Source organism: Streptomyces sp. NPDC034037 (assembly GCF_055575715.1).
In genome coordinates, this window is sequence record NZ_JBVISC010000006.1 from 397,085 (window position 1) to 453,172 (window position 56,088).

Genomic DNA, 56,088 nt, shown 5'->3' on the forward strand with positions numbered 1-56,088 from the left:
CAGGGAGACCAGCGAGGTCAGACGCCGGTGATGACCTCGGCTGCCGCCTCGCCGCAGACCCTCGCCGCGCCGCGCGTGGCGATGTGCAGGGCGCCGGTCGGGGCGGACTGGGGGACGCCCATCTCGACCACCACCGTGTCGGGGCGGGCGGCGGTGAGCGTGTCCAGGGCCGCGGACATCCAGCCGTGGCGGTGCGCGTCGCGGACCACCGCGACGATGCGCCGCTCCCCCGCGGCCGCGAGGGCCTCGGCGCCCGCGGTGGCGCCGGTGAAGCTGCCCGAGGCCGTGCCGGGAAGCCGGCGTTCGAGTTCGGCGGTGACGCCCCACGGCGTCTCGTCGCCGACCGCGATGTTCGGCAGCGGTGTGAAGGTGGCGACGTAGGGCGGCTCGGTGACCGGGGCCGCGTAGGTCCCGCCGCGGGTGACCGTCAGCGCGCGGCGGGCCGCGACGAGGCCGATTCCGGTGTCGGGCGCGCCCCCCGAACGCTCGGCCGCGCCCGACACCGAAGCCCAGCCCGCCAGCGCCCGCACGCGGTCGGCGGCGTCGGCGAGACGTTCCTCGGACAGTTCGCCCGAGCGCACCGCGGCCACGAAGGCGTCCCGCAGCCGCAGCACGGTCCCCTCGTCGGAGGGCCCGCCGCCCACGCAGATCGCGTCGGCGCCCGCGGCGACGGCGAGGACGCAGCCGCGCTCGAAGCCGTACCGGCCCGCGATGGCCTGCATGTCCATGCCGTCGGTGACGATGAGGCCGTCGTAGCCGAACTCGCCGCGCAGCAAGTCGGTGAGGATGCGGCGGGAGACCGTGCCGGGGTTGTCCGGGTCCAGGGCGGGGGCGAGGATGTGGGCGCTCATCACGGCCCGGGTGCCCGCGGCGATGGCGGCGCGGAACGGCGCGAGGTCGCGGGAGTTCAGCACGTCCCGGTCGACGTCGATGACCGGCACGGAGTGGTGCGAGTCGATCGCCGTGTCGCCGTGTCCCGGGAAGTGCTTGGCGGAGGTCGCGACGCCGGACGACTGCATGCCCTCGATGTACGCGGCGGTGTGCCGGGCCACGAGGAGCGGGTCCGCGCCGAAGGAACGTACGCCGATGACGGGGTTGTCCGGGTTGGCGTTGACGTCCGCCGACGGCGCCCAGTTGAAGTTGATGCCGCAGGCGGCGAGGCGGCGGCCGAGGTCGGCGGCGACCTCGCGGGTCAGCGCCGCGTCGTCGACGGCGCCGAGCGCGTGGTTGCCCGGGTAGGAGGAGCCGGTGCGCACCTCCAGGCGGGTGACGTCGCCGCTCTCCTCGTCGATCGCGACCAGGAGGTCCTCGCGTCCGGCCCGCAGCTGGGCGGTGAGGGCAGCCACCTGCTCCGCGCTCTCGACGTTGCGCCCGAACAGGCCGACGGAGGCGAGGCCCTCGTCGATCCTGCGGCGCAGCCAGTCCGGGGCGGTGGTGCCGTCGAAGCCGGGCTGGAGGACAGCCAGGGCGTTGCGGGTGAGGGTGTCACCGGCGTGGGCCAGAGTCGTCATGGTGAGTTATCCCTTCACTGCGCCGTCGGTCAGGCCGCTGACGGCCCTGCGCTGCAGGAAGACGAAGAGGATCAGGATGGGCAGGGCGAAGAGCGAGGCCGCGGCCATCGTGGCGCCCCAGTCGTCGCCGAAGGCGGTCTGGAAGCTGGAGAGCCACACCGGCAGGGTCTTGGCGTCGGCTTCCTTGTTGAGCACGAGGACCAACGGGAACTCGTTCCAGGCGGTGATGAAGCCGAAGAGCGAGGTCGACATCAGGCCCGGGGCGAGCAGCGGCAGGATCACCCGGCGGAAGGCCTGCATGCGCGTGCAGCCGTCGACCATCGCGGACTCCTCCAGCTCCTTGGGCACGGCGGCGACGAAGCCGCGCAGTGTCAGGAGGGTGAAGGGCAGGATCATCACCATGTAGAAGAGGGTGAGCGGGATCAGGCTGTTCAGCATGTCGGCGTCGCGCACGATCATGTAGATCGCGATGACCATGACCTCCCAGGGCGCCATCTGGGCGAGCATGAAGCCGATGATGAAGCCGCGCCGACCCTTGAAGCGCATCCGGGCGAGGGCGAAGGCCGCGGTCACGCCGATGACGAGCGAGAAGACGACCGCGAGGACCGTGACGGTGATGGAGTTGCCGACCATGGTCCAGAAGTGGTCGGCGTCCATGGCCGTCCTGAAGTGTTCGAACGTGGCGTCGGTCGGGAACCAGACCGGGTCCTCGCTGATGATGTCGCCGGTCGGCTTGAACGCCGTGGCGAACATCCAGTAGACGGGGAAGACGAAGACGAGGAAGAGAAGGACGGCGGTCAGGTTGGGCCAGATCCGGCCCAGCGGCGAGCGCTTCACAGCTCGTCCTCCTCTTGCTTGAGCACGATCCGCAGGTAGTACGAGGTGATGGCCAGCAGGATGAGGATGGTGAGCAGCGCGATGGCCGCGCCCATGCCGAAGTGCTGGTTGCCCATGCCCTCGATGTAGGCGTAGACGGGCAGGATCTCGGTGAGCCGGTCCGGGCCGCCCTCGTTGAGGGTGAAGACCTGCACGAACGCCTTGAAGACCCAGATGATCTCCAGGAACGTCGTGGCGTAGAGGAAGGGCCGCAGATACGGCAGCGTCACCTGGGTGAACTGCTTCCAGGCGCCGGCGCCGTCCAGCGCGGCCGCCTCGTACAGCTCCTTGGGGATGGTCGTCGTGGCGGCGTAGAGGTTGATCGCCACGAAGGGGATCGACTGCCAGACGATCAGGAGCAGGACCACGAAGAAGGTGGAGTACTGCGTGGCGAGCCAGTCGTGGTCCGCCATCGACTCGAAGCCGATCTTGGCGAGGATCCAGTTGACGACGCCGAAGCGCTGCGCGAACAGCCACTGGTAGACGGTGGTCGAGGCGACGACGGGCATGGCCCAGGCGAGGACGAGGCCGACCATGAGCAGGGTGCGCATCTTGCGGCCGAGCCGTGCGAGGAGCAGGCCGACCAGCGTCCCGAGGATCATGATCAGTACGACGTTGGCGGCGGTGAAGACGACCGAGCGCCCGGTGACCCGCCAGAAGTCCTCGCCGGTGAGGACCTCCTTGTAGTTGTCGAATCCGTTCCACTCCGTGAGGTGCAGAATGAACTGCCTCATGTTGAGGTTCTGGAACGACAGGATCCCGTTGTTGACCAGCGGCCAGCCGAGCAGCAGCACGGTGGCGACGATCGCGGGGGCAAGGAGCAGATAGGGCGTCAGGCCGGCGAGACGCCCCGGGTCCTTGCGCGGGCCGCGTGGTCGTGGTCCGCCGTCGGGTGTCTGCACCTCCGTCGGGCCGGAGGGCGGCCGTTCGGTCTTCTGCACGGTCATGCTCGCCATCTCTTTCGTGGGCATCGCGGTACGCAGAGGTGTGCCGGGGCGGCGGGGGCAGGTCACCCGCCGCCCCGGCAAGAGGCGCGTCCTTACTGCTTCTGCGACAGGCGCTTGTTCAGCTCGCCCTCGACCTGCTTGGCGGCGTCGGCCGGCGACTTACCGTTGAGCACCGCGGTCATGTAGTTCTTGATCGGGTTCGGCGGGTTCTCGACCGCGCCCCACTCCGGGATCAGCGGGGTGGTGCCACCGCCGACGGCGGCGGGAGCGGCGGCCTCGGCGGCCGGGTTGCCCTTGAGGTTGGACTCCAGCGCCTTCTTGTTCGGGATCTGGCCGCCTTCCTTGGCGAACTGGCCCTCGAACTTGTCGGACAGCGCGATCTTCAGGAACTCCTTGGCCAGCTCCTGCTTCTTGCTGGTCGCCGCGACGGCGAGGTTGGAGCCGCCGAGGAAGACGCCCTCGGGCTTGTCGGCCGTGGGGCCGGGGATCGTGAAGTAACCGATGTCCTGCTCGATCTTCGGGTTGGCCTTGATGGCCGTGGGCGCTTCCCAGCTCATGCCGATGAAGGCGCCGGTCTTGCCCTTGGCGAAGACCTCGGCCTGCTGCGGGGTGGCCTCGTCCTTGTTCTTGGGGGCCTTGGAGAGCTTCTGGAACTCCTGGTACGTCTTCATGGCCTTGGCGACCTTCGGGTCGTCCAGGTTGGAGACGTACTTGTCGCCGTCCTTCTTGACCAGCTGGGCGCCCTCACCGATGGTCAGGCCGACGAAGTGGTACCAGTTCTGGCCGGGCAGGTAGATCGGCTCGGCGTCCGTCTTGGCGCCGATCTGCTTGAGGTCCTTGAGGAACTCGTCGCGCGTCTTCGGGGTCTTCTTGATGCCGGCGTCGGCCCAGATCTTCTTGTTGTAGATCACGACGCGGTTGAGGACGAACCACGGGGCGGCGTACTGCTTGCCGTCCACGACCGAGGACTTGTTCATCGACTCGGTCCAGTCCGCGCCGATCGACTCCTTGAGGTCGCCCAGCTCGGCGAGGCCGCCGGTCTTGGCGTACGCGGGGGTCTGGGTGTTGCCGATCTCGAAGACGTCGGGAGGGTTCTCTTCGGAGAGGGCGGTGGTCAGCTTCTGCTGGATGCCGTTCCAGGTCTGGATCTCGACCTTCAGCTTGGCGCCGGTCTTCTTCTCGAAGGCGGCCTTGACGTCCTTCTGCCACGTGTCCGGCGTCGAGCCGTCCATGGTCCAGAGCGTCAGCGTCTCGCCCTTGAAGCCGTCGGCACCCCCGGCCTTCTTGTCCCCGTCGTCGCCGCCGCACGCCGCGACCGAGACCAACATGCCCGCGACACCAATGGCCGCTATGAGCTTGCGCTTCACGTTCACCCTCCTCAAGGGATGCCAGTCAACCCCCCACCCGCAGCGACCGAATGGACCGAGATCTGCCCGTGGGACTGGAACCTGGTCTTTAATGGTGTAGACCAGTACCGGGAGCTTGGCCTAGACCTATAGGGGTGTCAAGGGTGTATAAGAAGGGCAGTCGCGTCCGTTATCGGACCGACACCTGAGCGGGCAAGGCCCTCCCCCGAGCTCTCGACTTCGCTCGACCAGGGGGCGCCCCCGTGGCCCGGTCCGTGCCACGATGTGAGCCGCGACAGACGGAGGAGCCGGTGACGGCAGCAGCACAGGAGCCGGGAAGGCAGGCCATGGGCACCGAAGCGGGCAGCACAGGGACCGAAGTGAGCGCGCCCTCGGAGGCCCCGGCCGTCGGCCGCACCGCGCGCGTGCCCAAGTACTACCGGCTGAAGCGGCACTTGCTCGACATGACGGAGACGCTGCCGCCCGGCACCCCCGTCCCCCCCGAGCGCACGCTCGCCGCCGAGTTCGACACCTCGCGCACGACCGTCCGCCAGGCCCTCCAGGAACTGGTCGTCGAGGGCCGCCTCGAGCGCATCCAGGGCAAGGGCACGTTCGTCGCCAAGCCGAAGGTGTCCCAGGCCCTGCAACTGACCTCCTACACGGAGGACATGCGTGCCCAGGGCCTGGAGCCGACCTCCCAGCTCCTGGACCTCGGCTACATCACCGCCGACGACACCCTCGCCGGGCTGCTCGACATCGGCACGGGCAGCCGCGTGCTGCGCATCGAGCGGCTGCGCCTGGCCAACGGCGAGGCGATGGCCATCGAGACCACACACCTGTCCGCCAAGCGCTTCCCCGCGCTGCGCCGCTCCCTGGTGAAGTACACCTCGCTCTACACCGCGCTCGCCGAGGTCTACGACGTCCATCTCGCCGAGGCGGAGGAGACCATCGAGACCTCCCTGGCCACCCCGCGCGAGGCGGGTTTGCTCGGCACCGACGTCGGCCTGCCGATGCTGCTGCTGTCCCGGCACTCGCTGGACGCGGCGGGCCGGCCGGTGGAGTGGGTGCGCTCGGTCTACCGCGGCGACCGCTACAAGTTCGTGGCCCGCCTCAAGCGCCCCACGGACTGACCCGGGCCCGCTCCCGGGCCGACCCCCGGACCCCTGGGCCGACCCGCACCCCCCCTCGGCCGACCCGCGCACAGGCGGTCTGGCGCGGGCCACCTCCCTGCTCTACGGTCCTCCCGTCATCGCATGAAGCACGTCATCGCATGAAGCACGTCTTCGCATGAAGCACGTCTTCGCATGATGAACGGGAGGACGACCCGGTGCGCAGAGCAGATCCCCGATCCATCGTCGTCTGGTCCCTCGTCGCGCTGGCCGGCGCCACGGGCTGGACCGTGCTGGCCCTCGCGCGCGAGGAGGAGGTGTCGGCCGCCTGGATGGTGGCGGCGGCCCTCGGCTCGTACGCGATCGCGTACCGCTTCTACTCCAAGTTCGTCGCGCACCGGGTCCTCGAGGTCGACGGGACCCGGGCCACCCCCGCCGAGCGGCTCGACGACGGCATCGACTTCCACCCGACCGACCGCCGCGTCCTGCTCGGCCACCACTTCGCGGCGATCGCGGGCGCGGGCCCATTGGTGGGGCCGGTACTGGCCGCCCAGATGGGGTACCTGCCCGGCACCATCTGGATCATCGTCGGCGTGATCTTCGCGGGCGCCGTGCAGGACATGGTGGTGCTGTTCTTCTCGACGCGGCGGGACGGCAGGTCGCTCGGGCAGATGGCACGGGAGGAGATCGGGCCGTTCGGCGGGGCCGCCGCGCTGCTCGCCGCGTTCGCCATCATGATCATCCTGCTGGGTGTGTTCGCCCTGGTGATCGTCAACGCCCTCGCCGCGTCCCCGTGGGGCACCTTCTCCATCGCGATGACCCTCCCGATCGCCCTGTTCATGGGCTTCTACCTTCGCGTCCTGCGTCCGGGGCGGGTCAGCGAGGTCTCCCTCATCGGCGTCGCGCTGCTGCTGGCCGCGCTGGTCGCCGGGCGCCGGGTCGCCGAGTCCTCGCTCGCGGACACCTTCACGCTCGCCCCGTCGACGCTGGTGATCTGGCTGATGGCGTACGGCTTCATCGCCTCGATCCTGCCGGTGTGGATGCTGCTCGCGCCGCGCGACTACCTCTCCACGTTCATGAAGGTCGGCACCATCCTGCTGCTCGCCCTCGGTGTCGTGATCACGCTGCCGACGCTGCGGATGGACCCGGTGACCGACTTCGCCTCGCGCGGCGACGGACCGGTCTTCGCGGGGTCGCTCTTCCCGTTCGTCTTCATCACCATCGCCTGCGGGGCCCTGTCCGGCTTCCACGCGCTGATCTCCTCGGGCACGACGCCGAAGATGATCCAGAAGGAGACGCAGGTCCGGATGATCGGGTACGGCTCCATGCTGATGGAGTCGGCCGTGGCGATCATGGCGCTCGTCGCCGCGTCGATCATCGATCCCGGGCTGTACTTCGCGATGAACGCGCCGGCGGGGGTCGTCGGGGACACCGTGCAGGAGGCGTCGAAGGCCGTCGCGGGCTTCGGGTACTCCCTCTCCCCCGCCGACCTCGCGCAGGCCGCCAAGGACGTGGAGGAGTCCTCGCTGCTCTCGCGCACGGGCGGCGCGCCCACGCTCGCGGTCGGCGTCTCCGAGATCTTCTCCCAGGTCACGGGCGGCTCACTGCGGGCCTTCTGGTATCACTTCGCCATCATGTTCGAGGCGTTGTTCATCCTGACCGCGCTGGACGCGGGCACGCGCGTGGGCCGCTTCATGCTCCAGGACATGCTCGGCAACGTCTGCGAGCCCTTCAAGAGGGTGAGCTGGAAGCCCGGTCTGGTGCTGACCAGCGCCGCCGTCACCGGTCTCTGGGGGTACTTCCTGTGGGTCGGCGTCCATGAGCCGCTCGGCGGGATCAACCAGCTCTTCCCCATCTTCGGCATCGCCAACCAGCTCCTCGCCGCCGTCGCCCTGACCGTCTGCACGACCCTGCTGGTGAAGTCGGGGCGCCTCAAGTGGGCCTGGATCACGGGCGTCCCGCTCGCCTGGGACGTGACGGTGACCCTGACGGCGAGCTGGCAGAAGGTGTTCTCCGGCGACCCCCGGGTGGGGTTCTTCACGCAGCGCTCCCGCTACCGGGACGCCATCGAGGAGGGCCGGATCCTGCCGCCCGCGAAGACCATGGACGACATGCACACCGTCGTCACCAACTCCACGGTGGACGGCGTCCTTTCGGCGGTCCTCGCCCTGCTCGTCGTCGTCGTGATCGTCGACGCGGCGCGGGTGTGCGTGCGGCATGTGCGCGACCCCGCCGCCACCGCGCTGCACGAAGCGCCCTACGTGGAATCGAAGTTGACGGTATGAGCGTCGACGGTACGGGCGTGGTGGTGCGCGCCATGACCATGGCCTCGCGCGGGCTGCGCCGACTGCGGTGGTACGTCCGCGAGTTCACCGGGGAGTCGGCGTACGAGCGGTATGTGGCGCACGTACGCGAGGCGCATCCGGCCGCGCCGGTGCCCAGCCGCCGCGCGTTCGAGCGCATGCGGACGGACCGCCAGGAGTCGGACCCCCGGCAGGGGTTCCGCTGCTGCTGAGCAGGCACGTCGACCAGTCCGTTATCCGGACAGGGGTTCCATACAGCGAGACTGTGGCTTAGATTTCCCGCACGTTAAGCATGGGATAAGTGAGGGAACGGAGCCGCGACATGTCAGATGCGCCTGAAGTGAACAGACCGGTGGTCACACCGGTCCGCGTGGTCATCGCAGCCTGCCTTGTCGCGCCCTTCGTGGCAATGCTCTGGGTGAGTTCATACGCGAAGGTCGAACCGACCTTCATCGGCATCCCGTTCTTCTACTGGTACCAGATGCTCTGGGTGATCATCTCCACCCTGCTCACGATGACCGCGTACAAGCTGTGGCAGCGCGACCAGCGCGCCCGCAAGGAAGGTGGGCGGTCATGAAGGACGGGGTCAACGGCGTCGCGCTCGCCGTCTTCATCTTCTTCTTCGTCGCGGTCACGGTCATGGGCTTCCTCGCCGCCCGCTGGCGCAGGGCCGAGAACCAGAGCCTGGACGAATGGGGCCTCGGCGGCCGGTCGTTCGGCACCTGGGTGACGTGGTTCCTGCTCGGCGGCGACCTCTACACCGCGTACACCTTCGTCGCCGTCCCCGCGGCGATCTACGCGGCGGGCGCGGCCGGCTTCTTCGCGGTGCCGTACACGATCCTCGTCTACCCGCTGATCTTCACCTTCCTGCCGCGCCTGTGGTCGGTCTCGCACAAGCACGGCTATGTGACGACCTCCGACTTCGTGCGCGGACGCTTCGGCTCCAAGGGGCTCTCGCTGGCCGTCGCGGTCACCGGCATCCTCGCCACGATGCCCTACATCGCGCTCCAACTGGTCGGCATCCAGGCCGTCCTGGACGTCATGGGCGTCGGCGGCGGGCCGGACACCAACTGGTTCGTCAAGGACCTGCCGCTGCTGATCGCCTTCGCGGTGCTCGCCGCGTACACCTACTCCTCGGGGTTGCGCGCACCCGCGCTGATCGCGTTCGTGAAGGACGGTCTGATCTACCTCGTCATCGTCGTCGCGATCATCTACATCCCGATCAAGCTCGGCGGCTTCGACGACATCTTCGCCAAGGCCGGTGACGCGTTCGCGCAGACCAACCCGGCGACCGGCAAGCCGCGCGGTGCGCTCGCGCCCGCCGAGGCCGGCCAGTGGACGTACGCGACGCTCGCGCTCGGCTCGGCCCTCGCGCTGTTCATGTACCCGCACTCGATCACCGCGACGCTCTCCTCCAAGAGCCGCGACGTGATCCGGCGCAACACCACCATCCTGCCGCTCTACTCGCTGATGCTCGGCCTGCTCGCCCTGCTCGGCTTCATGGCGATCGCGGCCGGGATCAAGGTGGACAACGGCCAGCTGGCGATCCCCCAGCTCTTCGAGACCATGTTCCCCGACTGGTTCACGGGCGTGGCCTTCGCGGCCATCGGCATCGGCGCGCTGGTCCCCGCGGCCATCATGTCGATCGCGGCCGCGAACCTCTTCACCCGCAACATCTACAAGGACTTCCTCAAGCCCGACGCGACGCCCGAGCAGGAGACCAAGGTCTCCAAGCTGGTCTCGCTGCTGGTGAAGGTGGGCGCGCTGGTCTTCGTCCTCACCATGGACAAGACGGTCGCGATCAACTTCCAGCTCCTGGGCGGCATCTGGATCCTCCAGACCATGCCCGCGCTGGTCGGAGGCCTGTTCACCCGCTGGTTCCACCGCTGGGCGCTGCTCGCGGGCTGGGCGGTCGGCATGGTCTACGGCACGCTGGCCGCGTACGGAGTCGCCTCGCCGACGCAGAAGCACTTCGGCGGTTCGTCCGACTCGATCCCGGGCATCGGCGAGATCGGCTACATCGGCCTCACCGCGTTCGTCCTGAACGTGGTCGTGACGGTGGTCCTCACCTTCGCCATGCGGGCGCTGAAGGCCCCCGACGGCATCGACGAGACCTCCCCCGAGGACTACACCGCGGACGCGGGCGACCCCGGCGTCGTCGAGGAGCTGCCGCCGGCGACCGCGGGCGCCGCGCACTGAGCACGCCCCCGTGACACAGGGCCGCCGTGACCAACGACCCGTGACGAAGGGCCGCCGGAAAATCGGCGGCCCTTCGCCGTGCCCGTGTTGCACACTGCGCCGCATGGACATCAGCGCCCTCACGATCAGACCCGCGCACCCCGACGAGTACGAGGCGCTCGGCGCCCTCACCGCACAGGCCTATCTCGCCGACGGCCACCTGGACTTCGGGGCGGACGACCCCTACCTCGCGGTGCTGCGCGACGTGGCGGCGCGCGCGGCCGCGGCCGAGGTCCTGGTGGCCGCGGCGGACGGCAAGGCGCTCGGCTGCGTCACCTACGTGCCGTCCGGCGGCCCGATGGCCGACATCGCCCGCGCCGGCGAGGCCGAGATCCGCATGCTGGCCGTCTCCCCCGAGGCCCGCGGCAGGGGCGTCGGCGAGACGCTCGTACGGGAGTGCGTGCGGCGCTCCCGGGACGCGGGCCGCACCGGGCTCGTCCTGTCCACCCAGACGTCGATGCGCACCGCCCACCGGCTGTACGAGCGCCTGGGCTTCCGGCGCACGCCCGAGCGCGACTGGAGGCCCATCGAGACGGTGCCGCTGCTGGCGTACATGCTGACGTTGTAGGCACCGCACCCCGCGAGCCGACACAAGATGTGGGCCCGCCTCCAGGGCCCGGCACAAGATGTATGCTCGTGCTCGCTGTCGCCGCAGGGGAATCCGGTGCAAGTCCGGAACTGTCCCGCAACGGTGCATGTGTACGCATTCGGCGTACGCGGAGTCCGAGGACCTGCCGACAGCGCACCCGTACCGTCCGGTCCGGGTGCCGACCGTCCGGGCCTCGTGGAGTGGGCCGGTGGACGCGGTACGCCGCCCTGCCCGGGTGCGCCCGTGTGCGCCCATCCCTCCCCCCTGGCCCAGAGCCGAGCGAGGGAGTGCCCCCACGTGACCATCGCGCCTGCCGAACCCGCGTCAGCGCCGTCGACGCCTTCGGTGCCGACCCTTCAGGACGCCGAAGGAACCGACGGGCCGGGGACCGCGCTGCTGCGCACCCTGACCGACCTCACCGCCGACCTGCCCGACGCCGACCCCGGCCGGGTGGCCGCCGCCGCGCTGCGCGGCCGCTCGGCGCGGGCCGACGAGGCCGAGCTGCGGGCGCTGGCCACCGAGGCGGCCGCGGGGCTCATCTCCGAGGACCCGGCGTACTCCAAGCTGGCGGCGCGGCTCCTGTCGATCGGCATCCGCGAGGAGGCGGCGACGCAGGGCGTGCGCTCCTTCACCGACTCCGTCGCGGTCGGCCACCGCGAGGGCCTGATCGCCGACCGCACGGCGTCCTTCGTGACGGCGCACGCGGCCCGGCTCGACGCTTTGGTGGAGGGCGCGCTCGCCGACGGCGCCGACTTCCGCTTCGAGTACTTCGGCCTGCGCACGCTGCACAGCCGCTATCTGCTGCGCCACCCGATCACCCGGCAGGTCATCGAGACCCCGCAGCACTTCATGCTGCGCGTGGCGAGCGGCCTGGCGGAGGACGGCAGCGAGCGGGCGCTCGACGAGGTCGCCGCGCTGTACCGCCTGATGAGCCGCCTGGACTATCTGCCGTCCTCGCCGACGCTCTTCAACTCCGGCACCCGCCACCCGCAGATGTCCTCCTGCTACCTCCTCGACTCCCCGCTGGACGAGCTGGACTCCATCTACGACCGCTACCACCAGGTCGCGCGGCTCTCCAAGCACGCGGGCGGCATCGGACTCTCGTACTCCCGCATCCGTTCCCGGGGTTCGCTGATCCGCGGCACGAACGGGCACTCCAACGGCATCGTGCCGTTCCTGAAGACCCTGGACGCCTCGGTCGCCGCCGTGAACCAGGGCGGCCGGCGCAAGGGGGCCGCCGCGGTCTACCTGGAGACGTGGCACTCCGACATCGAGGAGTTCCTGGAGCTGCGCGACAACACCGGTGAGGACGCGCGGCGCACGCACAACCTCAACCTCGCGCACTGGATCCCGGACGAGTTCATGCGCCGGGTCGCCGCCGACCAGGACTGGTCGCTGTTCTCCCCGGCCGACGTGCCCGAGCTGGTCGACCTGTGGGGCGAGGAGTTCGACGCCGCCTACCGCGAGGCCGAGGCCGCCGGGCTCGCGAAGAAGACCATCCCGGCCCGCGATCTGTACGGCCGCATGATGCGCACCCTCGCGCAGACCGGAAACGGCTGGATGACGTTCAAGGACGCCGCCAACCGCACCGCCAACCAGACGGCGGAGCCCGGCCACACCGTGCACTCCTCCAACCTCTGCACGGAGATCCTGGAGGTCACGGACGACGGCGAGACGGCCGTGTGCAACCTCGGCTCGGTGAACCTCGGCGCCTTCGTGGACGCGGCGAGCGGCGACATCGACTGGGAGCGCCTCGACGAGACCGTCCGCACCGCCGTCACCTTCCTCGACCGCGTCGTGGACATCAACTTCTACCCGACCGAGCAGGCGGGGCGCTCCAACGCCAAGTGGCGCCCGGTGGGCCTCGGCGCGATGGGCCTCCAGGACGTCTTCTTCCGGCTGAAGCTGCCCTTCGACTCCCCCGAGGCGCGTGCCCTCTCCACCCGCATCGCCGAGCGGATCATGCTCGCCGCGTACGAGGCCTCCGCCGACCTCGCCGTCCGCAACGGCCCGCTCCCCGCCTGGGAGAAGACCCGCACCGCGCGGGGCGTGCTGCACCCGGACCACTACGGCGTCGAGCTGACCTGGCCGGAGCGGTGGGCGGCGCTGCGGGAACGTATCGCCGAGACCGGCATGCGCAACTCGCTGCTGCTGGCCATCGCGCCGACCGCCACCATCGCCTCCATCGCGGGCGTGTACGAGTGCATCGAGCCGCAGGTCTCCAACCTCTTCAAGCGCGAGACGCTCAGCGGGGAGTTCCTTCAGGTCAACGCCTACCTCGTGCAGGAGCTGAAGCGGCTCGGCGTGTGGGACGCGCAGACCCGCGAGGCGCTGCGCGAGGCCAACGGCTCGGTGCAGGGCTTCGGCTGGATCCCCGAGGACGTCCGCGCGCTGTACCGCACCGCGTGGGAGATCCCGCAGCGCGGCCTGATCGACATGGCCGCCGCGCGCACCCCGTTCCTCGACCAGGCGCAGTCGCTCAACCTCTTCCTGGAGACGCCGACCATCGGCAAGCTCTCCTCGATGTACGCCTACGCCTGGCAGCGGGGTCTGAAGACCACGTACTACCTGCGCTCGCGCCCCGCCACCCGCATCGCCCGCGCGGCCGGCTCCGGCACCGCCACCACCGCCCCCGTCCCCGCGCAGGTCACGGCCGAGGAGGCCGTCGCCTGCTCCCTGGAAAACCCCGAGTCCTGCGAGGCCTGCCAGTAATGAGCACCACGACGAACAGCGAGAAGAACCTGCTCGACCCGGGCTTCGAGCTGACCCTGCGCCCCATGCGCTACCCGGACTTCTACGAGCGCTACCGGGACGCGATCAAGAACACCTGGACGGTGGAGGAGGTCGACCTGCACTCGGACGTCGCCGACCTGGCGAAGATGACGCCCGAGGAGCAGCACCTGATCGGCCGCCTCGTCGCGTTCTTCGCGACCGGCGACTCGATCGTCTCCAACAACCTCGTGCTGACCCTCTACAAGCACATCAACTCCCCCGAGGCGCGGCTGTACCTGAGCCGTCAGCTGTTCGAGGAGGCCGTGCACGTCCAGTTCTATCTGACGCTGCTCGACACGTATCTGCCCGATCCGCAGGACCGGGCGGCCGCGTTCGACGCGGTCGAGGAGATCCCCTCGATCCGCGAGAAGGCGCAGTTCTGCTTCAAGTGGATGGACTCGGTCGAGAAGCTGGACCGGCTGGAGACGCAGGCCGACCGCCGCCGCTTCCTGCTCAACCTCATCTGCTTCGCCGCGTGCATCGAGGGCCTGTTCTTCTACGGTGCCTTCGCCTACGTCTACTGGTTCCGCAGCCGCGGTCTGCTGCACGGCCTGGCGACCGGCACGAACTGGGTGTTCCGCGACGAGACGATGCACATGAGCTTCGCCTTCGACGTGGTGGACACGGTCCGCAAGGAGGAGCCCGAGCTGTTCGACGACGCGCTCCGGACGCAGGTCACGGACATGCTGAAGGAGGCCGTCGAGGCGGAGCTGCAGTTCGCCCGCGATCTGTGCGGTGAGGGTCTGCCGGGCATGAACACCGACTCGATGCGCGCCTACCTGGAGTGCGTCGCCGACCAGCGCCTCCAGCGCCTCGGCTTCGCGCCGGTCTACGGCTCGCAGAACCCGTTCTCCTTCATGGAGCTGCAAGGCGTGCAGGAGCTGACCAACTTCTTCGAGCGGCGCCCGTCGGCGTACCAGGTCGCGGTCGAGGGTTCGGTCTCCTTCGACGACGAGTTCTAGGGACGGCTGCCACGCACGGGTGGGCCCGCCCCGTCACGGGGGGCGGGGCGGGCCCACACGGCGGCTCAGCGCGGCTCGGCGCGCAGGACGAGCCGCTTGGGGTGCAGGGTGATGCCGACCCGCGTGCCCGTGTCGGTCTCCGCGACCGGCGCCAGGTGCCACCTCGGCACCACCGTGCCCAGGATCAGGGCCAGTTCGGCCAGGCTGAAGTGGTCCCCGGGGCACTTCCGGTTGCCGACGCTGAACGGCATCATCGCGAACTCCGGTACGTCCTGGGCGCGTTCGGGGAGCCAGCGGTCCGGGTCGAACTCCAGGTGCCGCTCGAAGGAACGCGGGTCGCGCTGCATCGCGTACACGCTGTAGACGATGTCCGCGCCGGCGGGAATGCGATAGCCGCCCAGCTCGGCCTCGGTCACGGACCGGCGCGTGAATATCCAGGCGGCCGGGCGTATGCGCATCGCCTCGGTGATGACATTGCGCAGGTGCGGCAGGGATCCCAGATCGGCGAATGTGATCGCGCGCTCCCCCGCCACGGAATTTACTTCTTCAACCAACCGCCTTTCCTGCTCAGGGTGTTCGGCGAGCAGATGGAACGTCCACGCCAGTGTGGACGCGACATTCTCCGCTCCGGCGACGACGAGGGAAACCACGTGATCGTGGATCTCCTGATCGGTCAGCGGCTCCCCCGAATCGTCCCTGGCCCGCAGCAATTCCGCGAGCAGGTCCTGCGGGCCGCCGGGGCCGGCCGCGCGGCGCTCCCGGACGATCTCGTCGACCAGCGCGTGCAGATCGGCCAGCGCGTTCTCGAAGCGCCGGTTGGCGGGTGTCGGCACGCGGTAGAGCGGCCCGACGGAGAGCACCATCCGGCGGTAGAGGCCCTGGAAGACGGTGTGCAGCGAGTCGGCGATGCGGTCCGCCTTCTCGCCGATCGAGTCGACCTCCAGGAGCGAGCGCGAGACGATGCGCACGGCCGTGCGGAACATCTCCGCGCTCACGTCGACCGTGACGCCCGGCCGCCAGCGGGCCGCCGTGGCGCGCGCCTCCTCCTCCATCACCTTGGCGTAGTCGGCGATCCGCTCGGGCCGGAACGCGGGCTGCATCATCCGGCGCTGACGCCGGTGCAGCTTGCCGTTGCTGGTCGCCACGCCCTTGCCGAGGAGCACTTCGAGGGTGTCCCACAGCGGTCCGCCGACGATGAACTCGGGGCGCTTGAGCATCGCGCCGACGAGTTCTGGGTCGCACACCGCGTAGGCGGTCCTCGGCCCCAGCCGGATCCGTACGAGGTCTCCATGGTCCCGCAGCGCGGACAGGAAGCCGAGCGGGTCGCGCACCAGGTGCCAGGCGTGGCCGAGTACGGGGACAGCGCCGCGGACCAGCGGCGGGGTGCGCAGCGGGCCGGATCCCGGGGCGGCCGGCGCGGGTGTCGCGGATTCGACGCTCATTCCTCACCCACCAGTTCGTTTTCCGCCAGGACGTCTTCCGTGACATACGGGGGGATGGACCGGTCGTCCCAGCTGTCCACCCGATAGCGGCCGGATTCGTGATGGAACCAGTACACGGAAGAGAACCAGTTCCGCATGTTGAAGACGCAGGATTTCACCGCGTCCGCGAGCTCTTTTCCTTCGACGGTCCCGTCGCTCAATTCCTCGACGAGTCCCAGCACTTCCTGTTCGGCCGCGAGGAAATCGGTGACGCAGCGACCGACGCGCCGGTGGACTTCCCGTACGGCTTCTTCGAGCGTCAACCCCTCGTGGTGAATGAGGCTGATCCCGAGATTGTGCAGTTCGTCTCCCGCGAGTTCCTTGGGGAGCGAGCACAGGTCGTTGTACCAGGCCGAGAAGTCCTGGGTGGCCAATGCCGCCCGTCGGTAGGCGGGGTGCTTCCTCACGGAGCGCGGCAGTTCGCGGCGCGCGGTGGGTTCGAGCAGGTCGATCCACGCCCAGTGCGCGAACGTGAGGCGGCGCAGCTCCACGTACGCCTCGACGGTGGGGACCACGCCCCCGCGCCGGTTTTCGAACTCCTGGTCGTAGGCGTCGATCACGGGGTGGAAGTGGCGGGCGAACCTCGTGTTCCAGCTGGGTCCGAGGAAGGAGTACAGGCGGCGGACGCAGTCGGCGAACCCGGCGATCAGCGGGTCGCGGTGGCGCAGGTGGAGCCGGGGGGCGTCCAGGGCGCCGTGCAGGCCCTGGCACAGCCGCCGCCACTGCTCCGCCCTGCCGTGCACGGAGTCCCGGTCGTGCCGGTCGTCCCAGGCGAAGAACCAGCTGCTGAGGTCCGCTATCGCGGTCAGCAGCGCGTCCGGCGCGCCAATGTAGTAGCCCGCCACCAGGTCGGTGTAGCAGAGGCTGTCCGCGTACCGCTCGACCTTGTCCGGCGGCATGAGGCGCATTTCGCGCAACCAGCTCCTGGACTTCTCCTGAAGCTTTGGCCAATACGGATGCAGGCGGCGCGGAAACGCGGCCTCGATCACCGGAAGGGCCAGCGCCGGTGGGACCGATACCGCCTGTGTGTGTGGCTGTGTCTGTGAAGTGCTTCCGGAATATGCAGGCACGGACAAACCCCTTTCAGCCGCCTGAGCGGCGCACGCCCTTCCGCTGTGCCGGGCGCGCGCCGTTGCGTATCCCCGCGCTTTCCATTCAGCACCACAACTGACCGTTCAGGGAACAGTTTTGCGCCATTCACTACCCCCGAGTGCCGAGAACGTCCCCGTACGTGACCGAATATGGATCTTCGTCAGCCGGTTTCGCTCGCACAGGTGAGCGGCTCATGCCAGCGGCCCCTGGTCGGGGAGTTCCCGACCAGGGGCCGCTCGTGTCACGCGGGTCCCGCGCCGCTCAGGCGTCGCGCCCGTCAGTCGTTCGGCACCACGGGGTAGCGCGGTGTGCCCTCCGCCATCTGGCGCAGCGCGTCCTTGCGCTCCCGCTTGGAGAGGCGGTCGATGTACAGGTAGCCGTACAGGTGGTCCGTCTCGTGCTGCAGGCAGCGGGCGAAGTAGCCGCCGCCGCGCACCTTGATGGGGTTGCCCTTCTCGTCCTGGCCCCTCACCTCGGCGTAGTCCGGGCGGGCCAGATCGGCGTAGGCGGTGGGCACGGAGAGGCAGCCCTCGCCCGAGTCGTCCAGGCGGCGGCGCTCGGCGGGCAGCTCGGTCAGGACCGGGTTGCAGACCACACCGACGTGGCGCACGCCCTCGTCGTCCATGCAGTCGTAGACGAAGACCTTCAGGTCGACGCCGATCTGGTTGGCCGCGAGGCCCACGCCCTGGGCGGTGCGCTGGCTGGCGAACATGTCGTCGACCAGCTTGGCGAGATCGTCGTCGAAGGCCGTGACGTCCTTGCACTCCTTGTGCAGGACCGGGTTGCCGACGACCGTGATCGGCCGGGACGTGCCGCGCTCGCGGTAGGCCGTCTCGCGCTCCTCGCAGTCCTCCGTGTCGATGACGAAGCCCTCGTCGTCGACGGGGAGCACCCCGCCGGAGGCCTGCTGCTCAGTGTCCTGCGCCATGTCCGCCGTAAGCCTTCCGTGAAACCCTCAAGAGTTTGTGCCGGTACAGCCTACGGCGAAGTGTCGACCGGCTTCCTCGGGTCAGCAGACCTCTTCGAGGTCCCGCCAGTCGCGCGAGTCCGGGCTGTCCGCCACCCAGCTGTCGAGGAGCCCGCGCACCAGGGCGGCGGGCGCGGCGATGCCGCACTCGCGCTCCGGCACCCAGACCGCCCCCGGGCTGCGGTGGCCGAGCGGGCCCGGGTGGCCCGGTTCGCTGTGGTCGTGCGGGTCCAGGTGCTCGCCGTCGCCCTCGTCGCTCGGCATCCGCGACTCCGAGCACATGCGGCACAGCAGCCGCACCGAGGAGGACCAGTCCTCGGCGGCGAAGCCCGCGTCGGCCGCGAGCCGCTCCAGGGCGTCCCGGTCGTCCTCGGTGGCGGCCTCCAGGAGGACCACCCACGTCGGCACGGGCGAGGGCGCCCACAGCTCGATCTCGTCGAAGACGGGGTACGAGTGGCCGGCCGCCGTCGTCCGCTCGCCGTGCGGGACGCCGTCGTGCAGCACGACCTCGCCCCAGCGCCGCCCGGAGGAGGGCAGCGGGATGGACAGCACCTCTATGCGGGCGGGGTCCAGCCTGCGGCCCCACACCACCTCCGCCTCGCCCTCCGGGGAGAGCCGCACGGCCGCGCTGCCCAGCTCCATGCCCGAGGGCTCGCCGGACGCCGCGACCCCGCCGGGCACCTTCAGGCCGTACGCCTGCCAGGCGCGGCGGGCCAGCGGCCAGTCCTGCAGCGCCGTCGCCGCGATGCCCACGTTCCACCAGTCCGGGGCGCCCGCCGAGCGGTCCAGGAGCGCCACGGCCCGCAGTCCCGCGGCCCGCGCCTGCTCCCAGTCGTGCCGGAACTTGTGCAGGAGCGCGAGGTTGAACCAGGACTCGGACAGCCAGGGTTCGAGATCCGCCGCGCGCGTGAGCAGCGCTCCCGCGTCCTCGTACCGGCCGTCGCCGATCAGCGTGAAGGCGCGGTCGGTCGCCTGCCGCCATGAGGCGGAGGGCCGGTGCCGTCCCTTGCCGAAGATCCTCACGATTCCCGCCTGATTCCCGCCTGTCACGATTTGTGGAGTCCCATCTTGCGAAGGCGCGGCGTCGGGTCGATGCCCCCGCGCACCCTCTTCTTCGCATCCAACCACGTACGGTCGGACAGCCGCTCATTACCCATGGGTTACCCAGCCGGGGGCGAGCTAAGGCCGCCCCTGGACACCACCCTCGCCAGGGACTCCACGACCTCGGGCTGATAGTCGCGGCCGGTGCCCAGCCGCAGCCTCTCCAGAGCGTGCAGCGGACCGCCGAGCGCCCCCGTGGGTCCTTCTCCCCGCGCCATCTCGTCGTACGCGTTCGCCGTGCGCACAATACGGGCGGTGAGCGGCTGGTGGCAGTAGGGGTCGGCCTGGCGCTCCACGACGACGGCCACCGCGGAGTCCACCCCGGTCTGGCGCACCACGGCGCCGCCGAGCAGGGCGATGCGGCGCTGCTGCTCCTCGGGCAGGGCGGCGGTGGCGCCCTCGGGCACGGGGTCGACGAGGGAGAGCTGCCCGATGTCGTGCATCAGCGCCGCGTACTCGAGAACGGTGAGGTCCTGACCGCAGAGCCCGAGGTCCCGCCCGACGGCGCGGCTGAGCCCGGCGACGCGGTGGGCGTGGCCCTGCGGGGTGTACCCGGCGATCTCGGTGGCCCTGGCCAGCGACGCGATGGTCTGCCGGTAGGTGGCCCGCACGGCCGCGTAGCGCCGGTAGGAGAGCTGGGTGAGCAGCAGCGGCAGGCTGAACACGGGCAGTGCCCACAGGCCGGCCACGGCGACGCCGAGCGCCATCACGGCCCCCGTCGCGCAGACGGCGGAGCCGATGCCGAGCATGGCCCGCAGTTCGTCGCGCAGGAGCGGCCCGAACGGCCAGCGGGTGCGGGCGCGCGCCATCGCGGCGGCGAGGACGGCGTCGCAGAGCGCGGTGAGGACGAGGAGGGTGACGATGACGAGCGCGAACCAGGGGCCGTGGCCGACCCAGTGCTTCAACTTGCCCGCGTTGTAGAGGGGTTGGAAGCAGGCCGCGGCGAACGCGACGGTCAGCACGCGCCGCGCCATGTCGTCGGGCGTGGGCCCGTGGCCCAGTGCCACATGCGGCACGGCGCCCACCAGGGCGGCCGCGACGACCACGGCGATCACCTGGAGCCCGCCGTGGTGCGTGGCCGTTCCGGCGTTCTGCCCCAGCAAGGCGTACGCCAGGGCGCCCGCGGCCCCGAGCGGTGCGGGCTCCCGCTCGCTCTCGCTGCCCCCGCTGCCCCAGCGGGCCAGCTCACCGAGGGTGATCAGCACCCCGAAGGCGAGCGCGACCGGCCGTTCGGCGACGCCGTGCCACAGGGTCCAGGTGAGCGAGACGACGGCGAGCAGGCCGGCGAGGGCGCGGGCCGCCGTGCTGGGCAGCCGCTGTGCGCGGGAGGCGGCGCGCCCCCCGGCGTGCGCCGTCACGGGGCGCCCGGCCCGCGCGCCGCGGGCGCGGCGGCCAGGCGCGCGGGCGGTACGTTTCCGCTCTGGTCGGCGCCGTGCCCAAGGTCGCGGGCCGGGACGTCGGAGGTGACTTCCGGATGCCAGCCGTCCCGGCCGAGCGCCCGGGTGAGGGCGGCGACCATCGCGGGGTCGAACTGCTCTCCGGCGCACCGGGCCAGCTCCTCCAGCGCGGCGGACACCGGCCGGGCACGCCGGTAGGACCGGGTGGACGTCATCGCGTCGAAGGCGTCGGCGACGGCCACCACCCGGGCGGACTCGGGGATCTGCCGCCCGGTGAGGCCGTAGGGGTAGCCGCTGCCGTCGATCCGCTCGTGGTGGTGCAGGATGGCCGCCCGCGCCTCGCCGAGGAAGCCGATGCCGCGCACCATCTCGTGCCCGTACTCGGGGTGGAGTTCGATGACGCGCCGCTCCTGGGGCGTCAGGGGGCCGTCCTTGCGCAACAGGCGGGTGGGCACGCCCAGTTTGCCGACGTCGTGCAGGATGCCGGCGAACCGCAGGACCTCGACGCGCTCGTCGTCCATGCCCAGCTCCCGGGCGATCATGACCGAGGCGCGGCCGACCCGCTCGCTGTGGCCGCGGGTGTACCTGTCCTTGAGGTCGACGGCCTGGACGAGGGCCCGGATGGTGGCCTGGTGGGCGGCCCGCTCCCGGTGGTACTGCGCGAAGACCCAGCACGAGACGCCCATCGGGAGCAGCACGAGCAGCGCCGCCGGGGGCCCGTACGGGCTGGTCCACAGGACCGCCATCATCAGCCCGGCCAGTCCGTGCACCGCCACGGGCGCGAGGGAGCGCGGCAGGAGTCCGCGCCAGGCGGTCCGCGGCGGCAGCCTCTCGGCGGTCGCGAGGATCCCGGCGTCCAGGGCGGCGAGCACGGCGCAGAAGGCGAGGACGGCGGCGCCGGCAGGCCCCAGGACGTGCGGGAAGTCGCACGCGGCGCGGGCGGCGGGTCCGCCGAGCGCGCCGTACACGTGGGCCGCGCTCCAGGTGGCGAGGACGAGCTGCGCGCCGCGCCACAGGCGGCGCACCCGGCGCGGACGCCGGTCGATCCGGGCGAACAGCGCGCCCGGCACGGCGACGAGGGCGGCGGCCGAGGGCGGCAGCAGGAACACCCCGGCGAGCAGCACCGGGAAGAAGGTGCCGAGGCCCCCGGGGACGCGGCGCCCGATGAAGCGGCACCGGCCGGTCTGCTCACACCCGGCGTAGAGCACCGCGAGGAGCGCGACGGCGGGCCAGGGGGTGCGGCCGCCGCTCAGGGCCGGTGCGAGGCAGGCGGCACCGGCCAGGGCGACGCCCAGGATGTACACGCGGGCCCACGCCGGCACCGACCGCATGGAGTTCTCCTCCCCGTTCCAGGTCCTGCGACCCAGTCGTCCGGGTCGCGAGACCCAGCTCCGGAGAGTAGAACGGCCACCTCGCGGTCAGCGCCCGACAGCGGCGAATTAGCACATTCGAGTGACGCTGCGGTGTTTCACGCCTCCGAGGCCCGCACTCCCGGTGCGGTGTCCTGGCTGACGTCCTGGTCGGGCACGGCCTGTCCGGAGCGGATGAGGTCGATGCGCCCCATGACCTTGGCCCGCAGGTCGATCGGGACGTCGTCCTGGCCGCAGCACCGCTTGACCAGCTTCTTCACCGCCTGCTCCAGACCGTACTTCTCCAGGCACGGCGAGCACTCCTCGAAGTGCGTCTCGAACTTGGTGCAGTCGCTGTCCGGCATCTCGTGGTCCAGGAACTCATAGAGATGGTCCAGGACTTCACTGCAGTCAGTCTCGTGCGGCTCTCCGCAGCTCATGAGCCCGAGCCTTTCGTTCCGTTCGACTCGCCGGCGCCGGCCGGGACGAGCCCGCGCTCACGGGCGTAGTCCTCCAGCATGCCGCGCAGTTGGCGTCGGCCGCGGTGCAGCCGGGACATCACCGTACCGATGGGTGTCCCCATGATGTCCGCGATCTCCTTGTACGCAAAGCCCTCTACATCGGCCAGATAGACGGCGATGCGGAATTCCTCGGGAATCGCCTGGAGCGCCTGCTTCACGTCCGAGTCGGGCAGGTGGTCCAGCGCCTGCGACTCGGCGGAGCGCAGACCGGTGGACATGTGCGACTCGGCGCGCGCGAGCTGCCAGTCCTCGATCTCCTCGGCGGCGCTGCGCTGGGGCTCGCGCTGCTTCTTGCGGTAGGAGTTGATGAAGGTGTTCGTGAGGATGCGGTACAGCCACGCCTTGAGGTTGGTGCCCTCGCGGAACTGGTGGAACGACGCGTACGCCTTGGCGTAGGTCTCCTGGACCAGATCCTCCGCGTCCGCCGGGTTGCGGGTCATGCGCAGCGCGGCGGAGTACATCTGGTCGAGGAACGTCAGCGCGTCCCGCTCGAAACGGGCCGTGCGCTCCGCGGCCGTCTCAGAGCCCTCTTCGGGGCGCTCCGCCTGGCCGTGCTCGGTCCCTGCGTCGGTCCCTGTGACCGGACCCACCTCCTCCAACGACGTGGTGAGGCCGAAAGCAGCCCCACTCGAATCGGAGGATAGACGACGATCCGCTCCGCGCGCCGCCCGAATAGTTGCGTTTTTGGGTGCGCTCAAGACCGTCCACTCCAGGTCAGCGGCGCTGGAGCGGTTCGGGCAGATGGTCGAACCCATGCGGCGGACTCCCTCTCGTACCAACACGTCTGCGACGGTGTTCACCGTCTGTTCGCGACAACAGAGGTCACGTGTCCAACATTCCCGCCCACCGCGTGACGGCGTCCGTGATGAGGGCCACGGCCTCCTCCTGGGTCGTCTCCGCCTTCTTCGGCACCGCGAAACCGTGATCGCCGTACGGCACTTCCGCCATGTCGTACGCGCCGTCAGGGAACTCGGCGGGCCTGCCGAAGGGGTCGTTCCCGCCCTGGACGACCAGGGTGGGCACCCCGGCGCCGAGCAGCTCGTCGGCGCGGGACTTCTCGGGCCTGCCCGGAGGGTGCAGGGGAAAGCTGAGGGCGAGCACGGCGGCGGCGCCCAGCTCGGCGGCCGTGCGGCAGGCCACGCGGGCGCCCGCGCTGCGGCCGCCGGAGATCACCGGGAGCCCCCGCTTCTCCAGTGCGGGCCAGACGCCCCGCCAGCCGACGTCCAGCGTCTTGGGGGCGGGCGCCAGCTTCTTTCCGGCGACCCGCCAGGGCTGCTCGACGAGGGCGACGCTCACGCCGTGCGCGGGCAGCGCGACGGCAAGGGCCGCCAGGTCGCGGGCCTCGATGCCGCCGCCGGCGCCGTGGCCGAGGGCCAGCAGGAGGCGGGGCCTGCCCTTCGCCGGGTGCCAGGTGATCCGCGCCTCGCCGGCGTCGGTCTCGACGGTCTCGCGCCGGGGCGGGTGTGTTTCGTGCGTCACGTCAGAAGAGTGTGCCCTCTTCGGGGCCGTCCAGCTCCTTCAGCAGCTCCGGTCCGTTGTTGCGTACGTTGCTGACCGCCGTGGAGACGGGGTAGGCCCGCATCAGGCCGGGCGGGGGCGGCTCCAGGAGGGGGCGCAGGTCCTCGACGTCGGTGCGGGACGGGTCGAGCCAGGCGTCCCAGCGGTCGGGCGTCAGCATCAGCGGCATGCGCGGGTGGATGTCGGCGAGCGAGCGCGGGCCCTCGTCGGGGGCGACGGCCAGCGGCGTGGTCTCGGCCTCCGTGGTGATCACCGTGCAGGTCACCCACCAGGCCAAGGGGTGCTCGTCGGGCAGGGTCTTGTCCCGCCAGAACTCGTAGAGGCCCGCCATGGCGAAGACGGAACCGTCGGCGGGGGTCACGAAGTAGGGCTGCTTGCGGGGCCGCTTCTTCTTGCCCTCGACCTCCAGCCGCCGCTCCTCGGGCGCGGTCAGCCACTCGTAATAGCCGTCGGCGGGCAGCACGCAGCGGCGGGCGGCGAAGGCGCGGCGGTAGGCGGGCTTCTCGTGCACGGTCTCGGCGCGGGCGTTGATCATCCGGGCGCCGCCCTCGGGCGTCTTGGACCAGGAGGGGACGAGGCCCCACTTGAGCGTACGCAGCTGGCGAACCGGAGCCGGGTCCTCGGCGTCTTTCAGGGGGCGGTCGAGCACCGCGTAGACCTCTTTGGTGGGGGCCACGTTGTAATCGGGGGCCAACTCCTCCCCCTCCTCATCGGGGTGCCACTTCTCGATCTCGAAGATCCCCGCGAGATCCGCGGGCCCACGACTCGATGCATACCGTCCGCACATACGTGCCAGACTGCCACGACCCGATCCCCCAGAGGAGCCAGTTCCCGCAATGGAAAGCACCGCCAACGCCAGCCTGGCCGCCCTCTGGGACCGCGTCTTCGGCACGCAGCCCGCGCCCGAGCAGTGGCTGGTGATCGGGGCCGCTCTGGTGGCCCTCGCCGTCGTCGTGCCGCACGGCACATGGCGCCTGGCCCGCAACGCCGTCACCATCGCGCACGAGGGCGGCCACGGTCTGGTCGCGCTGCTCACCGGGCGCCGCCTCGACGGCATCCGGCTGCACTCCGACACCTCGGGCCTGACCGTCTCGCGCGGCAGGCCCACGGGCCTCGGCATGATCCTCACCGCGGCGGCGGGCTACACCGCTCCCCCGCTGCTCGGCCTCGGCGGCGCGGCGCTGCTCTCCTCGGGGCGCATCACGGCGCTGCTGTGGATCGCCACCGCGCTGCTCGTCGTGATGCTGGTGATGATCCGCAACGCGTACGGAGCCCTGACGGTGCTCCTGACCGGCGGCACCTTCCTGCTCGTCTCCTGGCTGGCGGACACCGACGTCCAGGCGGCCTTCGCGTACGCGGTGGTGTGGTTCCTGCTCCTCGGCGGGGTGCGCCCCGCCTTCGAGCTGCAGGCCAAGCGCCGGCACGGCGGCGCGGGCGACTCGGACGCGGACCAGCTCGCGCGGCTCACCCACGTGCCCGCCGGGATGTGGCTCTTCCTCTTCCATGCCGTCTCGCTCTGTTGCCTGATGGGAGGGGCGCGCTGGCTCCTCGGCGTCTGAGCGGGGTCCGCGGCAGCCACTAAAGTGAGGGCATGACCGAAACCCCGGCGCACACCGCCCTCTGGCCAGCCCCGCACGCAAGCGGAGCCGTCACCGCGACGGTCCACGTACCCGGTTCGAAATCGGTCACCAACCGCGCGCTCGTGCTGGCCGCGCTCGCCGCCGAGCCGGGCTGGCTGCGCCGCCCGCTGCGCTCCCGCGACACGCTGCTGATGGCGGGCGCCCTGCGCGCGATGGGCGTCGGCATCGAGGAGACGGTGTCCTCCAGCTCCTCCGCCGCGGGCGGCTGTGGCGAGGCCTGGCGCGTGATCCCCTCGGGCCTGCACGGCCCCGCCACGGTCGACGTCGGCAACGCCGGCACGGTCATGCGCTTCCTGCCCCCCGTCGCCGCCCTCGCCGACGGCCCGATCCGCTTCGACGGCGATCCCCGGTCCTACGAGCGGCCGCTGACCGGTGTGATCGACGCCCTGCGGGTGCTCGGCGCCCGGATCGACGACGACGGCCGCGGCGCGCTGCCGCTGACCGTGCACGGCGGCGGCGCCCTGGACGGCGGCCCGGTCGAGATCGACGCCTCGTCGTCCTCCCAGTTCGTGAGCGCCCTGCTGCTGTCGGGCCCGCGCTTCAACCAGGGCGTGGAGGTGCGTCACGTGGGCGGCGCGCTGCCCTCCATGCCGCACATCCGCATGACCGTCGACATGCTCCGCTCGGCCGGCGCGCAGGTGGACACCCCGGAGGCGGGCGGCGAGCCCAACGTGTGGCGGGTGACCCCCGGCGCGCTGCTCGGCCGCGATCTGACCATCGAGCCGGACCTCTCCAACGCCCAGCCGTTCCTCGCCGCGGCCCTGGTCACGGGCGGCACGGTGACCATCCCCGACTGGCCCGCGCACACCACGCAGCCCGGCGACGCGCTGCGCGAGATCTTCACGGAGATGGGCGGCTCCTGCGAACTGACCGAGCAGGGCCTGGTGTTCACCGGCTCCGGCTCGATCCACGGCCTGGACGTCGACCTCGGCGAGGTCGGCGAGCTGACCCCCGGCATCGCGGCGGTCGCGGCCCTCGCCGACTCCCCCTCCACGCTGCGCGGCGTCGCCCACCTGCGGCTGCACGAGACGGACCGCCTGGCCGCGCTCACCAAGGAGATCAACGAACTCGGCGGCGACGTCACCGAGACCGCCGACGGCCTGCACATCCGGCCGCGCCCGCTGCACGGCGGCGTCTTCCACACCTACGACGACCACCGCATGGCGACCGCCGGCTCGATCATCGGCCTCGCGGTGGAGGGCGTACGGATCGAGAACGTCGCGACGACGGCGAAGACCCTGCCGGACTTCCCCGACCTGTGGACGACCATGCTCGGGAACGGCTGACGGGCGGTACGACGACCATGCGCCGCTACGGCAAGAACCCCGACGAGGACGACATCCGCGTCCGCCCCAACCGCAAGGGCAACCGCCCCCGCACCCACATCAGGCCCAAGCACGAGGACGCCGCCGAGGGCATGGTCCTCACCGTCGACCGGGGCCGCCTCACCGTGCTGGTCGACGACCGGGTCGTGATGGCCATGAAGGCCCGCGAGCTGGGCCGCAAGGCCGCCGTGGTGGGTGACAGGGTCGCGGTCGTCGGGGATCTGTCCGGGAAGAAGGACACCCTCGCGCGGATCGTGCGGATCGCGGAGCGCACCTCCGTCCTGCGGCGCACCGCCGACGACGACGACCCCTACGAGCGGGTGGTCGTCGCCAACGCCGACCAGCTCGCCATCGTCACCGCCCTCGCCGACCCCGAGCCGCGCCCGCGCCTGATCGACCGGTGCGTCGTGGCCGCGTACGACGGCGGGCTCGAACCGATCCTCGTGCTGACCAAGTCGGATCTGGCCTCCGCCGACAAGCTCCTGGAGACGTACTCCACCCTCGACATCCCCTACGTGGTCACCAGCCGCGAGGAGTTCACCGACGGTGCCGAGCTGGCGCGGGTGCACGAGCTGCTCGACGGCAAGGTCACCGCCTTCGTCGGGCACTCCGGGGTGGGCAAGACGACGCTGGTCAACGCGCTGGTGCCCGAGGCGCAGCGGCGCACGACCGGGCACGTCAACGCGGTCACGGGCCGCGGCAGGCACACCACCACCTCCGCGCTCGCGCTGCCGCTGGCGGAGGTGGGCGGATGGGTGATCGACACCCCGGGCGTGCGCTCGTTCGGGCTCAACCACGTCGACCCGTCGCGCGTCATCCTCGCCTTCCCCGACCTGGAGCCCGGGACGGAGGGCTGCCCGCGCGGCTGCAGCCACGACGAGAAGGACTGCGCGCTGGACGCCTGGGTCGCCGACGGGCACGCCGATCCGCAGCGCCTGTACTCCCTGCGCCGGCTGCTGGCCACGCGCGAGCGGCGCGAGGACGACTGACCCGGCCGGTGTTTGCGGCTGCGCGGCGCCAGGTAGATGCATACTCGCACCAGGCCGGATCGAGCCGGACGGAAGCGGCCGCGGCGACGTGGACGAGTGCGGGAGGCAGGGACATGGCGTGGCTGCTGGTCATCGTGGCGGGGTTTCTCGAGACCGGCTTCGCGGTCTGTCTGAAGCTGTCGCACGGCTTCACCCGGCTCTGGCCGACGATCGCGTTCGCCTGCTTCGCACTCGGCAGCTTCGGTCTGCTCACCCTGGCGCTGAGGAAGCTCGACGTCGGACCCGCCTACGCGGTGTGGACGGGCATCGGCGCCGCGGGCACCGCGATCTACGGCATGATCTTCCTCGGTGACCTGGTCTCCACGCTCAAGATCGTCTCGATCTCCTTCGTCATCATCGGCGTGATCGGGCTCCAGCTGTCCGGCTCCGCGCACTGACGGCCCGCCCGGCGCCACCGGGCGCTCACCTGGCGGCGACCCAGCGCCCTATGGCCCCGCGGACCACCTCCGCGGGGTCGTCGTCGCCGCGGGCGGGCGCGACCACGTACGACAGGGCGAGGCGGACGGCGCTCTCGCAGGCGAGGGCGAGGTCCGGGTCCCGCGGCCTGCCCCGGCCGCCGAGCGCGGTCACCGCGCGGTCGCGCACCAGCGCGAGCAGCTCCGCCGCCGAGGGCACCCCGGCGTCCGCGCGGCGCTGCGCGGGCACCGGCGACGCGGCCCCGGGGGCCCTGCTCGGCGTGGGCAGCCGATCGCTCCAGCAGCCGGTGAGCGCGGCCCGCACGAGCGCGTTGCCGCGCGCGGCGCCCACCGTCCAGGCGGCGACGGCGGCCAGGCGGTCGGCCGGTTCGCGCTCCTCGGCGAGCGCGCGTTCGACGCCGTGCAGATAGCCGTCGGTCTCGCGGCGCAGGAGGGCGCGGGCGAGACCGTCCTTGCTGCCGAACTCGTTGTAGAGGGTCTGCCGGGACACCCCGGCGACCGCCGCGACCTCGACCATGCGCACCCCCGGCCACGGTCTGCGGGCGAGCGCCGTGAAGGCCGCGTCCAGTAAGGATTCCCGTGCTGCGGGCATCCCCGCCTCCCCGGGTCGAAGCGGCTCCGGCTGCCAGCGTTGACGCGCTCGCGGGCACTGTCAAGAGCTCCGGCGCGAGCCCGCGCGAGCGGGCCGGATCGGGCGCTGTGGCCCGCCTGGACCGGGCTCGATACTGTTCACCCATGCCCGACTACCACGATGATCTGCGTCTCGCCCATGTCCTCGCGGACGCCGCCGACGCCCAGACCATGGACCGGTTCAAGGCCCTCGACCTCAAGGTCGAGACCAAGCCGGACATGACGCCGGTGAGCGAGGCCGACAAGGCGGCCGAGGAGCTGATCCGCTCCCAGCTGCAGCGCGCGAGGCCGCGCGACGCGATCCTCGGCGAGGAGTACGGCATCGAGGGCACGGGCCCGCGCCGCTGGGTGATCGACCCGATCGACGGCACCAAGAACTACGTACGCGGTGTGCCCGTGTGGGCCACGCTCATCTCCCTGATGGAGGCGGGCGAGGGCGGCTACGAGCCCGTCGTCGGGGTGGTCTCCGCGCCCGCGCTCGGCCGCCGCTGGTGGGCGGCGAAGGGCGGCGGCGCGTACACGGGGCGCAGCCTCACCTCGGCGACCCGGCTGCACGTGTCGAAGGTCTCGCGGCTCTCGGACGCGTCCTTCGCCTACTCCTCGCTCTCCGGGTGGGAGGAGGAGGGCCGCCTCGACGGGTTCATGGACCTCACCCGGGCGGTGTGGCGCACCCGTGCCTACGGCGACTTCTGGCCGTACATGATGGTGGCGGAGGGCGCGGTCGACATCTGCGCGGAGCCGGAGCTGTCCCTGTGGGACATGGCGGCGAACGCGATCGTGGTGACGGAGGCGGGCGGCAGCTTCACCGGCCTCGACGGCCGGCCGGGCCCGCACAGCGGCAACGCGGCGGCGTCGAACGGCCTGCTGCACGACGAACTGTTGGGCTATCTCAACCAGCGGTACTGAGCCGTACGGAGCTGGATCGGCACTGCCGTTCGGACGCGCCACGGACGTTCTGCCCGGATGCCCCGAACTGACCACGCACGCCCTCTTGTTGGCCCCCGCTCCGCCTGCCACATTGAGAGTCCCCACTCTTGTGCACTTGTGAATCCTTTCTCCGAGCCGGGAGCGGAGGCAATCCTTCGCCCACCGGGAGACCTTGGATTCACCAAGGAGGTGGCTCACGCCCATGCACGTCCGCGACGCCATGAGCACGGTGGTCCTGACCATCGGCCCCACCCACACCCTGCGCCAGGCGGCCAGGCTGATGTCGGCGCGCCGCGTCGGCGCCGCCGTCGTCCTCGACCCCGACACCTGCGGGCTCGGCATCCTGACCGAGCGCGACATCCTCAACTCCCTGGCCCGCGACCAGAGCCCGGACACCGAGATCACCGGTACGCACACCACGACCGACGTCGTCTTCGCGAGCCCCGCGTGGACCCTGGAGGAGGCGGCGGACGCCATGGCGCACGGCGGCTTCCGGCACCTGATCGTCCTGGACGCGGGCGAGCCCGCGGGCATCGTCTCGGTCCGCGACATCATCCGCTGCTGGGCGCCGGTACGGCGCGCGGCGGCGCGGGTGACGGTCTGAGCGGCAGCGGGTGACGGCCTGAGAAGACGGCGGCGGGCCGGTCCCCGAAGGGATCCGGCCCGCCGTCATGCCCCGGCAAGGGGACCGGTCAGCCGCGCAGGGCCTGGACCGCGGCCTCCAGCCGCTTGCCGAAGTCGGCGTCCGCCTGGCGGAAGTTGTTGATCGCGCGCTCGGCGATGTCGTCGCGCGAGACCTTGGCGATGAAGCCCGACAAGTTCTCGACCAGCCGGTTCTTCTCGTCCTCGGTCATCAGGCGGTAGAGGTTGCCCGCCTGCACGAAGTCGTTGTCCTCGGAGTGGATCGGAGCGGCCTGATCACCGGTCACGCCGGTCACCGGGACCGGCTGCCACAGCGGGCGGTCGGTCTGGTGCGGCCCGCCGAAGCTGTTCGGCTCGTAGTTCTTCGCGCCCTTGTGGCGGCCGTCGTACAGGAAGCCGTCGCGGGAGTGGGTGCGCGCCTCGGCGGCGTGCGGGCGGTTCACCGGCAGGTGGTCGGCGTTGATGCCGACGCGGTAGCGGTGCGCGTCGCCGTACGCGAAGAGGCGGCCCTGGAGCATCTTGTCCGGCGAGGGGCCGATGCCCGGCACGAAGTGGGCGGGGCTGAAGATGGCCTGCTCGACCTCGGCGAAGACGTTCTCCGGGTTGCGGTTGAGCTCCAGCTTGCCGATCTCGATGACCGGGTAGTCCGCGTGCGGCCACACCTTGGTGAGGTCGAACGGGTTGAAGCGGTACGTCGCCGCCTCCGCCGCCGGCATGACCTGCACGCCCACGGTCCACGACGGGTACTCGCCCCGCTCGATGGCCTCGCGCAGGTCGCGCTGGTGGGAGTCGGGGTCCGCACCGGCGAGCCGGTCGGCCTCGGCCTGGGTGAGGTTCTTGATGCCCTGGTCGGTCTTGAAGTGGTACTTGACCCAGAAGACCTCGCCCGCCTCGTTGTTCCACTGGAACGTGTGCGAGCCGAAGCCGTCCATGTGGCGGTACGAGGCGGGGATGCCCCGGTCGCCGAAGAGCCAGGTCACCTGGTGGGTGCTCTCGGGGCTGAGCCCCCAGAAGTCCCAGACGTTGTCCGCCTCCTGCGAGCCCGTGTAGGGGTCGCGCTTCTGGGTGTGGATGAAGTCGGGGAACTTGATGGCGTCCCTGATGAAGAAGACCGGGGTGTTGTTGCCGACGAGGTCGTAGTTGCCCTCTTCGGTGTAGAACTTCAGTGCCCAGCCGCGGGGGTCGCGCACCGCGTCGGCCGAGCCGAGGTTACCGGCCACGGTGGAGAAGCGCAGGAACGTCTCCGTCTGCTTGCCGACCTCGGAGAGGAACTTCGCCCGCGTCCACTGCGAGACGTCACGGGTGAGGGTGAAGGTGCCGTAGGCGCCCGCACCGCGTGCGTGCACCACGCGCTCCGGTATCCGCTCGCGGTTGAAGTGGGCGAGCTTCTCCAGCAGCAGCTGGTCCTGCACCAGAACCGGCCCGCCGACGCCCGCCGTCTCGCTGTTCTGGTTGTCGGCCACCGGCGCGCCGGCCTCCGTGGTGAGCGGTCCCTGCGTCACGTGCGCCTCCTGCGTCATCAACCCTGCGGGTGGTCCCTGCGGGTTTCTATCCCTTGGCCAATGCCTGTCCTCTGACCAACGTCGTAATTGATCCTACGATAGACTTTGTCTAAGTCAAGTGAACATCCAAAGTCACACCCGTTCGGGACTGGCTCCCCTGCCTGTTAGGCTGGTTTTCATGAGTGACCTGTTGGAACGACTGCGCGGACGCGGCTGGCGCATGACAGCGCAGCGGCGCGTCGTGGCCGAGGTGCTCGACGGGGAGCACGTCCACCTCACGGCCGACGAGGTGCACGCCCGCGCCACGGACAAGCTGCCCGAGATCTCCCGGGCGACGGTCTACAACACCCTGGGCGAGCTGGTGAGCCTCGGCGAGGTCCTGGAAGTGGCCACGGACCGCCGCGCGAAGCGCTACGACCCGAACGCCCACCGGCCCCACCACCACCTGGTGTGCGCCCGCTGCGGCGCCATCCGGGACGTGCACCCCACGGGCAATCCGCTGACCAGCCTCCCCGACTCGGAGCGCTTCGGCTTCACGGTCGAGGGCGTGGAGGTCACCTACCGGGGCGTCTGCCCGGACTGCGCGACGGCCTGAGCCCTCCCGCGTTCCACGTTGTACGAAGGGCCCGGCACCTCTCGGTGCCGGGCCCTTCGTCTCGCCCCGGGCCGGCGCACGCTCCCGGAAAACACCGAAGGCCCGGAATCCTGGGATTCCGGGCCTTCGGTCTTCAGTAGCGGGGACAGGATTTGAACCTGCGACCTCTGGGTTATGAGCCCAGCGAGCTACCGAGCTGCTCCACCCCGCGTCGATGAACCCAACAGTACGGCAGGCCTGCGACCAGCGCAAATCCGTTCCGGGGGCGGGGCGACCCCGGGATTTCCTAGGCGGACAGCTCCTGCCGCAGCGCCTCGCGCAGCCGGCCCGCCCGCTCCGCGACCTCCGCGGGGCCGAGCTCCACGGCCCGCGAGGCCCAGCGCTGCCCCTGCGCCAGCTGCCCGCGCCGGGCGTACAGCAGGGCGAGCCGCAGCGCCGCCCTGCCGTGCCCGGCGTCGGCGGCCCGCGTCCACCACAGGGCGGCCTCGGGCTCGCTGCCCTCGCGGGCCAGGAGCAGCCCGAGGTTGAAGGCGCCGTTGCGGCTGCCGGCCTCGGCGGCCTTGCGGTACCAGCGCGCCGCCTCGACGACGTCGCCCCGGCCGGCGGCCAGCATGCCGACCCGGACCTGGGCGCGCCGGTGGCCCTGCTCGGCCGCTCGCTCGTACCACTCCTCGCACTCGGTCTTCTGCGCCGCCGACTCGCCGAGGGCGGGCGGTGCCGCGGCGGCGCGGCGCGCGTCGAGCAGCGTCCCGAGCCGGTACGCCGCCTCCGCGCTGCCACCCCCGGCCGCGCACCGCAGATGCCGTTCGGCCTCCTGCTCGTCGCCCTCGCGCAGCCGTGCGGTGCCGACCTGGAGGGCCGCGTCGGTGTGCCCGGCGGCGGCCGCGCGCTCGTACCAGCGCAGGGCGCAGGCCGCGTCGCCGCGGCTCGCGTACAGGATCCCGAGGTTGAACGCCGCGTCCACGCTGCCCGCCTCGGCGGCCTTGGAGAACCACGGCTCGGCGCCGGCCGCGTCCCCGCCCTGGAGCAGCAGCACGGCCAGCGCGTTGGCGGCCTCGCGGTGGCCCGCGTACGCGGCGCGGCGGTACCACTGGTCGGCCTGCGAGGTCCGGCCCTGCTCGGCGCAGAGCAGCCCGAGGTTGTACGCGCCGTTCACGTCGCCCGCGTCCATCGCGGCGCGGTACCAGCGCTCGGCGGTCTGGGTCTCGCCGCGCTCGGCGTGCAGCGCGCCCAGCGCGTTCGCGGCGTTGCCGTCACCGTCCTGGGCGGCCTTGAGCCACCACACGGCGGCGCTCTCCTCGTCGCCCGCGTCCCGCAGCAGGAAGCCGAGGGCGCAGGCCGCCCTGGACTCGCCGTCCTTGGCCGAGTTCAGGTACCAGCGGCCGGCCTCCTTCAGCTCGCCGCGGTGCTCCAGGATCGCGCCGAGGTGCAGCGCGGCCCTGCGGTGGCCGCGCGCGGCGGCCTGGCGGTACCACTGCTCGGCCTCGCCGGCCGGGGTGTGCGTGCCGCCGCCCTCGCGCGCGACGCGGCCGGCCCGCACCGGGCTCTCGCCGCGCTCGATGGGCTCGCCGCGCTCCGCCGCCGCCCGCCGGTCCAGCGCACGGGCCAGGCGGTACGCGGCCTCGCGGTGGCCCCGCTCGGCGGCGACCCGCAGCCAGCGCTCGGCGCCGACGTCCCCGCGGTGCTCCAGCAGGTCGGCGAGGGCGTACGCCCCCAGGGTGTGGCCCTGCTCGGCGGACTGGCGCAGCCAGTACTCGGCGGCGGGCTCGTCGCCCCGCTCGCGGTGGTAGCGGCCGAGCGCGTGGGCGGCCGCTGCGGACCCCGCGACGGCGGCGACCCGCCACCAGCCGGCCGCCTCGTCGGCGTAGCCGCGCTGGTGGAGCAGGACCCCGAGGTTGTTGGCGGCGGCGCGGTCGCCCTCGGCGGTCGCCGCGCGCAGCATGGACTCGGCCCCGTCCAGATCGCCGCGGCGCAGCAGCAGGCTCCCCAGGACGCTCATCGCGTCGACATCCCCCGCCTCGGCGGCCAGCCGATGGCGCATCTCTTCGGCGACCGCCCCGGGATCTTCCTCCCGGTCGGCCGCCTGCACAAACCGCCCTGTATCCAACAGAGTTGCCTTGTCCCCCATAACGTCCATCGTCGCACCACCCGCAACCTGGGTACACCGCATATACCGCGTATACCCACAGCCAGTGAAGTCACTTCGGCGTTTTGTCGACATGCCCACAGAGAGATAAGTGAAACACAGATACCCCAACTCTCCCCCGTCAGCGCGCCGTTCGCGCGAGTCGGCATAGGACACCCGCAAACCCACGGCGGACCCCACGCACGGCACACGACAAAGGCCCGGATCCGTAAGGATCCGGGCCTTCACCTTGCAGTAGCGGGGACAGGATTTGAACCTGCGACCTCTGGGTTATGAGCCCAGCGAGCTACCGAGCTGCTCCACCCCGCGCCGTTGTGTTCAAACCGTACCACGGCGCGAGGTGGCTCCTTGACCAGCCGCTAGTCGCCGCTCCGGTCGCCCTCCTTGTCGGAGGGTTTGTCCCCGCCCTTGTCGGAGGGCTTGTCGGCGTCCTTGTCGGAGGGCTTGTCCGCGCTCTTGTCCACGTTCTTGTCCGCGCCGTTGGCGGCGTCCTTCTTCGCCGCCGCGGCCGACGCGTCCTCGGCCCGCTCCAGTGCCTCCTGGAGGCGGTCCTGCGCCTCGCCGTACTTCTTCCAGTCGCCGCTCTTCATGGCCTTCTCGCCGTCCTCGAACGCCTTCTGGGCGTCGTCGAGCGCGGCCTGGACCGTCGGGTCGTTCTTCTTCGGCGGCTTGGTCGGCTCGTCCGCGTCCCCGTCCTGGTCCGCGGCCGGTGGCTTGGTGCCGCCGGCCGCGCCGAAGACCTGGTCCAGGCCCTGGCCCAGGGTGTCCGCGAAGACGGTCTCGGTGCCGTAGGAGACGGCCACCTTCTTCAGGAGGGGATACGCCGACTTGCGGCCCTGTACGTAGACGGGCTCGACGTAAAGGAAGCCGTCGTCCAGTGGCACGGTCAGCAGATTGCCGTAGAGGACGTCGGAGTCGGCGCCCTTCATGTCGCGGACGAAGTTGCCGACCTCCGTCATGGAGTTCAGCTTGTTCTGCACCTGTTCCGGGCCGTCGACGTCGCCCGTGACTCTCAGCAGCTTCATCCGGCCGTAGTTCTCGCTCCTGGCGTCCGCGTCGACCGTCATGAAGGCCCGTAGGTTGGGCCGCTCACTCGGGGTGAACGTCGTCGTCAGCGCGAACTGCTGCTGGCTCTGGCCCGGCGCCTTCATGGACAGGTAGTACGGCGGGACCGCGCTGTCGTCCTTCTTCGTCGGGTCGTTCGGCACCTGCCAGGCGTCACTCGCGTTGTAGAACTGGCCCGGGTCGGTGACGTGGTAGAGCGTGAGGAGCTCGCGCTGCACCTTGAACATGTCCTGCGGGTAGCGCAGGTGGTCCTTGAGCGCCGGCGGGATCTCGCTCTTGTCCTTGACGGTGCCCGGGAACGCCTTCTTCCAGGTCTTCAGGACCGGGTCCTTGTCGTCCCAGGTGTAGAGCTTGACGTCGCCGGTGTACGCGTCGACGGTCGCCTTCACCGAGTTCCGGATGTAGTTGACCTGGTTCTGCTGGGCGATCACCGTGCGCTGGCTGTCCTCCTGCGACAAGGAGTCGGCCGTGGTGTCACCGAGCGTGGTGCGCGAGGCGTACGGATAGCCGTTGGAGGTCGTGTAGGCGTCGACCACCCACTGGATGCGGCCGTCGACCACCGTCGGGTAGACGTCGCCGTCGATCGTCAGCCAGGGGGCCACCGCCTCGACGCGCTCCTTGGGCGTGCGGTTGTACAGGATCCGCGAGCCCTCGCCGATCGCTCCGGAGTACAGGATCTGCGGCTCACCGAAGGAGACCGCGTACGCCGCGCGGTTGATCGGGTTGGAGAGGTTGACCCCGCTGTCGCCCTTGTAGCTGTAGGTCTTCTGACCACCGCCGTCCTCTTCGTAGTCGAGCTCCTTCTGGGGCCCGCCCACGATCGAGTACTGGGTCGTCTTCTCGCCGTAGTAGATCCGCTGCTCGTAGTCCTTCATCTCACCCGTGGTGGGCAGACCGGACTCGGTGAAAGCCGGGGCTCCCTTGGAGCCCTTCTTGGTCTCCGTGCCCTTGGCGGCGACGACGCCGTAGCCATGGGTGTAGGCGAAGTGGTCGTTGATCCAGTTCCGCTTGTCGAGCTTGTTCACGTTCAGCTCGCGCAGGCCGACGATGGTGTCCTGGCCGTTGTAGCGGTCCACGTCCAGCGTCCGCGGGAACTGGTAGTAACTGCGCTCCTGCTCCAGCTGCTGGAACGTGGGCGAGACGATGTTCGGGTCGTTCAGCCGGTAGTTGGCCGCCGAGTCCGCGTTCTCGCGCTTCTTTTGGCGGTCCTCGTCGACCTTGCCCGCGCCCCGGTAGTCCTCGGGCTTCACCCCGTTGATGCCGTAGGCGTCACGGGTCGCCTCGATGTTCTTCTCGATGTACGGCGCTTCCTTGGCCTGCTCGTTCGGCTGGACCTGGAACTTCTGGACGATCGCGGGGTAGAGCCCGCCGATGAGGATCGCCGAGAGCACCATCAGGCCGAAACCGATGACCGGCAGCTGCCAGGTGCGCCGCCACAGCGTCGCGAAGAAGAGCAGGGCGCAGATGACGGCGATGCAGAACAGGATCGTTTTCGCCGGCAGGTACGCGTTCGCGTCGACGTACCTCAGGCCGGTCCAGTTGCCCGTCGCCTTGAAGTCGCTGGACTTCACCGCGAGGCCGTACCGGTCGAGCCAGTACGCCACGGCCTTGAGGGAGACGAAGACGCCGAGCAGCACCGAGAGGTGGCCGGTCGCCGCCGCGGTCGCGCGCGCGCCGGGGCTGGTGATCCGCAGCCCGCCGTACAGGTAGTGCGTCAGGGCGGCGGCGACCAGGGAGAGCACCGCGGCCGCGAAGCCGAAGCCCAGCAGGAAGCGGTACCAGGGCAGGTCGAACGCAAAGAACGCCACGTCCATGTGGAACTGCGGGTCCTTCTGGCCGAAGGGCACACCGTTGACCCACAGGAGCCAGGTGCGCCACTGCCCCGCCGCGGACGCGCCCGCGATCAGGCCCACCAGGGCCGTGATCGCGATCAGCAGCCACTTCTTGTACGGGGCGATGCCCATGCGGTACCGGTCGAGGCTCTGCTGCTCCATCGACATGGCGCTCAGCGGCGGGCGCAGCCGGTGCGCCAGCCAGATGTTCACGCCGACCGCGGCCGCCATGAGGAGGCCGAAGACGAAGAAGAGGCCGATCTTGGTCCACAGGGTCGTCGTGAAGACCGATGAGTAATGGACCGAGCGGTACCACAACCAGTCGGTCCAGAACCCGGAGAACATGACGAAGGCCATGGCCAGCACGGCCAGCACGCCCAGTGTCATGAGCAGGGTCCGGACGCGACGGGAGGGTCGGCCCACTCTGATCCGTGGCCCCGACGGGCCTCCGCCGCGGTCCGGCATCTGGAAAGCCAAGGTGCGCACCTCGAAGTTCGCTGTTGATTCGTTGGTCCGTCAGGCCCCCGAGATCGCGGACCCACACCTATGCAACTTACTCACGCTTTACTCGGTTCCCGATTCTCGGGACTAACGAGGCAGGATTGTGACCATGTCCAACACACCCATGGCAGCGAGCCCCCTCACCCGGGCCGTGCTCGAGATCGACGAGTACGTCTCCGGCCTCGGCTGGGACCGGCCCGCCCGCCTCTTCGCGCTCGTCGACACGGCGCGGCTGCGCACCCAGGAACCCGGCCTCGCCTCACAGCTCGGCCTCGACGACGGCGTCGAACACGCCGGTTTCACCCCCATCGAGCAGGAGGAGATCTCCGCGGACAAACCGCTGGACGAGTTCCTCGGCACCATCGCCTGGCCGGACGCGGTGACGGGCTGCGCCCTCACGGTGGAGCGCCTGATGCTGCCGCCGTCCGCCGAGACGTCCGTCCCCGAGGGCCTCAGCGAGGCCCAGCTGGCGAAGTGGGTGGCCAAGCACCCCGACCGCCAGGAGGTCCGCATGACGGTCGCGGTGCTCCGTGACGGCGCGCGCGAGTCGGCGCTGCGGCTGCGCGAGAAGGACTCGCCGACCGAGGTCCTCACGGGCTCCGACCTGGTGCCCGGCCTGGCGGACGCGCTGGCGGCGACGTTCGCCTAGAGCGGCCCACCGCGTAGAGCGGCCCATTCACTCGTACGTTCGTACGCACGCGGGGGTGCCGGTGGGCGCCCCCGCTGCCGCTCTGCTTCTGCCGCTCTACTTCGCGGAGCAGCTCGGCAGGGCGTCGGTGTCGCCCTCGCGGATCTTCTTCAGGGCCCGCACGGCGTCGTGGATGGTGTCCACCTTGACCAGGGTGAGGCCGTCCGGGACGTCGCTCGCGGCGGCCGCGCAGTTGGCCTTCGGCGTCAGGAAGTACTGCGCGCCCTTGGCGCGCGCGCCGACGGTCTTCATCTGGATGCCGCCGATGGGCCCGACCTTGCCCCGGTCGTCGATGGTGCCGGTGCCGGCCACGAACTCACCGCCCGTGAGGTCCTCGGGCGTCAGCTTGTCGACGATGCCGAGCGCGAACATCAGCCCGGCGCTGGGGCCGCCCACGTCGGCGAGCTTGATGTCGATGGTGAACGGGAAGGTGTGGTCGGTGCCGGCCTCGATGCCCACGATGGCGCGGTCGGCGTCCTCCGCCTTCTTCGTCGTGATCTTGATGTCCTCGGTCCGGGTCGGCTCCTTGTCGGTCTTCTCGGCGGCGGCCGCCTCCTTGACCGGGACGACCGTGAACGTGACGCTCTCGCCGGGGTCGTGCTCGGTGACGAACTTGGCGACGTCCGTCCTGTCCTTGACGGGCTTGCCGTCGACCTCCTTGATGACGTCGCCCGCGTGCAGCTTGCCCTCGGCCGGGTCGCCCTTCACGACGGTCGAGACGATGACCTGGGACTTCACCGGGAGATGCAGCTCCCTGAGGGCCGCGACCTTGGCACTCTCCTGGGACTCGCTGAACTCTTCGGCGTTCTCCTGGGAGGACTGCTGCTCGGTCTTGCCGTCGGGGTAGAGCGTGTCGTGCGGCACCACGATGTTGTCGTGGGCCAGCCAGCCGTAGACGGCCTCGGCGAGGTTCATCTTGTAGTCGGCGCTGGTCACCCTGACCGTCGTCATGTTGAGGTTGCCGGTCGTGGGGTACGTCTTGTGCCCGGAGATCTGCAGCACCGGCTCGCCGTCATGATCACCGAGCGTGTTCACCGTGGGGCCCGGGGACATCTCCGCGTAGGGCACTTTGATGAGCACTCCGGCGCAGAGCAGCGCGATCAGCATCAGGGTGGAGGCGAGCATCGTCGCAGTGCGGCGTGGCATGGAACGACAGTACGGGACGGGCCTGTCGGCGCACCTGTGGGGCCGGTCCGTACGGGGGCGCCACCAGGGCCGTCGCAGGGGCCCTGTCACGTGCCGGAGCGGGACTTCTCCATCGCCTCGCGGAAGGCCGCGTAGCCGTTCAGCTCCGTGTGATCACCGGTGCGGCCCGACTTGCGGTTGCGGGCGGCCCAGCTGCCCCACAGACCCGCACCGACGGCCGCCAGAAGCGGAATCAGCAACCAGGCAAGTGATGCCATGTCGACCTCCTGACCCCATGAGCGACCGCAACTGACTGATCAGCAGATTAACCATCCGCAGGGTCAACGCTCACGGCAGGGGTCGGGTTACGCAACCGGAGCCGCATGGGTCAATCACCCCCCTGCCGCCTCCTCGCGCCCCTCGGCCGCCTCCCCCGAGCCCCTGACGGCCCGGGTGGGACTCAACAGGCCCCGACCCACTCCTCCTTGCCGTCGGAGAACCGCTGGTGCTTCCAGATCGGCACCTCGTGCTTGAGGTCGTCGATGAGCTTGCGGCAGGCCTCGAAGGCCTCCGCGCGGTGCGGGCAGGAGACGGCCACGACCACCGCGAGGTCGCCGACCGCGAGATCGCCCACACGGTGCACGGCGGCCAGGGCGCGCACGGGGAAAGCGGCGACGACCTTTTCGGCCACCCGGCGCATCTCGGCCTCCGCGGTGGGGTGCGTCGAATAGCCGAGCTCGGTGACGTCCGCGCCGCCGTCGTGGTTGCGGACCGTGCCGACGAAGAGCGCCGTGCCGCCCGCCGCGTCGTCCCCGACGGCCCGGAAGACCTCGTCCAGGGAGAGCGGGGTGTCACGGATCGCGAGGAGGCGGATCGGGTCCTGGGCGGCCTGCTCGCCGGGGTGGTCCATCGTGGTGCGTGCCATGCGGCCATGGTGCCGCACGGCACGGACATCGCGGAATAGATCTTTCGCCCGGCACGCGCGTGTGCCGCCTTGGACCTCTCTACAGCCGGCGGGCGGCGCGGCCCCGCCGGCGGCCCGCCGGGCGAGCCCTCAGATCCGCCGCCGCGCCTTGCGCGCCCTGCGCACCACGGCCGCCGCGCCGAGCAGCGCGACCGTCGCCCCCGCGGCGCCCGCCGCCGTGGCGTCCTTGCGGCCCAGCCGCCGTCCGGCGACGGTCCGCCGCCCGGAGACCTCTTCGAGCAGCTCCGCGAGCACCTCTTCATTCGTCCAGCGGGGCCGCCACCCGGCGTCGTGCAGCCTGCTCACGCTGACCACCCAGGGGTACATCGTGTAGGCGAGGTCGCCGGCCGGGGACGGGGTGAGGCCGATGCGGTGCAGCCGGGCGGCGGCGCCGAGCGCGACCGCCGAGGGCAGCTCCATGCGGCGGATCCCGCTGAGCTCCTCGACCTCCTCCTGCTCCAGCCAGCCCTCGCAGCCCACGGCCAGCTCGCCGTCGACCTTCTCCAGGACGGCGTATTCCAGAGCGCTGCACAGGTCTTCGACGTGGCAGAACTGCCAGGCCGGCCGGGAACCGGCCACCACCAGCAGGCGCGGCGACTCGAAGTAGCGCGTAAGGGCCGTGTCCGTGCCGCCCACGAGGGTCGCGGGGCGTACGACGGTGACGTTCAGGCCCGGGTGCGCGCGGGGCGCACGCCGGGCGAGCCGCTCGACCTCCAGGAGGTCGCCGACACCGGTGGCCTCCGCGGTCGCCCGCAGTTCGCCGTCTTCGGAGAGGGGCAGTTCGTTGTCGGGCAGTGCTCCGTAGACCATCGCCGAGGTGCACAGGACGACCCGGTGGACGCCCGCGGCGGCGGCTGCGGTCAGGACGGTCTGGGTGCCGCGCACGTTGTACGCGGTGCGGGCGGCGCCGTCGGTCTCCAGGTCGAGGTCGAGCGCCAGGTGGACGACCACGTCCGCCCCGCGCAGTTTCTCGGCGATCGCCGGGTCCCGCACGTCCAGGATGTGCCACTGGACCTGCGAGCACTCGCCTCGGCGCTCGTCGATGGCGATGACCTGCTTGATCTCCTCCGAGGCGGCGAGCCGCTCGGTCAGCAGCGCCCCCACGCCGGAGGCGGCGCCGGTGACGGCGACGACGGGCCCACGGGCGGGCACCGGGGTTGACGGGTTTCGCGCTGCGCGAACCTGCGGATCTGGGGAACTCACCGGGCGTCTCCAGCGGTTGTCTTCAGTACGTACGCGGATGACGCGTACGTACCAGGTGGCATCCATCCTGCCGCAGGCCATCAGTCGGCGAAGCACCGAGGCCCGAACCCGTCACGGTGTCTACGCTGGGTGGTGTTGTAGGGCAGCCGCCGCCGGACGATACCGGCGGCCTGACGAGCCGAGGAATCCCGTGAGTGACACCCCATTCGGATTCGGCCTTCCGCCGGAGGAGCCGGACGACGGCGACGAGGGCAGGAAGAAGGAATCCCCCGGACAGGGCCAGGGCGGGGCGCAGGGGGCCGGAGGCGCCGGAAATCCGTTCGGCTTCGCGTTCCCCGGCGCGGGCGGCCCGGGCGGCGGGGACAACCCCTTCGCCGCGATGTTCGGTGCCATGAACCCGAACGACCTGGGCGCCGCCTTCCAGCAGCTCGGCCAGATGCTCTCGTACGAGGGCGGCCCGGTGAACTGGGACATGGCCAAGGACATCGCCCGCCAGACCGTCTCCCAGGGCACGGCGGACGGCAGCAAGGACGCCAGCGTCGGCCCCGCCGAGCGCTCCGCCGTCGAGGAGGCCGTGCGCCTGGCCGACCTGTGGCTGGACGACGCCACGTCGCTGCCCTCCGGGTCCGGGACGGCCGTGGCGTGGAGCCGCGCCGAGTGGGTCGAGGCGACCCTGCCGGTGTGGAAGGAGCTCGTCGACCCGGTCGCCGAGCGCGTCGGCCTGGCCATGGGCGACGTGCTGCCCGAGGAGATGCAGGCCATGGCGGGCCCGCTGATCGGCATGATGCGCTCCATGGGCGGCGCCATGTTCGGCCAGCAGATCGGCCAGGCCGTGGGGGTGCTCGCCGGCGAGGTCGTCGGTTCCACGGACATCGGTCTGCCCCTCGGCCCCGCCGGGAAGGCCGCGCTGCTCCCGGTGAACATCGAGAACTTCGGCAAGGACCTCGGCGTCGACAAGGACGAGGTGCGGCTCTACCTGGCGCTGCGCGAGGCCGCCCACCAGCGGCTCTTCGCCCACGTCCCGTGGCTGCGCTCGCACCTCTTCGGTGCCGTCGAGGGGTACGCGCGCGGCATCAAGGTCGACACGGCCAAGCTGGAGGACGTCGTCGGCCAGCTCGACCCGCAGAACCCCGAGCAGCTGCAGGAGGCCCTCCAGCAGGGCATGTTCCAGCCGGAGGACACCCCGGCCCAGAAGGCCGCCCTGGCCCGCCTGGAGACCGCTCTGGCGCTCGTCGAGGGCTGGGTGGACGCCGTGGTGCACGCCGCCGCCAAACCCCGCCTGTCGTCCGCCGACGCCCTTCGGGAGACGCTGCGCCGCCGCCGTGCGAGCGGCGGTCCCGCCGAGCAGACGTTCGCCACGCTGATCGGTCTGGAGCTGCGTCCGCGCCGGCTGCGCGATGCCTCGCGCCTGTGGGCCTCGCTCACGGACGCGCGCGGTGTCGACGGCCGCGACGGCCTGTGGGAGCACCCGGACATGCTGCCGACGGCGTCCGACCTGGACGACCCCGACGGTTTCGTCCACCGCGAGCAGCTGGACTTCTCCGAGCTGGACAAGATGCTCGGCGAGGCGGCGGGCAGCGCTTCCTCGCCCGGGCCGGACGTCGAGAAGCCGGACCTCAAGAAGGACGAGGGCCCCGAGAAGGGCGCGGGCGACGGCGAGGCCCCGGAGGACGGCGGCAAGTGAGCCTGTACGACGACGCGGTCCTCGTACTGAAGGAGTACGAGGGCCGGGACGACCAGGCCGAGCTGCGCCTGGCCTATCTGGACCACCTGTCCGCGCACGGCGAGGACGGCATGTGGAAGGCGTGCACGGCCGGCCATGTGACGGCGAGCGCCTTGGTCGTCGACCCCACCCGGGGGCGGGTGCTGCTGACCCTGCACAAGAAGCTGCGGATGTGGCTCCAGATGGGCGGCCACTGCGAGCCCGGCGACACCTCGCTGGCCGCGGCCGCGCTGCGGGAGGCCACGGAGGAGTCCGGCGTGCCCGGCCTGACGCTCCTGACGGGCGGCCCCGTGCGCCTGGACCGCCACCCGATCCCGGGCCCGTGCACGCGGCACCTGGACGTACAGTACGCGGCGCTGGCCCCGGCCGACGCGGTCGAGGCGATCAGCGACGAGTCACTGGACCTGCGCTGGTTCCCGTACGCCGAGGTGGCGGACGTGGCCGACGAGTCCGTCGTACGCCTGGTGGAGGCGACGAGGACACGCCTGTAGAGCGTCGATGCGCCCCTCCGGGGACGCACACCAAAGGGGCGCGGGGAACTGCGCGACCAGCCACAACCGGCCCGCAGCCCTCCCCGCGCCCCTTTGGTGTCCCCTTTTGAACACGCGGAGCGCTCAGCTCCAGACGTTCCCCTGGTTCTGCCCCCGGGCACCTTGCTGGCCCAGCCCGAGCTGCGCCTGGGCGCCCCGCCCGATGACCGCGTTCTGCGGCGGCAGCATCTCGCTGGGCTGGACGAGCGCGTAGCCCTGTCCCATGAAGCTCAGCTCCCAGCCCTCGCCCGTGTTGCCGCGGCGCCGCCAGACGCCCGAGGAGTGGGTCTGGGCCTGCATCTGCACGCGCAGGCCGTTGGACCAGGCGACGATGGCGTCCGCGTCCGCGTTGACGTACCGGTCGGGCGTGACCTGGAGCATCAGCGGCTGGCCCGACGTCATCAGGGCGACCTTGCCGCGCCCGGAGATGTTGAGCTGGTACTTGCCGGAGCCGGAGATGCCGTACTGGCTGTCCACGGCGATGACCTGGTGGGTCAGCGACGAGTCCATCGCGAGGACATAGCTGCTGTCCACGGTCAGGCCGTCCTGGTCCACGTCCACCACGTGGATGTACTGGGCGAGGTTGGCGAAGTAGACGGTGCCCTGACCGTGGCAGCGCATCAGGTCCAGGCCCTCACCGGTGTGCGCGCGGGCACGCTGGCTGCCCCGGCTCTGGTACTCGGCGTCGAACTCGATCATCCCCTGGTAGGCGACCATGGCGCCCTTGCGGGCCAGGACGTCGTCGTGGCCCTCCAGGGCGACCCGCAGCAGCTGCGGGTTCTGGACGGAGTAGCGCTCGTGGGTCTGCTGCTCGGCGTGCGCGAAAAGTGGGCTCTGCATGGTGTGTCGCTCCCCCTCAGCCCCGTGCTCGGAGACGGTCGGTGCTGTCCTCGCTGGGCTGTACGACGACGATGCCCTCTCCGGAGAAGCCCATCTGGTAGGCCTCGCCGCTGCCGCGCCCGATGAGGGAGCCGGCCTTGAAGCTGCGCTTGCCCTTCACCTTGAGATTCGGTGACCAGGCGATCAGCGCGTCGGGGTCGACGTACGTCTCGTCCTCGCCGCGCCCGCAGTCGACGACGAGGGGCGTGCCGCGGGCGGTCAGGGCGACCCAGCCCTGACCGGAGAGCTTGATGTTCCACAGGCCCTGTCCGGCGAACTTGGCCAGGCCCTTGACCCGCTCGACACCCCAATGGAGGCAGGCGTCGAAGGCGAGGAGGTTGGTGCCGTTCACCGAGAGGGAGTCGCCCGCCAGGTTGATGACGACGACGTCCGCTCCGTAGTCGGCGAGGTAGAGCAGGCCGTCTCCGGAGCACTTCATCAAGGGCGCGCCCTCACCGGTCATCCACTCGCGCGCGACCTGGCGGACGGCGGGCGGATTGGGCTCGTACTGCACGAACCCCTCGTAGGCGACCATCGAGCCGACGCGCGCGAAGAGGTCGTTGCCGGACTGCATGGCCACCTTGAGCATGTGGTGGCCGTGGTTCTCCATGCGGGCGGCGACGGGTGCGGGGGCGAAGCCCGCGAGCTGCTGATTCATGACGGGCTCCCTCAGACCTCGTACGGCTGGACGACGATGAAATTGCCGGGGGCGCCACGGAACTGGAGATTCACGCTCTCCCCCGTGGACCCCGCGTAGGCGTTGCTGCGCATCCGCACCTGGCTGGAAACGATCGCCTGAGCGGCGGCCGACCAGGCGACGACGGCGTGGCAGTCGGCGAACGTCGTCGGCGTGACGGGCAGGACCACGGGCACGCCGTGGGTCTTCACGACGACCGTGCCGGTGCCCTGGAACTGCATGACGAACAGCGCGCCGCCGGGGATCCCGTGGCCCTCGATCCTGCGTACCTCGTGCTGGAGGGACTCGTCGAAGGCGAGGACGTTCTCCGCGGAGACGCAGATCGCGTCGCCCTGGAGCTCGATGGGGTGCAGGTGGTTGGCCTCTTCGGCGAGGAAGACCTGGCCGCGCCCGGAGCAGCGCATGAGCTGCATCTCCTGGCCGGTGGCGTTGCCCACGATGCGGCCGGCGAAGCCCGCGCCCTTGTAGCCGAACTCGACCTTGCCCTGGTAGAGCACCATGCTGCCCTGGCGGGCCAGGACCGGCTGGTCGGCGACGCCCAGGTCGACGCGGATCAGCTTCTCGTTCTGCTGCGTCCAGCGTTGGCCGGTGGGGGCTTCGCGGTACTTCTGGAGCGCGGCGGCCACACCGGCGCCCTGGGGTGCGGCGCTTTGCGGGACTCCGTGGGGCGCCTGGACCGCCTGGGGCGGGCCGGGGAACTGCCCGCTCGGCGGCTGCTGGCCGTATCCGGGCGGCATCGGGGCGGCGGGCTGCTGACCGTACCCCGGAGGCATCTGGGCCTGGGGCTGCTGCTGGCCGTACCCGGGCGGGAGCGGTGCGCTGGGACCGGGAGCCTGCGGGGGCGGCGTCTGGCCGTACGGCGGGGGCTGCTGCTGGCCCGGCTGGGCGTACGGCGACTGCTGACCGGGCAGGCCGTACGGCGCGGGGGCCGGCGGCTGATTCATGGGGGCCACGATGGTCTGCGCGGCGTGCACCGGCGGGTCGGCGGGAACGGGCGCCGGAGGCGGGGGCGGGGTGGCGCTCTGGGGCGGCGCGAAGCTCTGCGCGGGGGCCGGGGCGGGTGCCGCGGGGGCGGGGGCACCGAACGCGGGCGGCGCCGAGGCCTGTGCGGGGGGCGCGAAGGAGGGCGCGGCGGCCTGCTGCGGCGCGGGGGCAGGATCCTCCTCGGCGACCTCGCCGCCGAAGTTCTTCAGGAGGGCGTCGAGCCCGCCGTCGAAGCCCTGGCCGATCGCGGCGAACCGCCAGACGTCCTTCAGGTAGAAGTCACCCAGCATGACGGCGCGCTCCGTGGAGAACTCCGCGCCGGTGAACGCGTAGCGGGCCACTTCCTCGCCACCCGCGACGATGCGGATGTATCCGGAGGCGACCTGGGACATCTGCCCGGCGCCGTCGATGGTCGCGGTGAACGACAGCCGCTGGATCTGCTGCGGGACGCGGTCGAGCGTGACGCGGAAGGACTCGGTGTCGCCCGCCTGCGCGCCGAGGAGCTGGATCGACTCCTCGGGCGACTTCGGCTGGTTGAAGAAGACGAAGTAACGGTCGTCCGAGAGGCGCTCACTCGCGTCCAGGCCGAAGCAGCTGATGTCGAAGGTCAGCCCGGGGGCCGAGATCTGCACACCCACGTACAGATCGGTCCCCGCGGTGAGGTCACTGATCTTGGCCTTGTGGCCGCGTTGGAATTCCCTGGCCATACGTACGACCGTCCCCCATCCCGAATGTGAATGCGTCGCGCCAGGCTAACCGCAAAGTCGGACACCGGACCAAGCCGGTACAGACCCGCTACACAACCGACGGACCGGGCGGACGTTCACCTCTCGCGCGCGGTGGGCGGATGAGGCAGGCGCCCGGCCGCGACCACTCCTTCGAGGTAGCCCCTGGCCCGCTCCGTGCGCGGGTAGGCCTCCAGGAGCCGCCAGAAACCCGGGCCGTGGCCGGGGACCAGAAGGTGGGCCAGTTCATGGACGAGGACGTAGTCCACGACGTACTCCGGCATCCCCTGGAGTCGGTGCGAGAGGCGGATGCTGCCCTCCGAAGGGGTGCAGGAACCCCAGCGGGTGTTCTGGTTCGTGACCCAGCGAACGGAGGTGGGCCTGGCCCGGCCGGCGAAGTACTGCTCGGACAGCTGCCCGGCGCGCTCGATGAGCTCCGCGTCACCGATCAGGCGCTTGCTCTCCTGCGCCGCGAGCTTGTCGAGCATCACATTGACCCAGCGCTGCTCCTCCGCCTCGGACATCCGGGCGGGGATCAGGACGACGGTGCGCTCGCCCTCCCGGTAGGCCGAGACCGTCCTGCGGCGGCGGGCGCTGCGTCTGACCTCGACCGCGTCCGCCGGCGCGCCGGGGGGCGGCGGACCGGTGGTCGTGCTGCGCTGCGGAGTCGTGGCGCGAGGCGCTGAGGTCTCCCCAGCGACGCGAGAGGACGGGTCGGCGGGCACGCCCCGACGTTACCCGCTGGGCGTGGGGGAAGTCCCGCCTCCGGGACGGTTCGGCGCCGACCGCTTCCAGGTGATGTGCCCGGGGCGACGGGTGGCGTGGGCGGGACGACTGCTCGGGCCGAGGCCGGGACGACCGATTGGGCCGAGGCCAGGACAACCGCTTGGGCCGAGGCCCGGACGACCGGTTAGTACGACAAGCACACCGTGCCTGTGGACAACGGGACGCGGGCTTTCGGCGAGGCGGGCATTCTGGCATTCGATCGGCGCGGCGGACGGAAGCGCGCCGACCGGACGACGGGGGACGACCATGCATCCGACCTTGAAGCCCGCGCTGCGGCGCGGCTGGCGGGACCTGAGCACCGTGCAGTTCGGGGTGGCGCCCGCGCATGCCTTGGTGCTCGGCCCGATGGACACCGCGACGGGCAGCTTCCTGACGCTGCTCGACGGCACCCGCGGGCTGCCGCTCCTGCGCGAGGAGGCCAAGCGGATGGGGCTGCCCGAGGGGCATGTGGACCGGCTGCTGGCGGAGCTGTCGCGGGCCGGCCTGCTCGACGATTCGACGGGCGGCGGCCCGGCGGCCGACGCCCTGCGCGGCAGGAGCGGCCCCATGGACCGGCTGCGGGCCGACCTGGCCTCGCTCTCGCTCCTCGCCTCCGAACCGGGTGAAGCGATGGAGAAACTGGCGGCGCGCCGGAGCGTGCGCGTGCGTGTCCAGGGCGCGGGGCGGGTGGGCGTCGTGGTGGCCTCCCTCCTTGCGGGGGCGGGCGTGGGCCGGGTCGAGGTGCTGGACGGTGGCCATGTGGAGCCGTGGGACGTCGCGCCGGGCGGGCTGCCGGCCGAGGCGGTCGGGGAGCGCAGGGACACGACCGCGCGCCGGCTCGTGCGGCAGGCGGCACCCGACCGGTCACCGCGGGCGCCCCGTTCGGCTCCGGCACGGGAGGGGGAGGCCGGGCTCTCCCTGGTGATCATCGCCCCACGAGAGGGACTCGACGCGTACGCCCCCGACGCGGCGGCCGCGGCGGACCTGCTCGCGGCGGGCACACCCCACCTCTACGCCGGAGTGATCGAAGGCACGGGCGTGGTGGGCCCCCTGGTCCTGCCCGGGACGACCGCCTGCGCGGGCTGCCTCACCCGGCAGCGCTCGGACCGCGATCCCACCTGGGCCCGGATGCTGGCCCAGTGGCGCTCGGGCAGAGCGCGGCACGTGCCCGCGTGCGACCTGGCCCTGTCCACCTCGGTCGCCGGAATGGTCGCGGGGCACGCCCTCGCCTTCCTGGACGGCACATCCGCTGCCTGCGCGGGAGTCCGCTGGGAGGCATCCATTCCTGGCTTCGACTGGCACAGTCGCCCGATTTCACCCCATCCCGCCTGCCCTTGCGGGGCCGGTGCGCACGTTAAGGGGGATCGGCTCACCGCGGAGATGGACCAGCACGCAACAATGGCCGGGTAACCGCCTGCGAAGGCGTGGCTGTCTGGGACTTGGAGGGGCGCATGTCTGATCTTCCCCGGAAGGCGGTCACCCGAACCGCCAAACTGGCCGCGCTGCCGCTCGGCTTCGCGGGACGCGCGACCTGGGGGCTCGGAAAGCGGATCGGCGGCAAGTCGGCGGAGATCGTCGGCCGTGAGCTGCAGCAGCGGACCGCGGAGCAGTTGTTCAAGGTCCTGGGCGAGCTCAAGGGCGGCGCCATGAAGTTCGGGCAGGCACTGTCCGTCTTCGAGTCGGCGCTGCCCGAGGAGGTCGCGGGGCCCTACCGCGCGGCGCTGACAAAGCTCCAGGAGGCGGCGCCCCCGATGCCGACGAGCACCGTGCACACCGTGCTCAGGGAGCGGCTCGGCGAGGACTGGCGCGAGCGGTTCCTGGAGTTCGACGACAAGCCGGCGGCCGCCGCGTCGATCGGCCAGGTGCACCGGGCGGTCTGGGAGGACGGACGCCAGGTCGCCGTCAAGGTGCAGTACCCGGGAGCGGGCGAGGCCCTGCTGTCCGACCTCAACCAGCTGAGCCGGTTCGCCCGCCTCCTGGGGCCGCTGATACCGGGGATGGACATCAAGCCGCTCATCACCGAGCTGCGCGACCGGGTCTCCGAAGAGCTCGACTACAGCCTGGAGGCGCAGGCCCAGGAGGCACACGCCCTGGAGTTCGCCGATGACCCGGACGTGGTCGTGCCCGGGGTGGTGCACCAGAGCGAACAGGTCCTCGTCACCGAGTGGATCGACGGAATACCCCTGTCCGAGGTGATAGCGAACGGCACCCTGGAGCAGCGCGACCGGGCGGGCCAGCTGCTCACCCGCTTCCTCTTCTCGGGTCCGGCGCGCACGGGGCTGCTCCACGCCGACCCGCACCCGGGCAACTTCCGCCTGCTGCCGGACGAGGAGAGCGGCTGGCGGCTCGGTGTCCTGGACTTCGGCACCGTGGACCGGCTGCCGGGCGGATTGCCCTCGCCCATCGGTGCGTCCCTGCGGATGACGCTGTACGGCGAGGCCGACGCGGTCTACGACATGTTGCGCGAGGAAGGGTTCGTCAAGGAGACCGTCGAGCTTGAACCGGACGCGGTGCTCGACTACCTCCTGCCGATCATCGAGCCGATGCTGGTGGAGGAGTTCACCTTCACCCGGGGCTGGATACGCAGCCAGGCCGCCCGGGTCGCCGATCCCCGCTCCCCCGCCTACCAACTGGGCAAGCGGCTGAATCTTCCGCCGTCGTACCTGCTGATACACCGGGTGACGCTGAGCACCATCGGGGTGCTGTGCCAGCTGGGCGCGACGGTGCGGATGCGGGACGAGCTGGAGGAGTGGCTCCCCGGCTTCGTGGCCGAGGCGGAGGAGCCGGCGGAGGCGCGCGAGGAGGGCGAGGCGGCGGTGGAGGCCTGAGCGAGGGCGGGCTCGGTCCGACCGTGGCTCCGGCCCCCGTGTTGACGCGCAACGCGGCGCGGAGGCCTGTCCGATCGGACGGCCCCCGCGAGATTCACTGACTGTTACTACCTGGTACTGCTTGTTACTGCATGAGTGCCATGGCGAGCGCGCGCCGGGCACGCATCGAGGCGCGCTCCGCGCGGCGCTGCATGCGGCGGGCCGCCAGCAAGCGCTCGGCCGGGCGCTGCGCGTCGGCCTCACGCAGTCGTTCGTGCATATGCGCACGAGCCATGGCTTCTGGGATGAGTTGCATCTCTCGGGTCCTGTTCTGGCGCGAGGTGTGCGCGCCGGTGGTGGTGAAGTCTCGGGTCGCGGAGCCTGCGGGCTCGCGGGTGGCTGTCTTCATCGGGGCCTGCTTCTTGGGGTCGTGCGTCAGGGGGCGATCGATGGTTCCGGCGGTGTTCATGCGACGACCGGGTTCTTGCGCGGGCGGCCGCGGGGCCGCTTGCGGGCGACCACCACACCCTGGACGAACAGCTCGCCGCCCCAGACGCCCCACGGCTCACGCCGCTCCTTGGCGCCGGCGAGGCAGGCCTCCATCAGCGGGCAGGTACGGCAGAGGGACTTGGCGTACTCGACATCGGCCGGGGACTCCGCGAAGAAGACCTCGGGGTCGTAGGCACGGCAGGGAACGGCTACGCCGAGGTTCTCGATGGCGTCGTCGAGCGCGGTGAGCGCGGTCAGGGGGGTCAAGGCCTGGTCCTCCGTGGGCGTGTGCGGGGAGATCGTCTGTGAAGGCGGTACGGACGGGGCGTGCGCTTCGAGTTGCACGGTGGTGTTTTCCTCGTCTGGTCGTGCCGGCCTGGGTCGGCCGGTTGGCGGCTGGTACCGGGTCTTGCATTGGCCCCTTCGCTCTGTCTCCCTGTTTTTGGGAAAACAGAAGGGCCGCGGATCCCGGGTGGGGTTCCGCGGCCCTGAAGGCGCCTGTCTGATCGAGATCAGACTGGATCACTCCAGGGTTCGAGCCCACGGAAGGCCCACATCGTGTGGTGCTGCGTCGTCTGCTTGCGGAATCCGGCACCGGCCGCCGCGAAGGCATAGGCCTGGGCCTGCGTCTTCGCTACTGCTGCTTCCGGTGCCTCGGTCGGTCGCTCATTGCCCTCGATGGCCTCACCCATGGGGAGACCGGCGAGAGGCAGGGCGGACAGCGGACGCACGGCGGCGATGCCGCCGGACAGACCGGTGCCCTGGTGCGAGAAGCCGAGCAGGCAGGAAGCGACGACCGAGCGATCGGTCATTTTGGCGGTGCTGGTGAAGCTCTCGTTGATGCTGATCACTGGAATTCGCCTCCTCTCGGCGTCTATGGGATCGACCGGAACCGATCCTGCGGGGCTGACAAGTACAGCACGGGACCAGGGCTTCGGAGAAGCCGCCGTTCCCGTGCTTAAGAACCTATGGGTCATCCTTGCGCATGCGCAAACTATTTTTTCGACGAGTTTGAATCACTCGTCGCCGGCGCCCCTTACACCGTCCTGACCTGCGCAGATGGCGAGCACCTCGGCGCCGAAGCGGTGAAACTTGCGGACGCCGACGCCAGGGATGCGCGCCAGCTCGCCCTCGTCGTCCGGCACGGCCTCCGCGATGGCGATCAAGGTCTTGTCCGTGAAGACGCAGTACGCGGGCTGCCCCAGCTGCTTCGCCTGGACGGCACGCCATTCCCGCAGCCGTTCATAGAGCCCCTCGTCCATGTCCGACGGGCAGTCCTCGCACCGCATGAGCTTCAGCTCGCCCGCGTCGGTGAGAGTCCTGCCGCAGACCCGGCAGCGGGCCGGGGCGCGATTCTTGCGCTGCACGCGTCCCACCGCCGTCGCCGGGCCCTCCCCCGCGCTGCCGCGCTCGACACCGCCGGGACCGCCACCCGCCGCGCGCCCCGCGGCGCCCGCCCCGGAGCCCGGGCGCAGCCCGTCCAGGAACCGGCTCGGGCGGCGGTTGGGCCGGCCGCCCGGCGAACGGGACAGGGCCCAGGACAGGGAGAGGTGCGTGCGGGCGCGGGTCACCCCCACATAGAGGAGGCGGCGCTCCTCCTCGATCTGCTCGTCGGTCTTGGCGTAGGTGATCGGCATCATGCCCTCGGCGAGACCGACGAGGAACACGGCGTCCCACTCCAGCCCCTTGGCCGCGTGGAGCGAGGCCAGCGTGACGCCCTCGACGGTGGGGGCGTGCTGGGCGTTCGCCCGCTCGTCCAGTTCGGCCACCAGGTCGGCCAGGGTCGCCTCCGGCTTGGCCCGCGCGAAGTCCTCGGCGAGGCGCACCAGCGCGGCCAGGGACTCCCAGCGGTCGCGGACCGCGCCCGAGCCCGCGGGGGGCTGGTGCGTCCAGCCCTTGGTCGACAGCACGGCCCGCACCTGGGAGGGCAGGTCGACCACGTCGTCGAGGAGCGCGTCGTTGCCCCCGAAGCGGGCGGCGCCGCGCAGGGCCGCGCCGGCCTCGCGGACCTCGGTGCGCTCGAAGAACCGCTCGGCGCCGCGCAGCTGGTAGGGGACGCCGGCGTCGGCGAGTGCCTGTTCGTAGATCTCGGACTGCGAGTTCGTACGGAAGAGGACCGCGATCTCGCTCGCCGGGACGCCGTCGGCGAGGAGGGCCCGGATGCGGCGGGCGGCACCCTCGGCTTCGGCCGGCTCGTCCGCGTACTCCGTGTAGACCGGCTCCGTGCCGGGGTCGCGCTGGGAGATCAGTTCCAGGCGGTGGTCGGCGGCGCGGCCGCGGGCCTGGGAGAGCAGGCCGTTGGCGAGGTGGACGACCTGGGGGGTGGAGCGGTAGTCGCGGACCAGCTTGACGACCGTGGCTCCCGGGTGGCGGGTGCGGAAGTTCAGCAGGTGGTCCGGGGTGGCGCCGGTGAAGGAGTAGATCGTCTGACTGGCGTCGCCGACGACGCAGAGGCTGTCGCGCTCCCCCAGCCACAGCTCCAGGAGGCGCTGCTGGAGGGGGCTCACGTCCTGGTACTCGTCCACCACGAAGTGCTGGTACTGCGTGCGGACCTGCTCGGCGATGTCGTGCCGGTCCTGGAGGATGCCGACGGCGAGGAGCAGGACGTCCTCGAAGTCGATGACGGCGCGGTCGCGCTTGAGGTCTTCGTACGCGGCGTAGAGCTGGGCGATCTCGGCGGGGTCGCGCGGGACGAGACGGCCGGATTTGGCCGCCGCGGCCGCGTAGTCCGAGGGGACGGTCTGGGTGACCTTGGACCATTCGATCTCACTGGTCAGATCGCGCAGCTCATTGCGGTCCAGACGGATGCGGCAGGCGGCGGCCGCGTCCGCGACCAGCTTGATCTTCCGGTCGACGATCCTCGGCAGGGAGCCACCGACTGCTTTCGGCCAGAAGAACTGGAGCTGGCGCAGGGCCGCGGAGTGGAAGGTGCGGGCCTGGACGCCGGAGGCGCCGAGCTGGCGCAGCCGGCCGCGCATCTCGCCGGCGGCGCGATTGGTGAACGTGACGGCCAGCACGCTGGAGGGCTGGAGGATGCCGGCGCGCACCCCATAGGCGATCCGGTGGGTGATCGCCCGCGTCTTGCCGGTGCCGGCGCCCGCGAGGACACACACCGGCCCGTGCAGGGCGGTGGCCACCTCGCGCTGCTCGGGGTCGAGCCCGGCGAGCACCGCGTCGGCAGAGTCCGGGACCTGCGGGAAGAGGGTGGTGTGCGTTGCTGAAGTCACCCTGCCATGCTGCCAGGTCGCCGGGGGCGGGCGAGCCGGTTGTCCACAGGGGGGCGGGTGCGGTCGTACTAATGCGGGAATGGCGGCCGGGTCCCGTACGTTCGTGTCTGTGCGAGACGCACCCGAGCTACGAAGGAGCACGACACACATGCCGGGCACTGTGACGATGTACAGCACCACGTGGTGCGGCTACTGCCGCCGCCTCAAGGGTCAGATGGACCGCGAGGGCATCGCGTACACCGAGATCAACATCGAGCAGGACCCCGACTCGGCGGCCTTCGTCGAGAAGGCGAACGGCGGAAACCAGACAGTTCCCACCGTTCTCTTCCCGGACGGCTCGACGCTCACGAACCCCTCGCTCGCCCAGGTCAAGCAGAAGCTCGACGCCTGAGGCCCAGCGGCAGCCGGGTGCCTGAGGTGCGGCAGAGGCCGGGGGCCGGGCTGCTCAGCCCACGGTCCCCGGCTTCGGCAGGGGCTTGCCGTACCAGAGTTCGATCAGTCGGGCCGCGATCGAGATGCCGTAGGGAGGCAGGACCTCCCCGGACTCGAACGCGGCCCGCAGGTCTTCCCGGGAGAACCAGCGGGCCTCGTGGATCTCCTCGCCGTCGACGTTGATCTCCGAGGAGGTCGCGTCGGCCATGAAGCCCAGCATCAGGCTGGAGGGGAACGGCCAGGGCTGGCTCGCGACGTATTCGACGTCGCCGACCGTGACGCCCGCCTCTTCGAAGACCTCGCGCCGCACCGACTGCTCGATGGACTCGCCCGGCTCGACGAAGCCCGCGAGCGTCGAGAAGCGCCCTTCCGGCCAGTGCACCTGCCGGCCGAGGAGGATGCGGTCCTCACTGTCCCTGACCGCCATGATCACCGCGGGGTCCGTGCGCGGGTAGTGCTCGGCGCCGCACGCCTGGCAGCGGCGGATGTGGCCCGCCGCGG

At 71.1% G+C, this 56,088-nt stretch carries 52 protein-coding genes, 2 tRNA genes and 1 riboswitch (1 of these 55 running past the window's edge); of the genes, 21 read left to right on the forward strand and 33 right to left on the reverse strand.

Annotated features, from left to right (window positions below):
* Nucleotides 1-17 precede the first annotated feature (17 nt).
* The 4 genes from ACZ516_RS22980 to ACZ516_RS22995 all read right to left on the reverse strand — a co-directional run bounded on the left by ACZ516_RS22980 (nt 18) and on the right by ACZ516_RS22995 (nt 4,701).
* Nucleotides 18-1,511 carry a glycoside hydrolase family 3 protein gene (locus ACZ516_RS22980; protein WP_469011535.1) on the reverse strand — a complete coding sequence of 498 codons (1,494 nt, stop codon included), beginning with the start codon at nt 1,509-1,511 and terminating at the stop codon, nt 18-20.
* A 6-nt stretch (nt 1,512-1,517) separates the two neighbouring features.
* Complete coding sequence (locus tag ACZ516_RS22985; RefSeq protein ID WP_358582586.1) at nt 1,518-2,348, reverse strand: carbohydrate ABC transporter permease; 831 nt, start codon at nt 2,346-2,348, stop codon at nt 1,518-1,520.
* Nucleotides 2,345-3,334: a carbohydrate ABC transporter permease gene (locus ACZ516_RS22990; RefSeq protein WP_358582589.1), complete on the reverse strand. Its 990-nt coding sequence runs from the start codon at nt 3,332-3,334 to the stop codon at nt 2,345-2,347. The genes ACZ516_RS22985 and ACZ516_RS22990 overlap by 4 nt, the downstream gene beginning before the upstream one ends.
* A gap of 92 nt (nt 3,335-3,426) precedes the next feature.
* Entirely contained in the window at nt 3,427-4,701 is a 1,275-nt protein-coding gene (locus ACZ516_RS22995) for an extracellular solute-binding protein (protein WP_358582592.1), read from the reverse strand.
* A gap of 326 nt (nt 4,702-5,027) precedes the next feature.
* Here ACZ516_RS22995 and ACZ516_RS23000 point away from each other — a divergent pair, with 326 nt between their 5' ends.
* The 8 genes from ACZ516_RS23000 to ACZ516_RS23035 all read left to right on the forward strand — a co-directional run bounded on the left by ACZ516_RS23000 (nt 5,028) and on the right by ACZ516_RS23035 (nt 14,653).
* Nucleotides 5,028-5,810, forward strand: a complete 783-nt coding sequence (locus ACZ516_RS23000; RefSeq protein WP_469011610.1) for a GntR family transcriptional regulator — start codon at nt 5,028-5,030, stop codon at nt 5,808-5,810.
* Nucleotides 5,811-6,007: 197 nt separating this feature from the next.
* Nucleotides 6,008-8,074, forward strand: coding sequence for a carbon starvation CstA family protein (locus ACZ516_RS23005; protein WP_469011536.1), 2,067 nt, complete (start codon nt 6,008-6,010; stop codon nt 8,072-8,074).
* 32 nt (nt 8,075-8,106) lie between these two features.
* The gene (locus ACZ516_RS23010) at nt 8,107-8,304 is read left to right on the forward strand and encodes a YbdD/YjiX family protein (RefSeq protein WP_358697738.1); all 198 of its coding nucleotides are present in this window, start codon (nt 8,107-8,109) and stop codon (nt 8,302-8,304) included.
* Between the two features lie 110 nt (nt 8,305-8,414).
* Complete coding sequence (locus tag ACZ516_RS23015; protein ID WP_358582598.1) at nt 8,415-8,669, forward strand: DUF3311 domain-containing protein; 255 nt, start codon at nt 8,415-8,417, stop codon at nt 8,667-8,669.
* Nucleotides 8,666-10,291, forward strand: a complete 1,626-nt coding sequence (mctP, locus tag ACZ516_RS23020) for a monocarboxylate uptake permease MctP (protein ID WP_358582601.1) — start codon at nt 8,666-8,668, stop codon at nt 10,289-10,291. The genes ACZ516_RS23015 and mctP overlap by 4 nt, the downstream gene beginning before the upstream one ends.
* 103 nt (nt 10,292-10,394) lie before the next feature.
* Complete coding sequence (locus ACZ516_RS23025) at nt 10,395-10,898, forward strand: GNAT family N-acetyltransferase (protein WP_361079514.1); 504 nt, start codon at nt 10,395-10,397, stop codon at nt 10,896-10,898.
* Nucleotides 10,899-10,960: 62 nt separating this feature from the next.
* Nucleotides 10,961-11,083, forward strand: a riboswitch (cobalamin riboswitch).
* Nucleotides 11,084-11,216: 133 nt separating this feature from the next.
* Nucleotides 11,217-13,631, forward strand: coding sequence for a ribonucleoside-diphosphate reductase subunit alpha (locus tag ACZ516_RS23030; RefSeq protein ID WP_469011537.1), 2,415 nt, complete (start codon nt 11,217-11,219; stop codon nt 13,629-13,631).
* Entirely contained in the window at nt 13,631-14,653 is a 1,023-nt protein-coding gene (locus ACZ516_RS23035; protein ID WP_358582609.1) for a ribonucleotide-diphosphate reductase subunit beta, read from the forward strand. The genes ACZ516_RS23030 and ACZ516_RS23035 overlap by 1 nt, the downstream gene beginning before the upstream one ends.
* 65 nt (nt 14,654-14,718) lie before the next feature.
* Here ACZ516_RS23035 and ACZ516_RS23040 read toward each other — a convergent pair whose 3' ends face one another.
* From ACZ516_RS23040 to ACZ516_RS23085, 10 genes are all read right to left on the reverse strand, one after another.
* Nucleotides 14,719-16,095: a bifunctional albaflavenone monooxygenase/terpene synthase gene (locus ACZ516_RS23040; RefSeq protein ID WP_469011538.1), complete on the reverse strand. Its 1,377-nt coding sequence runs from the start codon at nt 16,093-16,095 to the stop codon at nt 14,719-14,721.
* A complete protein-coding gene (cyc1, locus tag ACZ516_RS23045) occupies nt 16,092-17,204 on the reverse strand; it encodes an epi-isozizaene synthase (protein ID WP_358582615.1) in 1,113 nt (370 codons plus the stop codon). The genes ACZ516_RS23040 and cyc1 overlap by 4 nt, the downstream gene beginning before the upstream one ends.
* A 299-nt stretch (nt 17,205-17,503) precedes the next feature.
* Nucleotides 17,504-18,154: a peptide deformylase gene (def, locus tag ACZ516_RS23050; protein ID WP_358697946.1), complete on the reverse strand. Its 651-nt coding sequence runs from the start codon at nt 18,152-18,154 to the stop codon at nt 17,504-17,506.
* An 81-nt stretch (nt 18,155-18,235) separates the two neighbouring features.
* Nucleotides 18,236-19,216 (reverse strand): tetratricopeptide repeat protein, encoded by a 981-nt coding sequence (locus tag ACZ516_RS23055; RefSeq protein ID WP_358582621.1) that lies wholly within the window; start codon nt 19,214-19,216, stop codon nt 18,236-18,238.
* Nucleotides 19,217-19,353: 137 nt separating this feature from the next.
* The gene (locus ACZ516_RS23060) at nt 19,354-20,607 is read right to left on the reverse strand and encodes an HD-GYP domain-containing protein (protein ID WP_469011611.1); all 1,254 of its coding nucleotides are present in this window, start codon (nt 20,605-20,607) and stop codon (nt 19,354-19,356) included.
* A 41-nt stretch (nt 20,608-20,648) separates the two neighbouring features.
* The gene (locus ACZ516_RS23065) at nt 20,649-22,022 is read right to left on the reverse strand and encodes an HD-GYP domain-containing protein (RefSeq protein ID WP_469011539.1); all 1,374 of its coding nucleotides are present in this window, start codon (nt 22,020-22,022) and stop codon (nt 20,649-20,651) included.
* Nucleotides 22,023-22,159: 137 nt separating this feature from the next.
* Complete coding sequence (rsrA, locus tag ACZ516_RS23070; RefSeq protein ID WP_358588985.1) at nt 22,160-22,480, reverse strand: mycothiol system anti-sigma-R factor; 321 nt, start codon at nt 22,478-22,480, stop codon at nt 22,160-22,162.
* The gene (gene sigR, locus ACZ516_RS23075; protein ID WP_030780923.1) at nt 22,477-23,151 is read right to left on the reverse strand and encodes an RNA polymerase sigma factor SigR; all 675 of its coding nucleotides are present in this window, start codon (nt 23,149-23,151) and stop codon (nt 22,477-22,479) included. Before sigR ends, rsrA begins: the two co-directional genes overlap by 4 nt.
* 232 nt (nt 23,152-23,383) lie before the next feature.
* Nucleotides 23,384-24,040 (reverse strand): alpha/beta hydrolase family protein, encoded by a 657-nt coding sequence (locus ACZ516_RS23080; protein WP_469011540.1) that lies wholly within the window; start codon nt 24,038-24,040, stop codon nt 23,384-23,386.
* Nucleotide 24,041: 1 nt separating this feature from the next.
* Nucleotides 24,042-24,866, reverse strand: a complete 825-nt coding sequence (locus ACZ516_RS23085; protein ID WP_358588990.1) for an SOS response-associated peptidase — start codon at nt 24,864-24,866, stop codon at nt 24,042-24,044.
* Nucleotides 24,867-24,915: 49 nt separating this feature from the next.
* Between ACZ516_RS23085 and ACZ516_RS23090 the strand changes: the two genes are divergently transcribed.
* From ACZ516_RS23090 to ACZ516_RS23105, 4 genes are all read left to right on the forward strand, one after another.
* On the forward strand, nt 24,916-25,638 hold the full coding sequence (locus ACZ516_RS23090; RefSeq protein ID WP_361079530.1) for a M50 family metallopeptidase: 723 nt from the start codon (nt 24,916-24,918) through the stop codon (nt 25,636-25,638).
* 32 nt (nt 25,639-25,670) lie between these two features.
* Entirely contained in the window at nt 25,671-27,005 is a 1,335-nt protein-coding gene (gene aroA / locus ACZ516_RS23095) for a 3-phosphoshikimate 1-carboxyvinyltransferase (RefSeq protein WP_358588994.1), read from the forward strand.
* Between the two features lie 17 nt (nt 27,006-27,022).
* Nucleotides 27,023-28,033 carry a ribosome small subunit-dependent GTPase A gene (gene rsgA, locus ACZ516_RS23100; protein ID WP_358700418.1) on the forward strand — a complete coding sequence of 337 codons (1,011 nt, stop codon included), beginning with the start codon at nt 27,023-27,025 and terminating at the stop codon, nt 28,031-28,033.
* A 113-nt stretch (nt 28,034-28,146) separates the two neighbouring features.
* Nucleotides 28,147-28,470, forward strand: a complete 324-nt coding sequence (locus ACZ516_RS23105) for a DMT family transporter (RefSeq protein ID WP_358588995.1) — start codon at nt 28,147-28,149, stop codon at nt 28,468-28,470.
* A gap of 25 nt (nt 28,471-28,495) precedes the next feature.
* On the opposite strand, the gene ACZ516_RS23110 is transcribed toward ACZ516_RS23105, so the two are convergent.
* Nucleotides 28,496-29,101, reverse strand: a complete 606-nt coding sequence (locus ACZ516_RS23110; RefSeq protein ID WP_469011541.1) for a TetR/AcrR family transcriptional regulator — start codon at nt 29,099-29,101, stop codon at nt 28,496-28,498.
* Nucleotides 29,102-29,244: 143 nt separating this feature from the next.
* Between ACZ516_RS23110 and hisN the strand changes: the two genes are divergently transcribed.
* Together hisN and ACZ516_RS23120 are read left to right on the forward strand one after the other, a co-directional pair.
* A complete protein-coding gene (gene hisN, locus ACZ516_RS23115) occupies nt 29,245-30,045 on the forward strand; it encodes a histidinol-phosphatase (RefSeq protein ID WP_358698333.1) in 801 nt (266 codons plus the stop codon).
* Nucleotides 30,046-30,268: 223 nt separating this feature from the next.
* Entirely contained in the window at nt 30,269-30,670 is a 402-nt protein-coding gene (locus ACZ516_RS23120) for a CBS domain-containing protein (protein ID WP_361079534.1), read from the forward strand.
* Nucleotides 30,671-30,758: 88 nt separating this feature from the next.
* Here ACZ516_RS23120 and ACZ516_RS23125 read toward each other — a convergent pair whose 3' ends face one another.
* A complete protein-coding gene (locus tag ACZ516_RS23125; RefSeq protein WP_469011542.1) occupies nt 30,759-32,210 on the reverse strand; it encodes a catalase in 1,452 nt (483 codons plus the stop codon).
* A 178-nt stretch (nt 32,211-32,388) separates the two neighbouring features.
* On the opposite strand from ACZ516_RS23125, the gene ACZ516_RS23130 reads away from it, so the two are divergent.
* Nucleotides 32,389-32,805 (forward strand): Fur family transcriptional regulator, encoded by a 417-nt coding sequence (locus ACZ516_RS23130; RefSeq protein WP_358698329.1) that lies wholly within the window; start codon nt 32,389-32,391, stop codon nt 32,803-32,805.
* A gap of 137 nt (nt 32,806-32,942) precedes the next feature.
* Here the strand turns inward: ACZ516_RS23130 and ACZ516_RS23135 are convergent.
* From ACZ516_RS23135 to ACZ516_RS23150, 4 genes are all read right to left on the reverse strand, one after another.
* Nucleotides 32,943-33,016 (reverse strand) — tRNA-Met (locus tag ACZ516_RS23135).
* A 75-nt stretch (nt 33,017-33,091) separates the two neighbouring features.
* Complete coding sequence (locus tag ACZ516_RS23140) at nt 33,092-34,942, reverse strand: tetratricopeptide repeat protein (protein ID WP_361079538.1); 1,851 nt, start codon at nt 34,940-34,942, stop codon at nt 33,092-33,094.
* Nucleotides 34,943-35,186: 244 nt separating this feature from the next.
* A tRNA-Met gene (locus ACZ516_RS23145) sits at nt 35,187-35,260 on the reverse strand.
* A gap of 50 nt (nt 35,261-35,310) precedes the next feature.
* Nucleotides 35,311-38,313, reverse strand: coding sequence for a UPF0182 family membrane protein (locus ACZ516_RS23150; RefSeq protein ID WP_469011612.1), 3,003 nt, complete (start codon nt 38,311-38,313; stop codon nt 35,311-35,313).
* 145 nt (nt 38,314-38,458) lie between these two features.
* On the opposite strand from ACZ516_RS23150, the gene ACZ516_RS23155 reads away from it, so the two are divergent.
* Nucleotides 38,459-38,998 (forward strand): PPA1309 family protein, encoded by a 540-nt coding sequence (locus ACZ516_RS23155; RefSeq protein ID WP_358583286.1) that lies wholly within the window; start codon nt 38,459-38,461, stop codon nt 38,996-38,998.
* Nucleotides 38,999-39,094: 96 nt separating this feature from the next.
* On the opposite strand, the gene ACZ516_RS23160 is transcribed toward ACZ516_RS23155, so the two are convergent.
* From ACZ516_RS23160 to ACZ516_RS23175, 4 genes are all read right to left on the reverse strand, one after another.
* Nucleotides 39,095-40,183, reverse strand: coding sequence for a YlbL family protein (locus ACZ516_RS23160; protein ID WP_361079540.1), 1,089 nt, complete (start codon nt 40,181-40,183; stop codon nt 39,095-39,097).
* Nucleotides 40,184-40,269: 86 nt separating this feature from the next.
* The gene (locus tag ACZ516_RS23165; protein ID WP_219688003.1) at nt 40,270-40,440 is read right to left on the reverse strand and encodes a hypothetical protein; all 171 of its coding nucleotides are present in this window, start codon (nt 40,438-40,440) and stop codon (nt 40,270-40,272) included.
* Nucleotides 40,441-40,622: 182 nt separating this feature from the next.
* On the reverse strand, nt 40,623-41,087 hold the full coding sequence (locus ACZ516_RS23170; RefSeq protein WP_469011543.1) for a molybdenum cofactor biosynthesis protein MoaE: 465 nt from the start codon (nt 41,085-41,087) through the stop codon (nt 40,623-40,625).
* 129 nt (nt 41,088-41,216) lie between these two features.
* Nucleotides 41,217-42,329: an SDR family oxidoreductase gene (locus ACZ516_RS23175; protein ID WP_358583282.1), complete on the reverse strand. Its 1,113-nt coding sequence runs from the start codon at nt 42,327-42,329 to the stop codon at nt 41,217-41,219.
* 190 nt (nt 42,330-42,519) lie between these two features.
* On the opposite strand from ACZ516_RS23175, the gene ACZ516_RS23180 reads away from it, so the two are divergent.
* A complete protein-coding gene (locus tag ACZ516_RS23180; RefSeq protein ID WP_358583281.1) occupies nt 42,520-44,013 on the forward strand; it encodes a zinc-dependent metalloprotease in 1,494 nt (497 codons plus the stop codon).
* Nucleotides 44,010-44,543 (forward strand): NUDIX hydrolase, encoded by a 534-nt coding sequence (locus ACZ516_RS23185; RefSeq protein ID WP_469011544.1) that lies wholly within the window; start codon nt 44,010-44,012, stop codon nt 44,541-44,543. The genes ACZ516_RS23180 and ACZ516_RS23185 overlap by 4 nt, the downstream gene beginning before the upstream one ends.
* A 123-nt stretch (nt 44,544-44,666) precedes the next feature.
* On the opposite strand, the gene ACZ516_RS23190 is transcribed toward ACZ516_RS23185, so the two are convergent.
* From ACZ516_RS23190 to ACZ516_RS23205, 4 genes are all read right to left on the reverse strand, one after another.
* Nucleotides 44,667-45,422 carry an AIM24 family protein gene (locus ACZ516_RS23190; RefSeq protein WP_358583279.1) on the reverse strand — a complete coding sequence of 252 codons (756 nt, stop codon included), beginning with the start codon at nt 45,420-45,422 and terminating at the stop codon, nt 44,667-44,669.
* Nucleotides 45,423-45,438: 16 nt separating this feature from the next.
* On the reverse strand, nt 45,439-46,119 hold the full coding sequence (locus ACZ516_RS23195) for an AIM24 family protein (protein ID WP_469011545.1): 681 nt from the start codon (nt 46,117-46,119) through the stop codon (nt 45,439-45,441).
* A gap of 11 nt (nt 46,120-46,130) precedes the next feature.
* On the reverse strand, nt 46,131-47,849 hold the full coding sequence (locus ACZ516_RS23200) for a TerD family protein (RefSeq protein ID WP_469011546.1): 1,719 nt from the start codon (nt 47,847-47,849) through the stop codon (nt 46,131-46,133).
* Nucleotides 47,850-47,965: 116 nt separating this feature from the next.
* The gene (locus ACZ516_RS23205; protein WP_469011547.1) at nt 47,966-48,592 is read right to left on the reverse strand and encodes a M48 metallopeptidase family protein; all 627 of its coding nucleotides are present in this window, start codon (nt 48,590-48,592) and stop codon (nt 47,966-47,968) included.
* 307 nt (nt 48,593-48,899) lie between these two features.
* On the opposite strand from ACZ516_RS23205, the gene ACZ516_RS23210 reads away from it, so the two are divergent.
* Both ACZ516_RS23210 and ACZ516_RS23215 read left to right on the forward strand, forming a co-directional pair.
* A complete protein-coding gene (locus ACZ516_RS23210) occupies nt 48,900-50,042 on the forward strand; it encodes a TOMM precursor leader peptide-binding protein (protein ID WP_469011548.1) in 1,143 nt (380 codons plus the stop codon).
* A 41-nt stretch (nt 50,043-50,083) separates the two neighbouring features.
* The gene (locus ACZ516_RS23215; RefSeq protein ID WP_469011549.1) at nt 50,084-51,460 is read left to right on the forward strand and encodes an ABC1 kinase family protein; all 1,377 of its coding nucleotides are present in this window, start codon (nt 50,084-50,086) and stop codon (nt 51,458-51,460) included.
* Nucleotides 51,461-51,584: 124 nt separating this feature from the next.
* On the opposite strand, the gene ACZ516_RS23220 is transcribed toward ACZ516_RS23215, so the two are convergent.
* From ACZ516_RS23220 to ACZ516_RS23235, 4 genes are all read right to left on the reverse strand, one after another.
* Nucleotides 51,585-51,908 carry a hypothetical protein gene (locus ACZ516_RS23220; protein WP_361079556.1) on the reverse strand — a complete coding sequence of 108 codons (324 nt, stop codon included), beginning with the start codon at nt 51,906-51,908 and terminating at the stop codon, nt 51,585-51,587.
* Nucleotides 51,905-52,273, reverse strand: a complete 369-nt coding sequence (locus tag ACZ516_RS23225; protein ID WP_469011550.1) for a WhiB family transcriptional regulator — start codon at nt 52,271-52,273, stop codon at nt 51,905-51,907. The genes ACZ516_RS23220 and ACZ516_RS23225 overlap by 4 nt, the downstream gene beginning before the upstream one ends.
* A gap of 167 nt (nt 52,274-52,440) precedes the next feature.
* Entirely contained in the window at nt 52,441-52,779 is a 339-nt protein-coding gene (locus ACZ516_RS23230; protein ID WP_361079558.1) for a hypothetical protein, read from the reverse strand.
* A 165-nt stretch (nt 52,780-52,944) separates the two neighbouring features.
* Nucleotides 52,945-55,305 (reverse strand): ATP-dependent DNA helicase UvrD2, encoded by a 2,361-nt coding sequence (locus ACZ516_RS23235; protein WP_469011551.1) that lies wholly within the window; start codon nt 55,303-55,305, stop codon nt 52,945-52,947.
* On the opposite strand from ACZ516_RS23235, the gene ACZ516_RS23240 reads away from it, so the two are divergent.
* Nucleotides 55,304-55,546 (forward strand): mycoredoxin, encoded by a 243-nt coding sequence (locus ACZ516_RS23240; RefSeq protein WP_358583263.1) that lies wholly within the window; start codon nt 55,304-55,306, stop codon nt 55,544-55,546. The genes ACZ516_RS23235 and ACZ516_RS23240 overlap by 2 nt on opposite strands.
* 54 nt (nt 55,547-55,600) lie before the next feature.
* Here ACZ516_RS23240 and nudC read toward each other — a convergent pair whose 3' ends face one another.
* Nucleotides 55,601-56,088, reverse strand: partial view of an NAD(+) diphosphatase gene (nudC, locus tag ACZ516_RS23245; protein ID WP_358583261.1) — the 3' portion only. It continues 460 nt past the right edge of the window; 488 of the gene's 948 nt are visible here — the last part of the coding sequence; the start codon falls outside the window, past its right edge — the gene reads right to left on this strand; the stop codon is at nt 55,601-55,603.

What these genes read in the sequence shown, in the direction of transcription:
- ACZ516_RS23215 (WP_469011549.1), top strand. Translation starts at nt 50,084, where the DNA reads ATGTCTGATCTTCCCCGGAAGGCGGTCACCCGAACCGCCAAACTGGCC.
- ACZ516_RS23040 (WP_469011538.1), bottom strand. Translation starts at nt 16,095, where the DNA reads ATGAGCGTCGAATCCGCGACACCCGCGCCGGCCGCCCCGGGATCCGGC.
- ACZ516_RS23165 (WP_219688003.1), bottom strand. Translation starts at nt 40,440, where the DNA reads ATGGCATCACTTGCCTGGTTGCTGATTCCGCTTCTGGCGGCCGTCGGT.
- ACZ516_RS23025 (WP_361079514.1), top strand. Translation starts at nt 10,395, where the DNA reads ATGGACATCAGCGCCCTCACGATCAGACCCGCGCACCCCGACGAGTAC.
- aroA (WP_358588994.1), top strand. Translation starts at nt 25,671, where the DNA reads ATGACCGAAACCCCGGCGCACACCGCCCTCTGGCCAGCCCCGCACGCA.
- ACZ516_RS22980 (WP_469011535.1), bottom strand. Translation starts at nt 1,511, where the DNA reads ATGACGACTCTGGCCCACGCCGGTGACACCCTCACCCGCAACGCCCTG.
- ACZ516_RS23090 (WP_361079530.1), top strand. Translation starts at nt 24,916, where the DNA reads ATGGAAAGCACCGCCAACGCCAGCCTGGCCGCCCTCTGGGACCGCGTC.
- ACZ516_RS23190 (WP_358583279.1), bottom strand. Translation starts at nt 45,422, where the DNA reads ATGCAGAGCCCACTTTTCGCGCACGCCGAGCAGCAGACCCACGAGCGC.
- ACZ516_RS23130 (WP_358698329.1), top strand. Translation starts at nt 32,389, where the DNA reads ATGAGTGACCTGTTGGAACGACTGCGCGGACGCGGCTGGCGCATGACA.
- ACZ516_RS23015 (WP_358582598.1), top strand. Translation starts at nt 8,415, where the DNA reads ATGTCAGATGCGCCTGAAGTGAACAGACCGGTGGTCACACCGGTCCGC.
- ACZ516_RS23035 (WP_358582609.1), top strand. Translation starts at nt 13,631, where the DNA reads ATGAGCACCACGACGAACAGCGAGAAGAACCTGCTCGACCCGGGCTTC.
- ACZ516_RS23010 (WP_358697738.1), top strand. Translation starts at nt 8,107, where the DNA reads ATGACCATGGCCTCGCGCGGGCTGCGCCGACTGCGGTGGTACGTCCGC.
- ACZ516_RS23065 (WP_469011539.1), bottom strand. Translation starts at nt 22,022, where the DNA reads ATGCGGTCGGTGCCGGCGTGGGCCCGCGTGTACATCCTGGGCGTCGCC.
- ACZ516_RS23240 (WP_358583263.1), top strand. Translation starts at nt 55,304, where the DNA reads ATGCCGGGCACTGTGACGATGTACAGCACCACGTGGTGCGGCTACTGC.
- ACZ516_RS23155 (WP_358583286.1), top strand. Translation starts at nt 38,459, where the DNA reads ATGTCCAACACACCCATGGCAGCGAGCCCCCTCACCCGGGCCGTGCTC.
- ACZ516_RS23120 (WP_361079534.1), top strand. Translation starts at nt 30,269, where the DNA reads ATGCACGTCCGCGACGCCATGAGCACGGTGGTCCTGACCATCGGCCCC.
- ACZ516_RS23235 (WP_469011551.1), bottom strand. Translation starts at nt 55,305, where the DNA reads ATGTGTGTCGTGCTCCTTCGTAGCTCGGGTGCGTCTCGCACAGACACG.
- hisN (WP_358698333.1), top strand. Translation starts at nt 29,245, where the DNA reads ATGCCCGACTACCACGATGATCTGCGTCTCGCCCATGTCCTCGCGGAC.
- ACZ516_RS23220 (WP_361079556.1), bottom strand. Translation starts at nt 51,908, where the DNA reads ATGAACACCGCCGGAACCATCGATCGCCCCCTGACGCACGACCCCAAG.
- ACZ516_RS23110 (WP_469011541.1), bottom strand. Translation starts at nt 29,101, where the DNA reads ATGCCCGCAGCACGGGAATCCTTACTGGACGCGGCCTTCACGGCGCTC.
- ACZ516_RS23085 (WP_358588990.1), bottom strand. Translation starts at nt 24,866, where the DNA reads ATGTGCGGACGGTATGCATCGAGTCGTGGGCCCGCGGATCTCGCGGGG.
- mctP (WP_358582601.1), top strand. Translation starts at nt 8,666, where the DNA reads ATGAAGGACGGGGTCAACGGCGTCGCGCTCGCCGTCTTCATCTTCTTC.
- ACZ516_RS23105 (WP_358588995.1), top strand. Translation starts at nt 28,147, where the DNA reads ATGGCGTGGCTGCTGGTCATCGTGGCGGGGTTTCTCGAGACCGGCTTC.
- ACZ516_RS23160 (WP_361079540.1), bottom strand. Translation starts at nt 40,183, where the DNA reads ATGCCACGCCGCACTGCGACGATGCTCGCCTCCACCCTGATGCTGATC.
- def (WP_358697946.1), bottom strand. Translation starts at nt 18,154, where the DNA reads ATGGCGCAGGACACTGAGCAGCAGGCCTCCGGCGGGGTGCTCCCCGTC.
- ACZ516_RS23150 (WP_469011612.1), bottom strand. Translation starts at nt 38,313, where the DNA reads ATGCCGGACCGCGGCGGAGGCCCGTCGGGGCCACGGATCAGAGTGGGC.
- rsrA (WP_358588985.1), bottom strand. Translation starts at nt 22,480, where the DNA reads ATGAGCTGCGGAGAGCCGCACGAGACTGACTGCAGTGAAGTCCTGGAC.
- ACZ516_RS23200 (WP_469011546.1), bottom strand. Translation starts at nt 47,849, where the DNA reads ATGGCCAGGGAATTCCAACGCGGCCACAAGGCCAAGATCAGTGACCTC.
- ACZ516_RS23140 (WP_361079538.1), bottom strand. Translation starts at nt 34,942, where the DNA reads ATGGACGTTATGGGGGACAAGGCAACTCTGTTGGATACAGGGCGGTTT.
- rsgA (WP_358700418.1), top strand. Translation starts at nt 27,023, where the DNA reads ATGCGCCGCTACGGCAAGAACCCCGACGAGGACGACATCCGCGTCCGC.
- ACZ516_RS23195 (WP_469011545.1), bottom strand. Translation starts at nt 46,119, where the DNA reads ATGAATCAGCAGCTCGCGGGCTTCGCCCCCGCACCCGTCGCCGCCCGC.
- ACZ516_RS23000 (WP_469011610.1), top strand. Translation starts at nt 5,028, where the DNA reads ATGGGCACCGAAGCGGGCAGCACAGGGACCGAAGTGAGCGCGCCCTCG.
- ACZ516_RS22990 (WP_358582589.1), bottom strand. Translation starts at nt 3,334, where the DNA reads ATGACCGTGCAGAAGACCGAACGGCCGCCCTCCGGCCCGACGGAGGTG.
- ACZ516_RS23170 (WP_469011543.1), bottom strand. Translation starts at nt 41,087, where the DNA reads ATGGCACGCACCACGATGGACCACCCCGGCGAGCAGGCCGCCCAGGAC.
- ACZ516_RS23210 (WP_469011548.1), top strand. Translation starts at nt 48,900, where the DNA reads ATGCATCCGACCTTGAAGCCCGCGCTGCGGCGCGGCTGGCGGGACCTG.